Source organism: Candidatus Spongiihabitans sp., from assembly GCF_965237845.1.
GTDB lineage: Bacteria > Pseudomonadota > Gammaproteobacteria > Arenicellales > Poriferihabitantaceae > Spongiihabitans.
The window spans coordinates 2,361,266-2,418,607 of sequence record NZ_OZ250154.1 but is presented as its reverse complement, the minus strand read 5'-3'; the positions used below and the strand labels follow the sequence as shown (position 1 = coordinate 2,418,607).

Genomic DNA, 57,342 nt, shown 5'->3' with positions numbered 1-57,342 from the left:
TTTCGCTCGAAAGAAATATCCAAAATCCTGCGAGCCAAGCACTCATAAAGGAGGGCTATACCAGCCGACTTTGAAAATGAGGCAAAATGATGCCGGGTATGCGATTGCTAAGGCAAAAATGTTGGATTGGGTTGATAGTGAAAATGTTTTTTTAATGGGGTTAAGTGAAGGCGGAATAACAACAGCCACCTTTTCATCAAAAGATGAGGATATGTCCGTAAAGGCCAGAATTGTCGAAGGATGGACATGTCATGCTGGCTGGCATTCATACCACGGTCTTAATGCGCCAGATAATGAACCAGTTTTAAGCCTCGTTGCAAAAGATGATCCCTGGTTTCAAAGCCGTCAGCTAAAAGGTGATTGTGGGAGATTTATGAACAAATCAAATGGCAGTAAATCCATAGTTTTTACAGATGGATATTTAAGGTATAAACATAGATTGCTTGGAAGCAAGAAAGCAAAAAAGATAGTCATTAGATTTTTGAAACAAAACATAAACTAATTGCCACAAAGCGGATGGTAAGAATGAAAGGTTGGCTTATCAGCGAGAGTCGAGCGCCGTGAAAAGGTCGCCGCTTGCGCCGATAGCTTTTCCCGCGCTCGCGCCGATAAACGGGGTGCGGCTGGCGGCCACCGCGGCTGGCATTAAATATCAGAATCGCAATGATCTGATGCTTGCAAGTTTTTGCCCAGGCACTACAGTGGCAGGCGTTTTTACCAAATCATCCACGGCCGGTGCGCCGATTCTGCTGTGCCGAGATCATCTTGAAAGTGGCCAAGCGGCTGCGCTGATTGTGAACTCCGGAAATGCCAATGCGTTTACCGGAAAAATCGGAGAGCAACATTGCCAGGATACGTGCGCGGCTGTGGCGAGTAGTATTGACTGCAAAACGGATAATGTATTTGTTGCTTCTACCGGCGTGATTGGTGAGCCGCTACCGATTGATCGCATAGTCAATGCCATACCAAAACTGGCGGATAAATTGCACGCGAACAATTGGCAGGATGCGGCGCAAGCGATTACCACAACCGATACATTTCCTAAAGGCGCAAGCGCTCAAACCACGATTGGCGATGTCGTGGTTAGCCTCAATGGATTTGCCAAAGGCTCCGGTATGATCGAACCCGATATGGCGACCATGCTGGCATTTATATTTACCGATGCTAAAATTCCCTCGCCATTGCTTCAACGAATGCTTGTGGACGCGAATCAGCAGTCATTTAATGCCATAACCGTCGATAGTGATACTTCGACCAGCGATACCTGTTTGCTGTTTGCCACAGGCAAGGCAGCCAATGAGCTGAGCACGGAAATTAAAGGGGATATTGAACAGGACATTGCAGATGAATCATTGGTTGAATTCAAAAAAGCGCTGCAAACAATTATGCTGGATTTGGCCAAGCAAGTTGTGCGCGACGGCGAGGGCGCAACGAAATTGATCGAAATCACGGTTAGCGGAGCGGAATCCGACCGAGCGGCAAAAGTAATCGCCAAATCCATCGCCAATTCGCCTTTGGTCAAAACCGCCATCGCCGGTGAAGACGCGAATTGGGGCAGGATAGTGATGGCGGTGGGGAAATCTGGTGAACAGGCTGCCCGAGATAATTTAAAAATAAATATCGGTGGCATGCTAATTACTGAAAATGGGCAGGTCATAGAGGGTTACGATGAAGCAGGGGTTGCCAAACATTTAAAAGATAATGAGATTTTCATTGCTGTTGATGTCGGCATAGGTGGCGGTGCAGCCACGGTATGGACTTGCGATTTAACTCACGGCTATATCCGTATTAATGCCGATTACCGCTCCTGACTCTCGACTATATGTTGTAGTGGGTGTGCTGCGAAACCCTCAGGGACAGCTTTTAGTTCAGCAAAGACTGCCCGGAAAACCGTGCGCCGGGCAGTGGGAATTTCCCGGCGGCAAGGTCGAGAAAAATGAATCGCCGCAACAGGCTTTGATTCGAGAACTGAATGAGGAGTTAGGCGTTTCCATAAAAAACATAATTCCGTTAACCCAAATCGCCTATGACTACGACCATGCAAATGTATGGCTGGATGTTTATTTGGCAGACAATTTCGACCAACAGATAATAAATCTGGAGCAGCAAAATTTTGGTTGGAAGAGCATTGAAGAAATCCTGGAAATGGATGTGCTTGAAGCAGTGCACCCCATTTTGGATGTGGTTAAGTTGTTATGATTGGAATCTTAAGCCCCGAACATTGACCAATAATTTTCGTGCAAGATATTTACTTGCTGTTTAAGCGCGGCGATAGTTGAGTCATTAACAATGACATCATCTGCCTTGGCTAATCTATCCTGATCGCTCAATTGTGTGTCCAAAACGCGGTTAATTTCATCCACACTCATCTTTCGATGCTGCTGTAACCGACTTGTTCGTGTTTCGGGATTACAGGTGACCACTACGACGCGACCCATTAATTCATGCTGCCCGCTTTCGATGAGCAGTGGAATTTCAAGTATGCAGTAGGGCGATTTGCTTTGCCGGCATTGCGCCAACATTTTGTCCAAGATTGGCGGGTGCAGAATGGACTCGAGCAGTTTCCTTTTTTGCGGGGAATTGAAGACCATCTGGCCGAGTCGTTTACGCTTGAGGCGGCCTTGGGAATCCATTATTGCGCGCCCAAAGTGTTCCATGATTTGAGCGAGGATTTGTTCGGATTGTGCGCTTCCGGGTTCGGTAATGTCCCGCCCAATCTGGTCGGCGTCAATAACCTGAACGCCAAGCCCGGCAAAGCAGCTGGCAACGGTGGTTTTGCCGCTGCCAATGCCGCCGGTGAGTCCGACCCTTGCCGCCATTACAGTACAACGATTTGCGAGGCGACATTTCCTAACACCCAAAAGTATCCGTTAAAGTGGGGATATTCACACCGACCTCCATGCAGTTCTTTCACTATTGGCATTTTTCATCTACTAAATAATAGAATATTCTATTTATGGTGCAAATACGATAAGAGTTGCCTCAATTAATGTTCTTTTGACAAATAAATTTTACATAATACCTGTTTGTATTTTTTGCCATCCTCTTTATTCACCCATTCAACTACATTTTCAATTTCCGCCTTATTGTTTAACCTGTAGCCATTTTCATCCCGTATCTTTTCAATCATTTTTTGTGACAATGAAGCAATTTGATTATTATCTTTAGCAATAGTTATATATTGTTGTTTGTCAATGACATCCACAACTTCGCCAGCCAGAGGAGAACTTTTTGCAATGCCTTCTTGAGAGTATGAATAGGTCAATACTATATCATCCAAACCCATTAACAGGACAATAGTTTTAAGCGGTTCAAATTGAGTATTGCAGATATTGTGCTCATCAAAATAATCGATAAAACCATCAAATAGTGTTATTTTAGAATGAATATAAAGGCTGTTTTTTGCTCGAGTAATGGCAACATAAGCTAAGCGTTTATCGTATTGCGCCTGTTGTGGGTTGGTGCTTATGAAGTCATCTTGTGCACATATATAAACTTCATCCCACTCTTTTCCTTTGGCTTTGTGTATGGTGGAGACAGTAACTTTACTCTTGCCAAGTTCAAATTCATCAAAAGTGATTTTATGTAAATACTGCTCAAATACGCCAATAAAATGCTGCTGGCTTTTTTTAATTTCCGCTTGATACTCATCTTCAAATTTATCAAGCACCGCATTTTTTAATGCGTTATTGTTTGATTTTCCATAAATAGTGTCTGAATTATTTCTGCTTTTTTCAAAGTCTTCTGTCTCCCGCCAGTTTTGTAAAACATCTGTTAATTCAACTAAATTACCCAATCTAAAACTATTATTATCCGCAATATAACGCGCTTTTATATTGTCTGAAACTAGCATGGAATAGATTGATAAAACCTCCTTATTTTTTCTTGCTAAGATGGCAATATTATTAGAAGTATTGGCTTTGACACTATTGAGTATATTGGTGTAATAATCACTATTTTGATAACGAATTAAACTCACTTTTCCCTGCTGTTGTCTATGTGCTACTAATTTATCGGTCTTTAAGCGTTAGTCGATAACACTGCTAAATTGGGTAAAAAAATCAACAATATTAGCCCCACTTCGATAATTATTTAGCAACTGATAGGATGAAAATTTACTCGAGTCTGCGATGTCTTTGCCAAAATATTGCTTAAATTCTTTGATATATTTAATGTCAGCCTTATCACCACCATAGTTTTTAATACATTGGTCATCATCGCCCACCGCAATAATTTTTTTATCAGTCTTGCTCACGCCCATATTGGTGTAAATAGCTTTAATAAATTCATAACTTTGCTTGCCAACATCCTGATATTCATCCACGACCAACATACTAATAAACGGCATCGTTATTTTATTGTTATTGAGCATTTGGGCGGTTGTTTGTAGCACGTTTTGTAACTCATTAGCATCACTAATATTTTTTCCTAATAGGGAGCAAGCAAAAGAATGAAAAGTATGAATACGCACCGTATAAACTTGGTTGCCAATGAGTTTTTTGAGTTTGTCTCTAAAATCTGCAACCGCAACCCTTGAATGCGCGAGCATCAAAAAATATTCTGCCTTGTTGTTCTCAATCGTAATTAACGAAGCAATTTTATGCACTAAAGTTTTGGTTTTACCGCTACCTGGACCGGCTAAAACCATAATGGCTTGCGAAGAAGTATCGTTAAAAATTTGTTTTTGTTCAGCGTTTAGGTTTTCTAATATTTGTTGATATTTCTCTTTAGTAACGGGTCGTTTTATCTCTTTTTCATTAAAATGATAAATTTGTTTAAACGCGCCGTATTCCATCGAAAAATAATTTTTGACAAAGTCTTTTGTGTCATGCCAACCTTGTGCTAGTAACCGTTCTAAAAATGCAATTTGAATATGAATGGCTTCGATTTTTCGCTCATAATAATGCTTTAATCCACTATCATAATGGCTGTTTTGGTAAGGCATTCTCTCCCTTATCTTTTTTTGTAAATCCAATTTAAGGGTGTGATGATAAATCAACCGACCCCGACGCAATTCAAAACTTTTCAACATATCGTGCAAATAAACAAAAGTATGATGAAACGCCTCTATGGTCAGTGTTGGTGAGTGATAATCCACTTTTATTTTATTGCTGGAAAATTCAATCTCTTTGGCTATGTCTGTGCCTAATATGTTCAGTAATTGCTCAATAATAAACAGTGATAATTCTTTTCTGGCTTTTACGAGTTTATCTAGTTTTTGTTCATCTTGTAATTCAAACAAGCAAAAATCGTTTTTAAATCGTGCGGTAAAAATATTGTTTTTAAGTCTTGATAAATGCCCCCAACTTTGAATAATTTGCTTAAATAATATTACATCATTGCTATTCTCATCATTCAGGCTTCGTAAATTGATGCTTTTCTCGTAAACCGGAGTATTTTTTATTCCGTCAAATATCTTCTGTTCCATCTCAAAATGATCCCCAAACTCTTTTTGAACTGATTTTTTAATATGGAGGCTAATGTCATTATTAAATTTCAATAATCCGTCTTTTTGCAACTGATATAGCACATCAAAAATTCTTGGTTTTCCCACACCAACAATATCTGACAAATCATCAACTTCAATCGCGTCTAATTTAGACCGTTGGATAACATTTTGCATCACCAAGATCATATCTTTATATAGCTCAATATAGGGTTCTTGCTGTTGTTTAGGGTCTAACACTTCATGCACAAAAGACATGTTTTTCTGCTCTTGTTTTTCAAGCGAAGTTGCAAATATTTTATAACCATCTCTACCGCGTTTAATAATATTGTGTTGTTCTAATTCCAACAGTGCAGTTTTAATAATCAGGTCATAATCAATTTTGCTGTCTTCTGTATCCACCCCTATTTTTCTGGAAATGTCTTTTGGCGATAAATTAAGTTTGTCGTTTCCATAACCTTTGAGCGCCTTGACAATTCTTTTAATCTCGGCAATATCAACTTTTGAGCGGTTAAGCTGCGTAAACGAGCGATCAAAATCTTCTTTTGAATATAAGACAATACATTTGGCGATTAAATTTTCATCGCGCGCCCCACGACCCGACTCTTGCAAATAAGACTCCAAACTATCCGATTGCTGATAATGGATAATGGTTTGAATATCCGCCTTATCAATCCCCATCCCAAAAGCAGTGGTTGCAATGACAATATCAATTTTATTGTCAATAAAATCCGCTAATATTTCAAATTTTCCTCTGGCGTTTTTATCTCTTCTGCCCTCTTCCTTGTCATCATCAAGTTTGGCATAAAAAGGTTCTATGACCAAATCAAGCTCAGTGAGCCGCTCATCATTTTGCAATTTTTCACTCAGTTCTCTGCATTGTCTGGCGTTTTGAGGAATATAAATAATGGTCGGATTTTTGCTCGCTTTGTCGCGCTCTAGTAAAATTTTAATTAATTGTTCGTATTTATCCTCTGCTGTTTTGCTTTCAATCACGCTATATTGCAAGTTATAACGCTCAACAGAGGCAATAAACTTATTTAGTGTAATATCTAATTTTTCTTTGAAATAATCTTTTATATCTTTGATAACCTCTGGCTTTGCTGTTGCGGTAAAGCAAGACACGGGAATAAGGGGTTGAAAACTGGATTGTTCCAATTCCTTAATCGTCTCGGCAATAAAATAGTAATCGTGCCTAAAATCATGCCCCCAAGATGAAAAGCAATGTGCTTCGTCAATAATAAAGCGCTCAATAATGCGTTTTTTAAGGGCGTTAAAAATAGAATTAGAGCGTAATGATTCAGGTGCCAAATACAAAATATCAGCAGTCCCATTTTCCACTTCAGTAATGGCGTTCATGCGTTCAATAGGGCTTAAATATCCACTAATAGCCAGCACCGTAAAATTATTATTTTTACGCCTGAAACTATCTATTTGGTTTTTCATTAAGGCTTGAAGCGGGGAAACAACGACACTCAATCCTTTATATTTTTGTGCTTTAAGTAAAGCGGGGATTTGAAAAGCAAGGGTTTTACCGCCACCCGTTGGCAATATTGCTAGCAATGAATCGGTATCAATCGCACTTTCTATAATGTCCTTTTGTGATATTTTTTCAATCTCTGTCGGGTTGGTAAGTGCAAGTTCATCTCTGGAAAATTGATAAGCATCAACCTCATTTTTATCAAACTCCCTGAAAGTATCAACACCAAATTCATCTTTGGTAAATTTTTCAATATTTACCTTGTCTTTATCAAAAGTAAGTTGCTTTAATAACTTTACAACTTCAGGATATTTGATTAAGAGAATTGATGATATAGCCCCTTTGTCATTTGACATTAAATAAGAAATAATAAAAGCAATCTCTACTGGATGATTTATTTCATTTTCTTTGTAGTCTTTACTGTTGACAACAATATGCTTTTTTATCTGTTCGTATATATCAATCTCTTTATTGGCTACTTTTTTAAAATCAAAAAAACCTGAAAAATATTTATCATTTTTTAATAATTGATAGAATATTTGTTGTTTTTTTACTGATAGTTTATCAAACTCGTTATCTAATAATTCAAATAATGCCTTTGTTTGAGCAGCATCTCCTAACGGCTGATTTTCAATATTGATTTGATTGTTTTTATATGGTTTATCGAGTTTGTGTGTGCGTTTAGTAGTAAATAAAAGCATTGAAAGATACAAAGTATCGATAATGTTAATCTGTTCTAAAACTGGATTAAAACTAGTTTTTGCCAGAAATTTTTTATCGTGTTCAATAAAATTGTGTCCACAAATAAACCTAATTCCTTCACGCAAACAACGGTCTTTTATTTGACTTACAGAACTCGTTTCAAGTGCTGATTTTTCAGACAAATAACCTAAATCATCTATTTTGTTGCTGGTGGCGCCAACCTCAATATCTAAAAATGCGATTTCAAGTTTCATTAATTTACTAAGTATTCAAATAACTTGTAAGAAAATATCGTTAATTTTTTAGTAGAAAATATATTCAAATTCAGTTTTATAGGTAGTTACAAAACCGCCTGCGGATGAAACCCTGAGGTCTTGAGTTTTAAGGCTTTTGGCGCTAATGCGCTTAATGTGCGTTTGAGTGCTGGATTAAATTCGCGTGGTTAAGTTCTATTGCGCCGCTTGTTGTTTGAGTTCTGATTTAACGCTTGCTATTTTGCTAAAGTCTTTATCATTATGTAGCAATATTAAATCATGGGTCATGACAACTCGCGGTTGGTGCTGCGGATTAACTCCACTGGGCGACTATGCCACAAGCGGCAAGAGACCGTCTGCCCCTTAGGCTATCATAAAAACCTACTAAATTACTTGGTTTTAGTTTATACTCCTGTTTTTCCATGATGAGCCCCTGTAGATGAGACCCTGTAAATTTGCTGCCCGATGCGCTCCGACCGATAATTTTCGATGCATCTGACAACCAAAGGCCGATATGCCGTTACTGCAATGATTGATTTGGCAATTAACCAGCGCAATGGGCCAGTTACGTTGAAAAGTATATCGGATAATCAAGGGATTTCACTGTCCTATCTCGAACAGCTGTTTTCTAAAATGCGGAAATCTGATTTGGTGACTGGCACGCGTGGACCGGGGGGTGGATATGTTCTTGCAAAAGATGTTGATCAAATCAGCATGGCCGATATTGTGGTTGCGGTGGACGAGCCGCTCGACATCACCCAATGCGACGGTGCACAAAACTGCCACGATGGCAAGCGCTGCCTGTCGCACGATTTGTGGAGTGAATTGAGCGATCAATTATATAGGTTTTTGGCAGGCATACGATTGGGCCAGTTGATGCGACAAAGCGGGGTCGGTCAACAGCGCACTGATGAATCCAGCAATTCACAGTTCGTGAATTTGCCAATTTTGGAAAGTTCGACCAACGTAATCTCTTCATAAATTAAACAAGAATCATTTTAAATACGTGGAATAATTAAATGACCAGTACAGAACAAGAAATCGCTTCTTTAGTTCAGCGAGACTATAAAGAAGGCTTTATTACCGATATTGATGCGGATACGCTGCCTCCCGGGCTAAACGAAGATGTAATTCGTATTATCTCCGCCAAAAAAGAGGAGCCGGAATTTTTGCTGGAATGGCGGTTAGGCGCCTATCGGCATTGGCTTGAAATGGAATCTCCAGAGTGGCCGCATTTGAATTACCCGCCCGTGGAATTTCAGGAAATTAGCTATTATTCCGCGCCCAAGCAGAAACAGCTGCTGGACAGCCTGGATGAAGTCGATCCGAAGCTGCTCGAGACCTACGAAAAGCTGGGTATTCCCCTCGACGAACAAAAAATGCTGGCCGGGGTCAAGGTTGCGGTGGATGCGGTATTTGATAGTGTGTCGGTAGTCACAACATTTAAAAAGACTCTGTCCGAGTCAGGGGTTATTTTTTGTCCGTTATCGGAAGCCCTGAAAGATTATCCTGAATTGGTGAAGCAATATCTCGGTTCTGTGGTGCCATCGGGCGATAACTATTATGCCGCGCTAAATTCCGCAGTATTCAGCGAAGGCTCATTTGTTTATATACCAAAGGGCGTTCGTTGCCCAATGGAATTGTCAACCTACTTTCGAATCAATGCGATGAATACCGGGCAGTTTGAACGAACCCTGATCATCGCCGATGAAGATAGTTATGTGAGTTATCTTGAAGGCTGCACAGCGCCGCAACGAGATGAAAATCAATTACATGCGGCGGTGGTGGAGCTAATCGCCTTGAACGGCGCCGAGATCAAATACTCCACCATACAGAACTGGTATCCGGGGGATGAAAACGGCAAGGGCGGTATTTATAACTTTGTGACCAAACGTGGCGCATGCCGTGGGGAAAACGCCAAAATTTCATGGACTCAAGTGGAAACCGGCTCGGCGATCACCTGGAAATACCCCAGCGTATTGCTCGAAGGGGACAACTCCATCGGCGAATTTTATTCGGTGGCGCTGACCAATAATTATCAGCAAGCGGATACCGGCACCAAGATGGTGCATATCGGCAAGAACGCAAAAAGCACGATTATTTCAAAAGGCATTTCCGCCGGTCATGGACAAAATTCTTATCGCGGATTAGTCAAGGTGGTTAAGGGCGCGGAAAATGCGCGTAATTATTCGCAGTGCGATTCATTGTTGATGGGCGATAAATGCGGAGCCCATACTTTTCCTTATATGGAGGTTAAAAATCCAACCGCAGTGGTTGAGCACGAAGCCACCACCTCGCGCATCGGCGAAGACCAATTATTTTACTGCCGTCAACGTGGCCTGTCGGAAGAAGATGCCATCTCCATGATCGTGAATGGATTCTGCAAGGACGTTTTCAGGGAATTGCCCATGGAGTTTGCGGTTGAAGCGCAGAAACTGTTGGGGATTAGTTTGGAAGGGTCGGTTGGATAGCGTTGCCGGAAGAACCACGATGCAAAGCCAAAATAAAATATATGTCGGCGACAATCTTTCCGTCCTTATGGGTATGAATAGTCGCACGGTGGATTTGATTTACCTTGACCCGCCGTTTAATTCCAAGCGGATTTATCGCGTCCCGATTGGCACGCCAGCCGGCAAAAAAGAGGCTGGTTTCGATGATATTTGGGTTTGGAGCGAGGATATTGACATACGCTTGGAAGCGTTCCTTGATAAATATCCCCGGCTCTTTAGGTTTATTGGCAGCGCCGGAGAAATACACGGCTTGCCCATGAAGGCGTATTTGACCTTCATGGCACAGCGGATGATTGAAATGCATCGGGTGCTGAAAGAAACAGGCAGTTTATATTTGCATTGCGACCCGACTGCCGGCCATTACCTGAAAATTATGTTGGATGAAGTTTTTGGCAAGCATAATTTTCGAAATGAAATTGCTTGGGCGTATAAAACGGGCGGGGTGAGTAAACGACATTTCTCGCGAAAACACGATGTTGTTTTCTTTTACTCCAAGGGGAGAGAGTATGTATTTAATTTGCAAAAAGAAAAATCGTATTTATCGCATAAATATGGATTTAAAAACATCGAGATTCTTTCCGACGATGGCGGAACTTATCGCTACGTGCATTGCAGAGACATTTGGGACATACCCGCATTAAGGGGCAATCAACCGGAAGTCACCGGCTACCCCACGCAAAAACCGCTGGCGTTGTTGGACCGCATCATCAAAGCCAGCAGCAACGAAGGCGACTTGGTGTTGGATCCATTCTGCGGTTGTGCGACCACCTGCGTCGCCGCGCATCGATTGCAACGCAATTGGATTGGCATTGATGTGAGCGATGTTGCGGTGGATTTAGTGCGGGATAGATTAACGGATGCCACCGCGCAGGGATTGCTGAAATCGGATGATGTTAAGAAGGAAGTATTTACAGATTTTTTGGCCACCGACAAGCCGCCGATGCGAACCGATATTGTCAAAACCAAACTGAAAAAACCGCAAATTAAAAAGATTCTTTTCGACGAGCAGGAAGGTGTATGTAACGGCTGTAAAAAAGAGTTTGACTTACCGAATTTCCACCTTGACCACATTGTCCCCAAGTCAAAGGGCGGTGGCGATTACATGGAAAATTTCCAATTGCTTTGTGGCAATTGCAACAGCATAAAAGGCGACAGGCCAATGGAATATCTGCAATACAGAATGCGAATTCAGAAAAACTTAACGCCAATGTATTAGTCTCGTCGTCCCTGAAAAATGATAAGTCTTTTAATAATTTAATCAAATCTGAGTCATATAAATGCTTACAGTTAAAAAACTCCACGCCAGCGTGGACGGCAAGGCCATACTTAACGGCATCAGTCTGGAGGTTGCGGCCGGCGAAGTGCATGCGATTATGGGCCCCAACGGCTCCGGCAAAAGCACCTTGGCCAACGTGCTGGCGGGACGCGATAACTACGAAATCACCGCCGGGTCGGTTGCCTATAAGGGTTGGGATTTGCTCGAAATGGAGCCGGAAATCCGCGCCCGGGAAGGGCTTTTTCTGGCCTTTCAGTATCCGGTCGAGATTCCGGGGGTTACGAATCTGTACTTACTCAAGGCATCCATCAACGCCATTCGCAAGCATCGCGGCGATGAGGAGTTGAACGCCGTTGAGTTTCTTAAACTGATCAAGGAAAAGGCGGCGCTGGTGGAAATGAACGAGGCGTTTTTATATCGCTCGATCAATGAAGGCTTTTCCGGCGGCGAGAAAAAACGCAATGAGATTCTGCAAATGGCGTTGTTGGAACCTTATTTAAGCGTTCTCGATGAAACCGATTCCGGGCTGGATATTGATGCGTTGAAAATTGTGGCGCATGGCATCAATACATTGAGAAATAAGGATCGCGCCATGATTGTGGTGACCCACTATCAACGCTTGCTCGACTACATAGTGCCTGATTTTGTGCATGTGCTTGCAGAAGGAAGAATTATTCGTTCTGGCGATAAATCGTTGGCATTGGAGTTGGAAAATAAAGGTTATAGTTGGATTGAAGATGCAGCCTGATACATTTGTCGCAGCCGACACCGCGCATTACATCGACCAATTTGCGCGACTTAACAAAGGTTTGCCGGGGATTGATGTTGCCTGGTTTGATGACCAGCGTAAAAAATATCTGGCGCGATTCAGCAAAATCGGATTTCCAACTCAGCGCGACGAAGATTGGCGCTATACGCCGTTGCGATTGATTACCAGTAAAAACTTCAATGTGGTTACCACGCCGCACCGCAACGTTGATCTAACCCGGTTCAAAATCCCTGCACTCGATAGTTATCAAATTGTATTTGTCGATGGTCATTTGGATCAAAAGCAATCAACGCTGGACCTGAATAAGGGCGACATTACTGTCCGGTCACTATCCGAAGTTCTAACCAATACCCCCGGCTTAGTGGAGAAATATTTTGGCAGCGTTGTAAAAAACAACAGCCACGGATTTACCGCCTTGAATGGCGCCTTGAATGAAGACGGTGTGGTAATCAAAATTGAACCAGACGTCCAAATAGAAAAGCCAATTGAGCTGATATTCCTGAGCCAAACTGAAATGGCAATTTCTCAACCGAGAAATCTGATTATTGCGGGTAAGAACAGCAGGGCGCAGTTTATTGATCGCTACATTTCGAATAGCACTGCACATACTCTGAGCAATAGTACAACAGAAATTATTGTCGAACAGCGAGCTGAAATTGATTATTATATTATTCAAACGCAATCCTCATCTGCTTATCAGGTGTGTGGCGTGTGGGTAAAACAGGCAGAAGGCAGTCGATTTAGTTGTCGAACAATTACCTTGGGCGGCGGCTTGGTAAGAAACGATTTGCGAGTTGATTTGAATGGCCCGGGGGCGCATTGTGACATGCTGGGAGTATATAGTTTGTCAGGCAAGCAGCATGTTGACAACCATACTACAATGGTTCATCAGGCAGAAAACTGCACCAGCAATGAGCTTTACAAAGGGGTGCTGGAGCAACGCTCCAGAGCGGTATTTCACGGGCGCATAAAAGTGGCCTCGGGCGCTCAAAAAACCGATGCGCATCAAGCTAACAATACCTTGCTGTTGTCCCGGGATGCGGAAATCGACACCAAACCCCAGCTTGAAATTTACGCCGATGACGTTAAATGTTCTCATGGCGCAACAATTGGGCAACTCAATGAGGATTCAATGTTCTATTTGCGGACGCGCGGAATCGATGAAGCCGATGCGCGTACATTATTAACCTATGCTTTTGTCAACGAAGTATTGAATCAGATTGATATTGAGCCTTTGCGAGATGTTTTAGAAAAAACCCTGGCCAGTCAGTTAATTCACGAAATTTAATTATTTGAACAAATTATTAAGCCATGAAACGAGTAAATTTTGATCCGCAACTTGAAAAGAGGAAAACCGAAATCATGCAACAGTTTAATGCAGATAATGGCCCAGTCCAACCGAGTAGCCAACCGAGTGGCCAACCGACTGATACGCCAGTCGATACAGACGATTTACCCGCAGCAACCGAAAATGAGTTAGCGGAGCGCGTAGTCGAGGCATTGAAAACGGTTTACGATCCTGAGATTCCGGTGAATATTTATGACCTCGGGTTGATTTATAAAGTGGATATTAACGATGCCTTTGCGGATATTGATATGACCCTTACCGCGCCGGGTTGTCCGGTGGCGGCGACCTTTCCCGGCATGGTTGAACGAACCGTGGCCTTGGTTCCGGGGATTAAAGGCGCTGCCGTGGAATTAGTGTGGGACCCGCCCTGGACCCCGGCATTGATCAGCGAGGCGGCGCGTTTGGAATTGGGCCTGATATAGTCCTGATATAGTGCCAAAATGAGTGAATGGATTAACGCCGTCAAGGCGGATAAATTAAAACCCGGAAAACACGTTGTCGTTGAAGTGGACGATGCAATGATTGTCATTTTCAACCTTGATGGCGAGTTTTACGCGCTTGAAGATGTATGTACCCACGATGGCAGTGAAATTGCCAGCGGTTGTGTGATTGGGGAGAATATTGAATGCCCGCGGCATGGCGCGCAATTTAATATTAAAACCGGAGAAGTTGCTGCACCCCCTGCATATGAACCGATTGATACATTTCCGCTACAAGTTGTCAACGGGGTTGTGCAGGTTAAAGACGACCGTTGGGATTGAATGGATAAACTCATAGCAACTGGCAAGGGGCCGCTGAGGGGCGAGGTGCGAATTTCCGGCGCGAAAAATGCCGCATTGCCATTAATGATTGCTTCTTTGCTGACTGAACAAACTCTGGGCATCAGTAACATCCCCCACCTGCATGACATCACCACCACCATGGAACTACTCGGTCAATTGGGGGTAAAGCTGCAGGTGGATGAAAAATTATCTATTGAAGCGGATGCATCAGGCGTGAGCAGCGTGGTCGCGCCTTATGAATTAGTCAGGACCATGCGCGCCTCAATTCTGGTGCTTGGCCCATTGGTTGCTCGATTCGGAGAAGCAGAAGTTTCACTGCCGGGCGGCTGTGCTATCGGCTCACGGCCGGTGAATTTGCACATTAAGGGACTCGAAGCATTAGGCGCTGAAATAACCATCGACGGCGGATATATCAAAGCCAAAGCTGGCAGGCTAAAAGGAGCGCGGATAGTTATGGATTTAAACTCTGTCACCGGCACCGAAAACTTGATGATGGCAGCGACCCTCGCAGAGGGGCTAACAACCATAGAGAATGCGGCAAGAGAGCCCGAAGTTGTTGACCTAGCGGATTGCTTAAATGCGATGGGCGCAAAAGTGCAAGGCGCCGGATCGGACAAAATTACCATTGAAGGCGTTGAAAAACTTGGCGGCGCGAAACATCGAGTCATACCCGACCGAATCGAAGCGGGAACCTTTTTAGTTGCAGCAACAATTTCTCGTGGTGAAATAAAAGTCAAGAATGTCATCCCCGCACAGCTTGAATCTGTGCTGGACAAGTTACGCGAAGCGGGCGCATATATCGAAACCGGGGATAACTGGATTTACCTCAAGGCGCCAGAGGGCCCGATAAAATCGGTCAACATTCGCACCGCGCCTTATCCCGCTTTTCCGACCGACATGCAGGCGCAGTTTGTGTTGCTCAATGCCATTGCCGAAGGAACCGCGACCGTGGTTGAGACTGTGTTTGAAAATCGCTATATGCATGTTCACGAATTGAGACGTATGGGCGCAAACATTGAATTGGACGGCAACACAGCGATTGTTCAGGGTGTCGAAAGACTCCACGGCGCACCGGTTATGGCAACGGATTTACGCGCCTCGGCGTGTTTGGTCCTGGCCGGGCTGATTGCCAAGGGCGACACCATTATAGATCGTATTTATCATATTGACCGTGGTTATGATTGCATCGAAGAAAAATTGTCACAAATTGGCGCAAGTGTTCGTCGCGTACCGGGTCATTACCTGGAACGAAACATGAATCAAAACATGAATCAAAATCTAGCCTGATTGATTTTATTATGAACAAACCACACATTGTTAAATTTTCAGGCGGCCGTTCTTCGGGGATGATGCTGATGGAATTGCTAAAACAGGAAACATTAAAACCTGAAAGAGGCGATGTGATTGTGTTTAATAACACCCTCAGATAGACCCGGACAATGGCGACGAGACGTCGACATGGTGATGGTCAAACCGGGCATGCCAAACCTCGACATCATCTGGTGGGTAAAACAGGCATTCGGCATGCCAACCTTCGCCTACCAAGTGAGCGGCGAATACGCCATGCTCAAAGCGGCGGCGGAAAACGATTGGCTCAATGAAAAAAGCGGTAATGAAAGCGATGGGTTGCTTCAAGCGTGCCGGCTACGACGGGATTTTGACTTATTATGCGGAGCAGGTTGCGGAGTGGCTATGGAAACTTTATTCTTTATTTATTAAGAATTTAGCGTATAGTATCGTCCTTACGTGAGGGTTAAAAGCATTATGGAAATTTATCAATGACTAATTCAGGTAAGTTTTCCAATAGCCAAATTTCCAAGTTAACGGCGGAGGGTTTCCTGCGTGCGCTTTCCACTGAACAAGTCAATGAAATTCTGAAAAGCCGATCCGAGTTTAGCGATGACAAGAATTGGAAACCCTACGGCGGTGCTGAAAAGAATTGGGACAGGGTAGGTGTCCAAACAAGCGAGCCTGTCGGTGCGTTGGCGGAACTGATTATTAATTCTATTGACGCAATCCTCATGCGGAAGGCGAAGGAGAAGAGGCTGGATTTGGAGAGCGAAGCGGTTCCCCAAAGCATGAGCGAAGCGGTTAAGCTCTTTTTCCCCGAAGTTCAAGAAGGAAAATTAACACTGTTAAGTCAAGGGCAAAGGACAAAATTGGCCGAAAAGAGTGTTTTGATAGGCATTCAAAGAAAAGCCAAAAGGGACACTTGCCCAAATTACACGATAGTTGATTTTGGTGAAGGTCAAAATCACGGAGACTTTGAAAAGACTTTTCTGTCTCTCGGAGAGAAGAACAAGGACGGCATTCCATTTGTTCAGGGGCGTTTTAATATGGGTAGTACCGGGTCCATAACTTTTTGTACCCGAGCGGAAATCAGGAGTGGAATGTACAAACTCATTCTCTCGAAGAGAAACCTGGACGATTCGGATGGCCTATGGGGATGGACTCTAATAAGAGTACGGAGTCCGCACAAGGGGGAGGATCTGCCCGTAGTTGAGTATTTCTGTCCCAATGGGGAAATTGCCTGTTTTGAGGCTGATGAGATTAGAGCTTTCAACGACAGGGCGGACATTGGTGTTGTTAAAGATGGCGGCAGCGTTGTAAAACTATATGAATATGACATAGGCCCCGGTTCCCGTAATGTTGATTTGGGATTGTATGACGCACTCACGACAAGTTTGATTGACTGTGCTTTGCCTCTTCGTTTTTATGATTTTGATGCCAAGCCCACAAAAGTTGGCCTTAGGGCGGAAGGTATAGCCCCAAGAACTTTTTCCGGTATGAAGACAGTGCTTAAATCTGATGATGAAGAAGGCGAAACAAGCCGAGTCGACTTTGAAGGCGTGACTGAGAATTCCGAAAATAGCAGTTTGGGGACTATTCGCATATCCTATTTTGTCTTGGACAAAATGAAGGAGTATTTGCGCAACTACTCTTACAGAATGTTTTACACGATCAACGGTCAATCCCAAGCCAAGGAAAGAGCAAGTTTATTGCGCAAGGCACAACTTGATGATCTAAGAAACCATCTACTTGTTCAAATTGACTGTAATGCCATGGACAACACGGCACGCTCCGCCGTGTTTAAGCCGGACAGGGAAAGAATGGCGCAAATAGAATTGACGAGAGAATTAAAGGAAATCGTTATAGATTCCCTGAGAGAGGACAGAGAACTCAGAAAATATGCGCGAGAAATAAAAAAACGTCGTCAGAGCGAACAGATAGAGAAAGAATCCAGTAAAGAATTCCTTTCCGATCTTGTCAAAAACAATCTCGACCTTCAAGAGCTTTTTGATGCTGGGGATATTGTCGTTGAGCCGGTCCAAACGTCCGGAGGCGAGGACAAATATGAAGGAAAAATGTTTCCAACATATTTAAAGCCAACAAACTTGGAGGAAGGTGACGTAAAAAGTATTCCCATCAATTCTTACAGATGGATTGTATGTAAGACGGATGCTCAAAACGACTATTTAATAAGAGAAGCCGACCAGGGCAAATTTTTGCATCCAATGCCTGATGTACTACCAAATTCAGGTTCTCTGCGTAATGGAAAATTTCGCATAAAGGTAAGCCCTCCAGAAAATGCCAAAGTGAAGGATGAAATTTCTGTTCAGTTTGGCTTCAATGATTCTAATCCAGAGAGAACCACTCCTTTACTTTTCGATGTAACAATAAAAATTTCCAATGAAGAGAAAACAACCACAAATTCTGGCGGAGATAAAACCAATACAAGGAAGAAAAAGGAGCGTTCCCTTAATTTTCCTGACATTGTATGGGTGAAAATGGAAGATTGGGATAACTACAATTATACAGAAGAATCGGGCGGCCATGTTTCTGTGGGAGAGGAGTTGACAGTATATGTGAACCAAGGCAACAAATATCTTTTGTATCTGGTTTTAAGAGAAAGGGACGAAGATAAAAGGGAGATTATTAGACACCGTTTTAGATTCGGTGTTGGTATTCTCACTTTGGCGATGTATAAAAAACTGATCCATGATGCTGAAAAAGAAAACTCCGGCAGACAAGAAGACTATGACGAAGACAAGGTTTTACGTTTGGCCTCATCCGCAATTGCGGCTCATGTGGTAACACTAATTGAAAGACTGGGCGGTGACAAATGACAGCCAAGTTGTTGAAAGCCGTCGATTTTTTCTGCGGTGCGGGCGGAATGACGCAGGGCATGAAGATGGCCGGGGTGAAAGTTGTTGCGGGTATAGATATAGATGAAGATTGCAAGGAGACATATGAGAAAAATCATCCTGAGACTAGATTTTTTCTGAAAGATATAAAGAAACTTCCCCGTACGTTTCTGGAAAAAAAGTGCGGGGTTAAACGCAATGATGATTCTTTAGTTTTTATAGGATGTAGTCCCTGCCAGTATTGGAGCGTTTTGAATACCAATAGAAGATCATCTGAAGGAAGCAAGGGGCTACTTCAAGATTTTTGGCGCTTTGTCTATTACTATAATCCGGGCTATGTTATTATAGAAAATGTTCCCGGAATGAAAAGAAAAGAAGCGGAAAGCGGACTTGATAATTTTTGCGAAAAACTTAAAGAAAAAGGACATGTGATTACCGAAAATATTTTGAACGCCAAGGATTATGGGGTACCTCAGAGCAGGAAGAGATTTGTTTTGATTGCTTCCAGGATGAACGAATCGATCAATTTTCCCAAACCCGAAAAAGAATCGATTCTGGCAGAATTTATCGGAACCCATAATGGTTTTCCCGCCCTTCGAGCCGGGCATATAGATGATACTGATTTCATGGATACAGTTGCATCTTTATCCGAAAAAAATCTGAGACGCGTTAAACTGACCCCCAAAAATGGCGGAACGAGAAAGGCATGGAAAGACGACCCCGAACTTCAACTGAAGGCTTACAAAGGCAAAGATGATTCTTTTAGAGATGTTTACGGAAGGTTGAGATGGAATAAACCTTCTTCGACCATTACAACAAGATTCAACGGGATTTCCAACGGCCGTTTTACCCACCCGGAAGAGGATAGAGGATTGTCTCTAAGAGAGGGCGCGACATTACAGACATTCGAAAAAGACTATATTTTTGTGTGTGAAAGCTCAACAGCCGCCTCCAAACTAATAGGCAATGCCGTACCACCGCAACTCGCTTACAGAATAGCACAGTCCATTTGTGCAGTATGAAACAATTCTATGTCTCAAAACGACAAACAATTAACGATGACATTTGACCCGAAGGTTATAGAACATCTTGGGATTCGGATGTATTCAACCCTGCCGCCGGTTTTGAGTGAGTTAATATCTAATTCATACGATGCGGACGCAACAAGAGTGGAAGTGGAGTTACATGATGTTGGAGAGAAAAGAATTATTGTAAAAGATAACGGTATGGGTATGTCATTTAATGATATTGATAACAAATTTCTTATTATTGGCCGCAATCGCAGAAAAGATGGAGAGGGTATAACTCATAGAGGTCGGGAGGTTATTGGTAAAAAGGGTTTGGGAAAGCTCTCATTTTTTGGGATTGTTCAGACAATTACCATAAACACTGTTAAGCAAAAGAAGCGAAATATTTTTACGATGGATTGGAATGATTTAATGAATTCCTCGGAAGGAAAATATCTAATGACCCCGGAAGTGGTCGATGAAATTGTTGAAGGAGATGACATAGGAACTAAAATAACACTGACAAATATAAATCGAGCATCTGATTTTTCGGAAGAATTGCTTGCTAGTAGCATAGCGAGATTTTTTATTTTTGAAGAAGATTTTGCCGTCACCATACGTCGTAACGATGGGGAAGCGGTAACGTTATCGAATGATATGCGCTTTTCCGCATTTGGCGAGGAATTTTCTTGGGATTTTCCAGACGATTTTACTGATATAGAATCAGATTATGAACATGTTGCCAAAATTCAGGGCAAAATTATTACACCCGAAAAACCCATTGCACCAAGATTTGATTCGAGAGGTATTTCTTTGTTTGCCCGAGGCAAGCTTGTACAAACCCCCTATCAATTTGCTGATAGCACATCCAGCCACTTCTTTTCGTATATGACAGGATGGTTAAAAGTGGACTTTATAGAGGATTTTCTTGAGGATGTGATTTCCACCAATAGACAGAATCTTAACTGGGGACATTTACAAATGAGTGAACTTCATAAGTATCTTGGGCAGTGCGTTCAGTTTGTGCAAGTGGATTGGCGTAAAAAACGTAAAGATGAAAAATTTGCAAAGGTCAGCCAGAATCTTGGTGCTGTTGGCATAGAAGATTGGAAAAAATCCATGCCAGAGAATATGAAAAATAACTTTGAGATTTTTATTAAAAAACTTATTGAAGATCTTCCCGAAGTAGAATCTGACAAGTCTGTTGAATTATTCACCGAACTTAAAGAACTTATACCCCCTTATCCTTATTATCATTGGAGAAACTTGCATCCACTTATTAAGGAAAGGCTATATGAGGACTACAAAAGTGGCAAATATTTAGAAGCGGCAAGAGAAGGAACTGTTGTTTACGACAATAAAGTGAAAAGGGAACTCAATCTTCAATTGTCAGGTGTAGATTTGATGAATCAGGCTTTTAATTTCAAATATGAAAAGAAAAAAGGAAAAATAGAAATCACTAACTATCCGAAACTTCAAGTCTCTAAACTTTCCAGTGAAACAGAAATTAATATACAACATGGTCAAAGATCTCTTTCAGTTGGTTTGATGCAGGCATTTAGGAATCCTGAATCTCAAGAAACTAGAGAAATATTAAACAAACTTTTTATTGAAAATGATTGTCTCAATATCCTAAGTTTGGTTTCATTTTTGTTGTATAGATTGGATAATGTAAAAAAGAATGGGTGATGTCTTTTCACAACAGAAACGCTCATGGCTTATGAGTCGTGTCTGGTCCTCCGGAAACAAATCAACCGAAGGCAAACTTATTGAAGTGTTGAAACAGAACCACCTAACGGGATGGCGGCGTAGGTATCCGTTTTTTGGAAATCCAGACATTGCATTTCCAAATAGCAAAATTGCGGTTTTTATTGACGGGTGTTTCTGGCATGGTTGTCCGAAACATGGAGAGGTTCCAGAAAGCAACAGAGAGTTTGGATTCGAAAGATAGATGCCAACAAGAAACGTGACAGATTGGTAACCAGCACAGTTAAAAACAGAGGATGGAAAGTAATGCGAATATGGGAGTGTCAGCTAAAAGAGCGGCGACTTCTTAACAGAAAAATGAATCAACTTGGAAAACTGGTGAAAAAGACATAAAAGAAAACATGAGCCAACACACTCCCACCGAAATCAATCTCAATCGCAAGACCCGAACTCTGATGGTGTCGTTCACTGACGGCGAGTGTTTTGAAATGAGTTGCGAATACTTACGGTCCATCCCCTCTAGACCGAGGGGTAGGGATACGTCCCCGGTGTGTCGCAAATCGGTGCAAACATTCGTCGAGTGCAGACGTATTACATGAATCGAAACATAAATCAAAATACGGCCTGATTGATTTCCGCCATGTTATTAGAACTCCAATTCGCTGACAAAAATTTCGAAGCCGAACTGGAAAAATTATTGGCCCGCAACCTTGAGGTTGATTCTGGTGGAGATGACTCCGTGGAAAGCAGCGTCAAGACGATTATCGCAACAGTGCGCGCCCAGGGCGACAATGCGGTTATCGACTATACCCGTAAATTAGATAATTTAGATGTGGCACAGGCATCTCAACTGGAATTGCCCGTTGCCGCAATAGACGCGCACATCGCAAACGTTGATGATGAATTAACCGAAGCACTGCAGGCAGCGGCGATGCGTATTCGGGAATTTCACCAAAAAGAAGTGCAGCAGTCATGGTGCTATACCGAATCAAACGGCACTCGGCTCGGGCAAAATATCACCGCCGTGGATAAAGTCGGCGTCTATGTTCCTGGCGGAAAGGCGGCTTATCCTTCTTCGGTGTTGATGACCGCCATTCCCGCTAAAGTCGCAGGCGTTGGGGAAATCATCATGACTGTTCCAACTCCAAACGCAGAGGTTAACTCTGCGGTTATTGCCGCAGCATCGATTGCCGGGGTTGATCGAATATTCACCATAGGCGGAGCGCAAGCGGTTGCTGCCTTGGCTTATGGAACGGAAACCATTCCCAGAGTCGATAAAATCGTCGGCCCCGGAAATATCTATGTCGCCACCGCCAAGAAAATGGTATTCGGCGATGTGGGCATTGATATGATTGCCGGCCCTTCGGAAGTGCTGATTATTTGTGATGAAACCGCTGACCCGGATTGGGTGGCGATGGATTTGTTTGCTCAGGCCGAACACGATGAGCTGGCGCAATCTATGGTAATCACAACATCGCAATCGATGGCCGGGAAAATACAAGCATCGGTCAGGCAACTGTTGCCCGAAATGGAACGCAGGAAAATCATTGAAAAATCCCTGAACACGCAAGGCGCGCTTATTTTGGTTGATGCGTTAAACCAGGCGGCGGAGATTGCTAATCGCATTGCCCCGGAACATTTACAACTGATGGTGAAAGATGCACAAGCACTGCTAGGACAAGTGCGCCATGCAGGCGCTATTTTCGTTGGAAAATATAGCGCGGAGGCGTTGGGGGACTATTGTGCGGGGCCGAGCCATGTATTACCCACAGCAGGGACGGCGAGGTTTAGTTCACCATTGGGCGTGTATGACTTTCAAAAGAGAAGCAGCATAATACAAGCGTCAATGGAAGGCGCGGACGAGATGGCGAAAATCGCTGCGGTTCTTGCCAATTGCGAAGGATTGACCGCGCATCGGCGAGCAGCACAATATCGCCTGACCCGGAATGCGAAGCCTGATGCCTGATTCAAACAACAACGCAAAAGCATCCATCGATAAATGGGTAACCGCTGAGGTGCGCGCCATGAAGGCGTACCGGGTGCCGTCTTCAACCGGGTTGATAAAGCTGGATGCAATGGAAAACCCATATACGCTGCCCGCTACGCTTAAACAGGAATGGTTATCGGTTTTAGGCGGCGTTTCGGTTAACCGCTATCCTGATCCGGATAGCACTGAGTTGAAAGCGTTGATTCGTAGTTGTTTTTCCATCCCTGATGAATGTGGGTTGATGTTAGGCAACGGCTCCGATGAACTGATTCAGATCATCGCAATGCTGGTTGGCGGCGTAGGCAGAACTTTTCTCGCGCCGGTGCCCACATTCTCCATGTACCAACAGATTAGCGTGGCCACGGCAACACAATTTGCAGGGATACCGTTAACTGCTGATTTTTCAATCAAGGCTGAAAATTTGTTTGAGGCAATGGAGGAATTCAGTCCGGCTTGTATTTTTTTCGCCTATCCGAACAACCCCATAGGCAATTGCTTTGACCCGACCACCATCAAGCAAGTTATAAACAGCGCACCGGGCTTGGTTGTGGTTGATGAAGCCTATTTCGCATTTTGCCAAAAATCATTTATAAACGAAATTGCTGCTCATCCAAATCTAATCGTGTTGAGAACCATGTCAAAAAGCGGGCTCGCAGGATTGCGCCTGGGCTTGATGCTAGGGAATCCTGAGTGGATCGAGCAAATGGAGAAATTGCGATTGCCGTACAACAACAATATTTTGAGCCAGGCCAGCGCACAATTTTATTTGCAACACCACGACATTCTGCAACAACAAGCCGGGCAAATAAGAAAAGACCGGAGCTGGGTTTTCCAGGAGATGAGCAAGATTTCCGGCATTGAAGTCTTTCCCAGCGAGGCAAATTTTCTTTTGTTCCGGGTGGAGCGTAGCGCCGACGAGGTCTTCAACGGATTAAGGGAGAAAGGAGTATTAATTAGAAACTTGCATAATCCCTCTTCGCCACTTGAAAATTGTCTCCGTGTGACCATTGGATTAGAGCAGGAAAACCGGGTTTTTATTGCAGCATTATCATCACTATTATTTTTGTAAGATAGTGTATCCACAAGGGTGCTCCTACAAAATATGATCGACTGGCAGCAGTTTCAAAGTTCAAGGTTTAAGGCCGAACTGTTTCAGTATGAGTTTGATTTGTTTTGGGTATAATTTTATAAGAATTGCGCCGACAATTTTCCTTAGTTCAGCAACGCCTTGTTTTTTACCTTTGGGATTTGATAAGGCGGTGCAATTTTTCCATGATTTGCCAAGCAAGATCCGTTCAACCGTCAATATCTCCTGTTGATCGTCGTGGCTCAGGCTATTCGATCGCATAGTAATTTCAGTAAAGCGAATTCTGGATCGATGCTCGGAAAAACTGCGCGTAATTGGTAGCGAAAGTTGCCTGAAAACTTATTTCCCGCCAGCGTTGCTAATTGATTGCCGCGGGGTGAAATGGGTTTTATCATCGCACAGGCGTGAGTTGCCGAATTGCGGCTTTGGTTATGCCCAATTCGCACCGGCATAAATTCGCTATCCAGCCAAAATTGCAAGACCGCTAAATTTGCGCCGAATGTTGTCCCTAACAGGTCAACTTCATGATTATAGAAATTGAAAATATGGGTTAGCAGACCTTTGCCAACGCCATGCCGTTGAAATTCAGGGCGCACTACAATTCGCATTATCCGGGCCGTCTTTAACTTCACAGCATCGATAAGACCTTGTTGCGCACAGAGTAACTCGGGTAGCAAATGATCCTTCGGTCGCGATTGGTTGGCCCAGATTTTGTTTGCGGTTTCATGGTCAAATCCGCCCTCGATTGCAACCACTGCAACCCCGATTATTTGCCTTTGTTGAAGTTGCCGCTGAAGTTGCCCTGGTTGGCAGATTCCAAATAGTCTTATATTGGCAGCATCCAGCAGGTGTCTAAGGTCATGGGGTCGGGTGCGGTAGTGCGCCTGGGTTAGCAGGCCAAACACATCGCGAGTCAAGGATTCATTTTCCACCAAGTCGGATTTTTCAATCACGCTAAACTCAAATTTACTGGTGTCAACCTTGCTGTTATCGGCCTTGCTTTTATTAATGTGACGGAGCGAAATCCCAGCTGGCTCGGCATTGAGTAATAATACATCGAATAAAAATGCGTCTAATGGATCGTCTTGCGCCCAACGGATGGGTGTGGACAGGATGCAGGTTTCCGCTCCTCGGCAATGGCTATCGAGCAATTCTTTGAATCGCAACATAAAACCCCGGCCGGTACCTTCATAGCCATGAACAGTGCTGGTAAAAGCGATTCTGGGAAAGATTTCCAGGATTCGCCCAAGCATTGATAATGGAATAGATGCGGCCTCATCGATCAACAACAAATCAATCTCAGGTTTGGACTCGATTAATTTATCCGCCGGGTAAAAACACAACGAATCTGCGACAATGTTATGCGTGAGCGCGGCGTGCTTGAATACATTCGCAACCGACTGTTTGCTGTTGCCGGTTACGCCAATACGCCTTGCTTTGTCTTGTAGCAATTGACCTGCTGCGATGCCAAGGGCGGCGGATTTTCCTCTTCCTCTATCCGATAGCAATATCGCTGGTCGACGTCTTTGCCCATAAACCACATGCTTGATGGATTCGATCGCCTTGTTTTGATCCGAAAAATCAGGTGGGCTAGCGGGTGTTGTTTGGTAATTAGCAGACAGATTTGGAAGCGTTTTATGTTGCTGAATCAATATGCAATCTGAAGATTCAGAAATGATACGAATTAAGCGCTTAATATAATAGCTGAATTCAGGTTTTGGGTTTCCGTAGGCGGTGATTTTGGCAAATTGCGGGTCGTCAAATTCAGGCCAAAGCGGGAGTTCAGGCGTGATTAGAACCATTAACCCGCCCGCTTTTATGGCGCCGCCAAGTATGCCCGCAGCATCTGGGTCAAAGCCACTGAAACAATCATATACAACGGCAGCAATTTCTTTGCCTAAAGCCTGTTTCGCCTGGTCAATCTTCAAAGTTTTAACGGCGTCATCTGCAATCAATCGTTGGTCGGAATTGCTGACGTGAACAATTGAATCCCGCGGATATTGAGCGCAAATCGTTCAAGCGGATTTCTCTCCCCAGCGCTTGCTGCCGCTCAAAACAATACAAAACCGATGGCGGGCGGCGATCGCTTTGTTGTGGAGTTGCTTGCCAAAGGTATGCACAGTCAAAATTACCTAGGCAGGGCGCTGGATGTCGAATGACAAGTCAAGCTGATTTCTTGATCAGCGTTTCTTGATTAACATTCTGTACTTCAGCAGCAGATCATCCTGAGACTCGATATGGCTTGGGTCAATGGGAATGCAGTCCACCGGACAAACTTCCACACATTGGCTGGTTTCGAAATGGCCAACGCATTCAGTGCATAGCTTCCAGTCAATCTGGTAAATTATTTCCCCTTGATATATCGCATCGTTTGGACATTCCGGTTCGCACACGTCACAATTGATACACTCATCGGTTATGTATAGCGCCATCGAGAATTATCCTGACTGAATTCCAGCGGGTCAATAATTCATCACGAAAATTCAGGCACGGAATTTTGCAACCAAAGCCCGATAAACCTCTTTATGCACAAACGGGCTGACATCCCCGCCGTAACGCGCAATCTCTTTTACTAAACTTGCTGAAACAAAAGTGTGGTTTTCGGAGGGCGTCAAAAACACGGTTTCGATTTCGCTGTCCAGTTTGCGATTCATGGATGCCAGTTGAAATTCATACTCGAAATCCGACACTGCGCGCAACCCTCGAACAATGACATCGGCCTTACAACTGCGGGCGAAATCTATAAGCAGGCCGGGAAATCCCACGACCTCAATGTTACCCGCAATGTCGCCCAAATTCTTTAAAACCGTTTTAGCCAATTCGATTCGTTCATCCGAGGAAAACAGGGGGAATTTTTCTGGGTTATCGGCAATCGCCAGCACCACGAAATCAAACATCCGTGCAGCCCGAATCACCAGATCGCTATGTCCGTTTGTAATAGGGTCGAATGTGCCAGGATAAACTGCTATTTTTGTCATGTCCAAAGTATCAGGTTTTGATTAACGTTGATTGCACCATGCCGCATTGGGATTCTCGAATGATATGCCAGGTTGGCGGAATTGGTAAGGGTGAATTTGATTTTTGAGACTCAATATAAATCAACGCGCCGTCATTCAGCCTGTTGTGGGTAATTAACGATTGGCATATTTCACCTGGATTCATATCTTTGAATGGCGGATCTATGAAAACTATGTCAAATTTTTGGGCAAACTTTTGGGAGATCGATTCCAGATAATGCAATGTTTTTTCGTGACAAATTTCAATAACATCATGGGCATTCAATAAATTTTGGGTGTCAGACAAATGTTTGATTGCCTGGCTATGACTTTCTACCATAACCACACTGGATGCGCCGCGAGACGCGGCTTCAAAACCAAATGCGCCGCTGCCAGCATACAGATCAAGACAGACGCTGCCAACCAGATCATTGCTTAACCAATTAAACAGCGTTTCGCGCACCGCATCCGGGGATGGCCTTAAATCACTAATCTCAGGAAATCGAATCTGCCTACGCCGCCATTGACCGGCAATAATTCTGACTTGTCCCGGTTTTTTCATTTTTTTCATGGAGAAAAACAGGTGTTAAAAGCAGCAAGTTTTAAAAACGATTGTCTCACGACCATTGTTTCATGCAATGATACGATACCGATGTTGCATTCTAATTGAATATCAGTGATAAAGACTAAAACTTAACTACCAACCAAGACACGTAATGGCTTCAGGCGCAGGATTTTTTGCACGACTTGCCAAGACCGGACAACCCCTGTCCGCAGGATTGCTGGGCATATTCAAAGGCAGTTCGGCCCTGGATGACTCTCTTTATGAAGCAATTGAAGACCAATTGTTGATGGCTGACCTTGGCGTTCATACCAGTCAATCACTGGTATCCGGCCTCAGGCGGAAATCCAAACAAGACAAATACACCACCTCCCAACAATTACTTCAGGGATTGCGGGAAACAATATTGGAAACGCTTGGCGACTGCCAGCAAAATGAACTAAATTCCCGGCAGGGTCGGCCTCAGGTGATTTTGATGGTTGGGGTAAATGGGGTCGGAAAGACCACAACATTAGCAAAAATGGCTAAACACTACCAGGATATGGGCAGCAAAGTGATGATGGCAGCATGCGATACCTTCCGGGCCGCCGCAATCGAACAACTCCAGACTTGGGGCGCGCGACTGGATATCCCTGTGGTCGCCCAGTCGCACGGCGCCGATGCGGCGGCGGTCGCCTTTGATGCGTATAGTGCGGCCTGTGCGCGAAAGGTCGATTATTTGCTGATTGATTCTGCAGGACGGCAGCATACCCACGGGGATTTGATGGCGCAATTAAAAAAAATAAAAAAAGTTCTGGCAAAAGCCAATCCTGATATTCCCCATGAAGTGCTCATTACCGTTGACGCCGGCAATGGGCAAAATGTTATTCCCCAGGTGGAAAATTTTCAAAAAGCGATCCCGCTTACTGGATTGTGTATCGCTAAACTAGACGGTACTGCGCGAGGAGGCGTGGTCGTCGCATTGGCGGAGAAGTTCAGGTTGCCAATTAAATTTATCGGGGTAGGGGAAGCGGTAACAGATTTAAGCCCATTTAATGCCGACAAGTTCGTTGCCGCATTGCTGCCGGATTTACCCGACGGCTAATTTCCAGATGTGGCGGGAACTGATAACTGCCGTTTTAGGTTGGGTGGCAGCCCGATTTGCGGCGGGCAACTAGTTGAGAAAATGAAGTGTTAACGTGCGCGGAAAGTGATGCGACCTTTGCTCAGGTCATAGGGGGTAAGTTGAACGGTTACTTTGTCCCCGCGCAGTATGCGTATATAGTGTTTACGCATTTTTCCCGAAATATGCGCAATAATTTCATGCCCATTTTCAAGCTCTACTTTAAACAAAGTATTGGGTAAGGCTTCAATGATTGTGCCTTCCATTTCAATGCTTTCTTCTTTTGCCATATTTTGATCGGTTGTTAAAAGAGGGCTGGAGTTTAAAGAATAATCGATCCCAAGGCAATCGATTGTATAGGCCCACCATCCCCCGCATTCGTGTTGTGTCCGGCCTGATCCTTATGGATTCTTATGGATTCTTATGGTTTCTTCCAGGGCTTCCAGCGGCGCTTTATAGCCTAAACACTTCAGGCGGGTTTTGTTGTGGTTATCCACAAAGGCACGGATAAACCGGTCTCTTTCCCGGTGGCTGCGGAACTTGTTTCCACCGGTGTTGGCGCTGATGTATGCCTTGTGCCGCAGCGCTTCGCTAATGCGGCGATTGAAACGCTCCGCCATGCCATTGGTCTGCGGGTGGTACGGGCGGATTAGGCGATGCCGGATGCCGTGAGCCTACGTCGGCTGTCGAGAGCGCTGGATGCATATACGACCCATCATTTGGGGGTATCGCAATTACAAAACTGGAGATGAAAGCCGCAATTTGTGGTGGATGGCGTTGCTATTTTGGGGCGAAGGCTGGCACAACAACTATCATGCCCGGCCGCACGACTGGAATTTCCGCAAGCGCTGGCGGGAATTTGATATTGGGGCTATGGTCGTGTACCTGACGATGGCCAAATGATGCGGATGGGGATGGGGGTTTTAGGCTCAAGTACGACTCGCGGGTGTTGAAATGGATGTGACTCATTGTAACCCCGCCGAAGATTGCGGGCGCGGAATCGCGGTCGTGGCGGATGGGCGGCGGTGAACCCGCCGAAAACGACTGCTGCCCGATAGCTGACCCGATAGACAGCGGCCGGCGCAGTGTTTGCGGAATAGTCGCCAATTCCAGCGAGGCACCTGCCATACTGTTGCCTGATTGGCTGGTGTTTCAACCCGCGAAGCGGGACCGGAGCCAGCCGTTGGCGTTTCGGGTGTCCGCTCCCCGCTCATAGCTCAAAAGGGGCGGGCAACCGCCTTTTTTCTCGGGCAAAAGAAAAAAGCGCAAAAATGCTTGACATTCAGCGGGGAAGGCAACCTAATCTATCCCGAGTCCAGCTTGGATAGCTGCTTTGGATGATAGACCGCCCAGCCGGGTTGCCTGTTACTGTCAAATACAACGGCAGTTCCAACCCCGTCGGCGCGGATAGGCGGGAGTTGTCGGTAGTTGACGCGAACAGCCCTGTGCCGATGCTTCGGGAAATTGCAATGATATGCCATGATTTTTAGAACGCCTTGTTTTGGAATTTACCGACGGGCATCCAACGGCGCCGCCAGGCATTGCAACTGCAGAACCGGCGTGGCTGCCATTGGATTGCGGGCATTGAGGGCTGCTGGAAATGCCAGCATTGCAACGGCGTGTATGCTGGAGTATTTTACTTGAGAGACGAACATGGCAACGGCAAGCACCCCCGATAACGCGGACGACTATGCCGCCCCGCCGCGCGGACCGATTGCGGCAGTGCGCGTTTGCTTCGTCAAGTATTTTGCTTTCAGCGGACGCGCGTCGCGCTCGGAGTTTTGGTGGTTTTGGCTGTTCGCACTGCTGATGGGTGTCGCATTGGACTGGTTCTCAGACCACCAGACTCGGCCCGCGACCAACCTGCTGGCAATTGGCTGGCTCCTACTGACGGACGCGGAATGGAACTGGGGAGCGGGCAACACCACCGAACCCGAAAGTTGGCTGTTCCCCGCTGGGTATTACTGGGATTTGATATATCCACTGGTATATCTACCGATTTTGCCACAGATAGCAGCGGGGGTTCGGCGTTTGCATGACACCAACCGCTCCGGCTGGTGGATGCTGTTTATCGTGCCATCTCTTTTGCATACCGAGATTGGACTGTTTGCCAATCTGGATTTGGTGCGTTCTTTTTTCGATGCTTACACCATAACAGCAGTGGTGTTGATGGGGATATTTGATTTTCTTTTCCCAATGGTGTTGTTAATCTTGTGGGCACTGAAAAGCAATCCGCAAGAAAACCGTTTTGACCGAGGGCAAGAGTCCTTTGGTTTTTCTTTCAATCATAAATTGCTCTAACGATTGGGCAGGAGGATACACGCATGAACCACGCTTCGCTTTTTGGACGAATTGCTAAACGCCTCGGACGTTCTCAGGAAAATCCGGCTTACCAGGCACTTGTTGGGTAAATCGCCGAATGGGCTTTTGAACAGAGCAACGTAGACACAGTCACGCGTAAAAATACCGTTGACACAGCCCCAAATGGTCATCCACGAGGTACCCCGGCCAGTAATCATCCCGCAGATATTGTTGGCCCGTCCGGAGAAAAAGACTCTGCGCCAGACTCCGGCAGCAATGGCGACGACCACGATTCCGATACAGCAACAACTTATGGCGGTGGTTACAATGACGGCAGTGACAGTGGCAGTAGTGGCGATAGCGATAGCGACTCCGGTGGCAGTGATCCTGATGGTCCAGATCCGAGCAGGGGCTTTGGTGGCGGCGGAGGTGGAGGAAATGGCGGCAGCGGCAAGCCGATTGTGCTGGACTTGGACGGAGACGGGGTGGAGTTGATGTCGCTGGACGAGTCGTCGGCGTTTTACGACATCAACGGGGACGGCTATCTCTACAACCTCGGCTGGGCTGGTTATGACTCGGAGCGTGGCGCCATTTATCTGACAACGGGGGGAGTTGGAGTTAGGTATGATTCTCAGCTTAATACTGAGGATATTTTCCACCATGAGTTTTCCAGTTTTCTGTTGCATGGCTATGCGCATCTGTTCCCCAAAGCGGAATGGCTGGCGCTCAATCCGAGCGATTTTCAGTATGACATAGGGCATACTGATGATGGCGACTCCCCCTTTGTCCCGGAAGATGGCGAATTTTATTATCAGCGATGTCTGCCCGGACCGCATGCGATGACGTATTGGGAGAATGATGTCAACACTTTTGCGATGCAGTTGTTCTGGGCGCGCGCCACGCTCGTGGGAGTGCGAGAACGGCCGCTACCGTTCGACGATTATCCCTGCTTGCAGAAAAAACTTGATTTGCTGGCGGCGTTTTACCGCCGCATTCATCCGATGTTCACGGCGGAATATTTCGCCAACGAACAAATAACCAACAACTAACCAACAACCATCAACCGGAGAAAAACCATGCATTCTTTTTTTGGACGCGGCCCGAAGGGCAGCAAGCATAGAGACGAGGAATTAGCAAACGTGAATTTGGCATAAGTCCGGTTCGTTTTTGTATCCGGGCGGCGTTTTCGCCGCCCTTTTTTTGCCTCGACACGATGAATTCGCCATAGTAAATAAAGCGAAAATAATGGATAAAATGTGACAAAGGTCACGCCTATTATTTTTGAAGTTAACGTAAAATGAGCACGAGAAAAGCGGTAAGTGGTAGATGAATTGGAGAAGGCTTGCAGAAAAATGAAGGAAATTTATAAAAAATGGCAGTGGTTTGTAAGTTTGGTCAGGTGTTTTTTAATGATGCAAAGGTCTCTTTAACTTTAATTCCGCGGATGAAATAAAATGACTGCGCAAACTGTAAATTCAAGCAAAGGCAGAAGCCGCGGTTTCCGCTATAAGGCAATCCGCTAGTTGGATTGCCTACCGAATTGCCAATTCAACGCGCCCGCAAACTGAGAATGATGAAAATGACTGAAGTGCCGACAACCAAAGAAAACAAAATCCGGCGGTGGTTCGCCGCCCGATTGGAAACGCGCATTGACCGGCTGTGGCTTGCCGCCATACTGCTGTGCGCATCGCCGGTCCATGCGCAGGACGAACTTCCCGACATCGTCACGGACGAACGCACCGGCGTGCGCATCGTTTTTTACGATTTCAGCAAACACGAAAACGACATGAAAAGCCGATGGAGAAACGGCGTTGTGGAAGTTGTGCCCGCCAAGCGGAAAAACCGGCGCTATTATAAACGCTATGCGAAGCGTGCGCTGAAGCAATACCCACTAGAGCTCATCAAAAAGTATCTGCGCACCCTTTACATCGTGGAAGAAATTAAGCTGATCTTCGGCTCCCTGTCTATAGAGCCGGAGGGCACATATGACTCGGAGCGTGGCGCCATTTATCTGACGACGGGGGGAGTTAGGTATGATTCTCAGCTTAATACTGAGGATATTTTCCACCACGAGTTTTCCAGTTTTCTGTTGCATGGCTATGCGCATCTGTTCCCCAAAGCGGAATGGCTGGCGCTCAATCCGAGCGATTTTCAGTATAAAAGCAATGTTACTGGAAGTGGCAAGCCCCCCTTTGTCCCGGAAGAACCCGAATTTTATTTTCAGCGATGTGTGCCCGGACCGCATGCGGCATCTTCTTGGGAGAATGACATCAACACTTTTGCGATGCAGTTGTTTCGGGCGCGCGCCACGCCCATGGGGTGGCGAGAACTGCCGCTACCGATCGACGAGTATCCCTGCCTGCAGAAAAAACTTGATTTGCTGGCGGCGTTTTACCGCCGCATTCATCCGATGTTCACGGCGGAATATTTCGCCTTGTGAGGTTCTGGATAATTGAAATGTGCTACTTTAATATTTCGCTTGTTTTAATGATTTTGAACTTTTAACGCACATTGAAGTAACTGATATGAATTTTGCACAATCTATTAAAACCTGCTTCAGCAAATACGCCACTTTCACGGGGCGGGCATCGCGCAGTGAATTTTGGTGGTTTATATTATTTCTTGCTCTGGTTAATGCATTGGCATCTGTTCTTGAGTGCTATGCGCTTGACCAGTGCGATATTTCGGATGGTGTTTTGAGTTGGCTGTGGATTTTTGCAACAATGCTACCTTCTCTTGCGGTCGGTGTCCGCCGCTTGCACGACATTGGGGTAAGCGGTTGGTGGCAATTGCTGGCGATTCCGTCCTGGATTCTGCTTTTCATTCCATTGGATACTGGATTATCTTGGGCATTCTTATTCTTCTTTCTGCTTACGCTGGCCACTTGGATTCCGCTAATTATTATGTGGTGTTTTCGTAGCGAGACGAATCCAGCAACCTGAATTTTTTCGTTTTAATTTTTATTTTTTCAATCACAACAGTCCGATTGGGCAGGAGTATTAGTTATGCATACTGACGACCATGAAAAAGACCAAGATAAGCGTGATGATCGTTCTATTTTTGGCATACTTGGAGATGATCTTCGCGATATGCGTGATGCTATCAAGGACAATTTTCAAACTCCTGATTTCGCTGCTGGTAAAATAGCAGACAAAGTTGTCGGACGTTTTAATAAGCCTCTTGGAAAAATCGTGCAGGGGGCGGTGATTGTTTCGAGTATGTTTAAAGAAACAGAGCCGCATGTGATGGGAGTTTTTTCGCATTTGGCAACCAAAGATGCTGCCGCAAACAGTCCGGGCACCGACAAACACAACGATAATCGGTATTCCCCCGGCGACCTGACTGATCCGGACAACCCCGATGATGTTGATACGGTTAAAATATTCTCTACACTGCCGCTCGTTTGGATTATTTGAGGCAATCCGCTAGTTGGATTGCCTGCCGAATTGCCAATTCAACGCGCCCGCAAACTGAGAATGATGAAAATGACCGAAGTGCCGACAACCAAAGCAAACAAAATCGGGCGGTGGTTCGCCGCCCGATTGGAAACGCGCATTGACCGACTGTGGCTTGTCGCTGTAATGCTGTGCGCATCGTCGGTCCATGCGCAGGACGAACTTCCCGACATCGTCACGGACGAACGCACCGGCGTGCGCATCGTTTTTTACGATTTCAGCAAACACGAAAACGACATGAAAAGCCGATGGAGAAACGGCGTTGTGGAAGTTGTGCCCGCCAAGCGGAAAAACCGGCACTATTATAAACGCTATGCGAAGCGTGCGCTGAAGCAATACCCGCTGGAGCTCATCAAAAAGTATCTGCGCACCCTTTACATCGTGGAAGAAATTAAGCTGATCTTCGGCTCCCTGTCTATAGAGCCGGAGGGCATATATGACTTGGAGCGTGGCGCCATTTATCTGACAACGGGGGGGGCTAGGTATGATTCTCAGCTTAATACTGAGGATATTTTCCACCATGAGTTTTCCAGTTTTCTGTTGCATGGCTATGCGTATCTGTTCCCCAAAGCGGAATGGCTGGCGCTCAATCCGAGCGATTTTCAGTATGACATAGGGCATACTGATGATGGCGACTCCCCCTTTGTCCCGGAAGATGGCGAATTTTATTTTCAACGGTGTCTGCCCGGACCGCATGCGATGACGTCTTGGGAGAATGACATCAACACTTTTGCGATGCAGTTGTTCTGGGCGCGCGCCACGCTCGTGGGAGTGCGAGAACGGCCGCTACCGTTCGACGATTATCCCTGCTTGCAGAAAAAACTTGATTTGCTGGCGGCGTTTTACCGCCGCATTCATCCGATGTTCACGGCGGAATATTTCGCCAACGAACAAATAACCAACAACTAACCCTCAACCAGAGAAAAACCATGCGTAATTTATTTAGAGGCCCGAAGGGCGGCAAGCATAGAGACGAGGAATTAGCAAACGTGAATTTGGCATAAGTCCGGTTCGCTTTTGTATCCGGGCGGCGTTTTCGCCGCCCTTTTTTTGCCTCGACACGATGAATTCGCCATAGTAAATAAAGCGAAAATAATGGATGAAATGTGGCAAAGGTCACACCTATTATTTTTCAGGTTAACGTAAAATGAGCGCGAGAAAAGCGGTAAGTGGTGATGAATTGAAGAAGGCTTGCAGAAAAATGAAGGAAATTTATAAAAAATGGCAGCGGTTTGTAAGTTTGGTCAGGTGTTTTTTAATGATGCAAAGGTCTCTTTAACTTTAATTCCGCGGATGAAATAAAATGACTGCGCAAACTGTAAATTCAAGCAAAGGCAGAAGCCGCGGTTTCCGCGATAAGGCAATCCGCCAGTTGGATTGCCTGCCGAATTGCCAATTCAACGCGCCCGCAAACTGAGAATGATGAAAATGACCGAATCACCGACAACCAAAGAAAACAAAACCGGTATCGGTAATTGGCTTGCCGGGTGGTTTGCTACGCAATATAGCGAACGTGTTGACTGGCTTTGGTTTGGCAGTATGTTGCTGGTGATTGGGGGGACGGCAATTAAATTTGGTCCCGGTTATGTGCCTTTGTTTGTTGCGTTGAAGGGGGTGTTGTTTGTTCGATTCTTTCAAAAGGAAATTAGCAAGTTGCCATTGCCGATAGTAATTACTGGTAAACCCGAGCCAGTAAAATCCAAACTCAATCTTTGGCTAATAGGCATTTTTAATGTAGCGCTGTTGTCACTATATTGGATTATTAGGGACTATGCATGGGCCCCGTATGCATGTGCAATTGGTTCTATTATTTTAACAAATATCTTTTTTGTTATACCATTTGTTATGTTTCCTCGGGATGCATATGCTGGACTTATCAATATGCGAATGGGTAATTGGCATTTTGCGATGATTGTTTTGGCATGGACTGGCATGGCATGGTTGTTTTTTCGGTATGATTTGGGTTATGCGAATATGAATAATTTGTCTCACCAAGATGGGCGGCTTATTATGGTTTATCCACTTTTATTACTTTTTACCTTTTACTTTCTTTCAATAGTTCCTTATGTAATCCTTCGGAGGAGAAAACCATGAGCGCGGCATCAATCGGTAGATCACTAATTTCTGGCACGTTTAGGTAGTACTTTAGCGAGCAGGATAGGTGTCAACTCAGTAACTGGCGCAATCTCGTCGCAGTTTTCATCAGCATCAACCGAAGCCAAAGTTGCGGGACTTGCGGTTGGTATCGGTGTGGCGTTAGGAGTAGGTACACTCGCCGTACCTGCACTAGCAGCAATTGGAATCACAAGTGCATTAGCCGTAGGATTAACCGGATTTGTAATTTCTACTACTACCAGTTTTATAGCAACCCTTGTAACAGAAAAGGCAGTGGATTCCATACTCGGACAAAGCGATACCGAATCCGGCGGATTTGACAACCCGTATGGCGACAACCCTGACGATTTTGACAGTGCAAACGCGGTTGACAGCCCTAGCGGTGACCCTGCCGTTGACAGTGAACAAAATAACGACAACGACGGCGGCGGCGGCGGTCCGCCTGGCGACGGCACGGATGGCAGAGGCGGTGGTCCTGGAAGTGGTCCGGGGGCGCTCCTGGAGGCACAGGCGGCGGCGGCGGCAAGCCGATTGTGCTGGACTTGGACGGCGATGGGGTGGAGTTGATGTCGCTGGACGAGTCGTCGGCGTTTTACGACATCAACGGGGACGGCTATCTCTACAATCTCGGCTGGGCTGGCGCCGATGACGGCTTGCTGGCGTACGACAAGGACGGCGACAACAACATCACCGCGCGCGATGAGATTTCGTTTGTGGATTATGTGGAAGGCGCGCGCACTGATTTGGAAGGGCTGCGGCATTTTGACAGCAACGCCGATGGCGTGTTGGATTCCAAAGACGCCGAGTTTACCAAGTTCAAGGTGTGGCAGGACGGCGAGGTGGACGCCGGCGAGTTGCGCTCGCTGACCGATGCCGGCGATGACGCATTTTCCGGAGGCGAGGGCTGGTACACCGTGGTGTTCACGGACGATGTTGCGCACGATGTGGATATGAAAGCGTGCGAAGTGGAGCGCGTGTTTGGCGGTGATGGCAACGACCATTTTCACACCAGCGGCAGCGATGCGATCACCGCTTACGGCGGCGGCGGGGACGATGCGATCCATGGGTCGGCGGGAGAAGACATTCTTGCGGGCGGCGCGGGCGCGGACAAGTTGTATGGCGGCGCAGGGTCCGACAGGTATGTGTTTGATCGCGGCGATGGTCGGGACCGGATTTTTGATGATTTTCGCCCTACGCGGACTTACAGCGCGCGCGAGTCGTACACTTACACAAAGCGGGTGCGTTATGAATCCGGTGGGCAGGGGGGCGGCTACTATTACCGCGATGAGACTCGAACCGGATACCGTACGGTTTCCAGGCGGCGGGTCGTGCAGGAGGACGCGGGCCTGGATGTGCTGGAGTTCGGCGGCGGCATCACGATGGCCGACTTGGTGGTGCAACGAAGCGGCAACGACTTGCTGGTTGGCGTAAAAGCCAAGGACGCGGCGGCGGTCACGGAGTTGTCCGGCTTGCCCGATGTTGTGCGCATCAAAGACTACGCCAACAGCAACAACAAAGTGGAAGAGTTGGCGTTTTTCGGCGGCGTGCGCGTATCGCTGTCGGATGTGGTTCGGATAGAGAATTAGGCGAACGAGAAGAACCGCGTGGAGCGCGTTGTGTTTTCCGATGGCGCGCGGCTTGGGATTGCGGAGATGATGGCGTGGTTCGGCGTGGTTCGGCGTGGTGCGGGGCGGGGCGGGGCGGCGGTTGATGTGGGCGAGGCGGTGGCGGAAGGTCTTGCGGGAACCCCCGTCGTGATAGCAAAAGCGTCTTCGGGAAACCTTATTGTGGGCACCAATTCGGATGATCGCCTGGTTGGCGGAAACGGAAACGATACAATCTACGGCGGAAGCGGTTTCGACTTCATCAACGGTGGTTCGGGCGAGGATGTGATCACCGGCGGAAGCGGGGATGACAGATTGTATGGAGGGGCGGGGAGCGACACATACTATTTTCAGGGGGACAGCGGGAGCGACGCGGTGCGCGAGGAAGGAGGGGCGAATGACCGGATTGTGTTCGGCGCGGGCACGGGGCGGGAAAATATATGGCTGTTCCGGAGCGGGGATGATTTGACCATAAGCATTCTCGGCGCGGAAGCCGAGTTGGTGGTGGAGGAGCAGTTTTCCGGCACGCCGTCCGGCCGGGTCGAGTCGTTCGAGTTGTCGGACGGCAGCCGCTTGGACTGGAGCAATACGAATGCATTGATTCATGCCATGACGGCATTTGGCAAACCGGAAGATGGCTTATCAGGTTTATCAACTCAAGACAGGGAAAGCGTGCAGTCTGCGTTAAATGCGGCTTGGGTTACAACGAGTGTTTGATTAGTTCTGACAACAGGAATATCCCGCGCCCGGTTGCGATACAAAAATTACGCCATCAAACCACGCCGTCGTGGTGTTCAGCCATCATCGAGTCGGCACCGTGGGACCGGGATAACAGGCATCCAGATTGAGCAGGCGAATAGCAATCGACTGCCGATTGAATATCGGGGCTATAATCGCAACGCTGATAATGCTCAAAAGAGGGGCTTGCTGGAATGCAATATAATGTAGCATTATACAATGTGCGCCAAAAGGTAAGTATTCATGTCAATTCAATCTCAATCCCGCCCGGATATCACCATAAACACTCTGGCACAAATGAAACGCGCCGGGGAAAAGTTTGTTTGTCTTACCGCCTATGACTATTGCAGTGCACATGCGGCCAGTACGGCTGGAATCGAAGTGCTGTTAGTCGGAGATTCGTTGGGCATGGTGATTCAGGGGCATGACAGCAGCCTACCAGTCACCATCGAAGATATTGCCTACCATGTTCGTTGTGCCAAACAAGGCAACAAAGGCTCGTTGCTCGCCGCCGATTTGCCTTTTATGAGTTATTATTCTGAAACCGCAAGCCTGAAAAGCGCGGCAATACTGATGCGTGAAGGCGCGCAAATGGTCAAGCTGGAAGGCGGAGCCTGGCTAGCGGAGACCACACGGCTGTTAACTGAACGGGGTATTCCGGTTTGCGCGCATATGGGGCTGACACCGCAATCCATCAATCATCTTGGCGGGTATCGGGTGCAAGGCCGGGACCCGGAGCAGGGCCAGGCGATTATCGATGAAGCTAAAATTTTACAACAGGCGGGCGCCAGCGTCATTTTGATTGAGTGTGTCCCTGAGACGCTTGGCGTGGCATTAACGAACAGCCTTGATGTCCCGGTGATAGGGATTGGCGCTGGTGCAGGAACAGATGGCCAAATACTGGTTTGGCATGATTTGCTGGGCCTGTATCCGGGAAAGACGGCAAAATTTGTGAAGAATTTTCTTGAGGGAAACAAATTCGGAATTCAAGGTGCGCTGGCAGAGTATGTAACGCAGGTTAAACAAGGCAAATTTCCTGACCCTGAACACAGTTACTAATCATTAAATAAGGAAGCGCTGAATTAATCAGGGTTTCCTTAAGTTATCCTTAATGCCTGCCAGTTCCGCCGAGGGTTTGGTGTATTTCCTCAAATTGCGCTAATTTCCTATAATTTATCAAGAATATTGCTGTAAACAGTAACTTTAAGTGGGACTATCCGCCGATATATGCTAGATTCCAGACTGCTTTGGTGCTTACAATTTTGGATATAAAAAAAGTGATTCTCCGAATTTTATTTTTAACAATCTTCTGCATATTGAGCGCATCCTGCTCATCCACAGGAGATAAATCTTCAAGCAAATCCACAACCTCGTCTCAAGACAAGACAGAAAGCGCTCGGAGTCCTGAAAATATTGATCCGGAAGCCAATCAGACGAAGTTAAGTAAATCGTCTAAAGTAACCAGATCAGAATTGGCCAGAGCAAAAACGGCTAAATCTCTTGAACTGCCGCCAGATTTGGTGGGTAGTTCGAATGCCAAGGTGCAAGCAAATGCTGATCCGTTTTCTGAACTCAGAGTGCTGCCAGAAGTTATCGGCGCCAGAATACATAAGCAGGACGAAAAAACCTGGTTGGAAATTGATACCGATGTCGAATCGGCATGGAAGACCATCAGTGAATACTGGGTAACTAACGGCGTAAGCCTGGTTGACTATAACCCCGAAGCGGGTACGATGGAGACTGAATGGATTAAACGGGAAATCGCATTGGGTGAAGAGGGCTCGGTGGTTAAGCAGCTATTCAAGAGCTTGTTGCAAGCCACGATCAACCGCAATACTTCGCTCGACAAATATCGCCTTAGATTTGAAAGAGTATCACCCAATAAAACAGCAATGTTTGTAAGCCACCGGGTTACTGCGAGAAAAGCCATTGAGTCCAGTAAAGAGGTAACCGTATTTGAGTGGGTGGAGTTGCCCTCAAACCCGGAGCGGATCGCTGACTTCCTGCAAAATATCATTTTGATATTCGACCAATCCGCGCCAGCGTGAAAACGGTTTTTTATAAGCCAACAAACCAGGAAAAAATTCAACCTAAATGCAACTTATGGAGAAATTTCGCATAGGATGCTCCTTGGTGGTGTATGCTATCATAAAAGTAATGCTATAATAAACAGCGTTTCATAAACTAAACTCATCAGAAAATCTTTATGTCCAGTGATAGCCCTTTGGTTCGCTTTGTCGACATTCAAAAAAGTTATGATGGAGAAATTCTGGTCGTAAAAAGCCTTAATCTGGATGTGGCAGAAGGCGAATTTCTCACCATGTTAGGCCCATCAGGTTCTGGAAAAACGACTTGCTTAATGATGCTCGCTGGATTTGAGCCGGCAACACACGGCGAGATTTATCTCAAGGATCAGAGCATCAACAACGTTGCCCCGCACAAGCGTGGCATCGGCATGGTGTTCCAGAATTATGCGTTGTTTCCGCACATGACGGTGGCTGAAAATCTGGCGTTCCCCCTTGAAGTGAGGAAAATGGACAAAAGCGAGCGCGAGGCCAAGGTCAAGCGGGCGCTGGACATGGTGCAACTCGGTCCCTTCGGCGACCGCCGGCCGGCGCAATTATCCGGTGGGCAGCAACAGCGGGTGGCAGTGGCGAGGTCGCTGGTTTTTGACCCCGACTTGGTGCTGATGGACGAGCCCCTTGGCGCGCTCGATAAAAACCTGCGCGAACAAATGCAGTATGAAATCAAGCATATTCACGAAAATCTCGGTCTGACCGTGGTCTATGTGACCCATGACCAAAGCGAAGCCCTGACCATGTCAAACCGCGTTGCCGTGTTTGACGATGGCGTCATTCAACAATGCGCGCCGCCGGAGGTATTGTATGAACAACCTGTCAATGCGTTTTGCGCCAACTTTATTGGCGAGAACAATCGTCTGCTCGGCAAGGTTATAGAAGACTTTGGCGATAGTGTTAAAGTCGAAATTGATAGTGGTGGCGAAATCCACGCCAAGAAAATCAATGTCGGAGGGGTTGGCGAAAGATCAACTTTGTCGTTACGCCCGGAGCGGGTTGTGGTCGCACCGCAGGCAGGCTCCTTGCCCAATGAGTTTAGTGCCAAAGCCGAAGAACTAATTTATCTTGGTGACCATATCAGGACCAGGTTCACCGTTTGTGGTCATGATGACTTTATTGTAAAGATTCCAAATTCAGCCGCCCATGCCAGTCTTCAAGAAGGGGATACGGTTAAAATCGGCTGGAATATGGAAGATTGTCGTGCTCTCGATCCGTCAGATTGATAGTTGATTGGCATTGTAAGTCGGCACGACAAAATTTTTGTGATTTTTTATATCTAGAACAACATAATGAGAGGAGAATTCCTAATGAACAAAATTTTAAAACAAACCCTACTGGCGACGGTGATATTTGGTTTGGTATCTGCGGCACATGCAGACACCGAATTAATCGTCGTGTCCTGGGGCGGTGCATATACCGCAAGCCAGCAAAAGGCGTACCACGAGCCTTATATGGCGGCTAATCCCGGCATCAAAATCATCAACGACGATTCCGCCAACGAGGCGTTGTCAAAACTGCGCGCGATGCAGGAATCTGGCAATGTTACTTGGGATTTGGTTGATGCCGTGGCAGCGACTGCAATTACGGCTTGCGATGAAGGCTTGGCGGTTGAAATCAATCACGATAATGACTTGGCCAAGGCTCCCGACGGCACCTCAGCGAGCCAGGACTTTGGCGATTTGATTGTGTCTCCGTGCTTTATTCCACAAATCGTGTATTCAACCACTTTTGGCTATCGCACCGACAAAGTCGGCAACAATCCGCCGACCAGCATCAATGATGTGTTTGACCTGAAAAAATATCCGGGCAAGCGTGCGTTGGAGAAAAGGCCGATCAATAATCTGGAATGGGCATTGATCGCCGATGGCGTGCCGATTGGGAAGGTTTATGAAGTGCTCGGCACCGAAGCAGGCGTGAAACGCGCATTGGCAAAACTTGATACCATCAAAGACCAAGTTATCTGGTGGGAGAAAGGCGCGCAAACCCCGCAGCTTCTCGCCGACGGCGAAGTGGTGATGGGCTCAACTTACAACGGCAGATTGTTCTCGGCGATTGTGGAAGAGAAACAACCGATTGCCATGTTGTGGGATTGGCAGGCGTTTGACCTTGATGGCTGGATTGTGCCTAAGGGCGGCAAGAACGAAGCCGAGGTGATGAAGTATCTGAAGTTCGCCACCGATACGCAACGGCTTGCTGACCAGGCAAAATATATTTCCTATGGTCCGGCGCGCGCTTCCTCAGCTCCGCTGGTCGGTAAACACGAGGCTTTGGGCATCGAAATGGCTCCGCATATGCCGACCGACCCGAACAATGCAACGAACACATTAATCTATGATTATGAGTTCTGGGCCGACAACACGGATGATTTAACCGAGCTGTTCAATGTTTGGTTGGCGCAGTAGATTGATTGAATAGGTGCCGAACGAAGTGGATGAAGAAAAAACATCGCGCAAAATAGAATTCTCCGAAGAAGCGCTACGACGTGGCGCCAACACTTCGGGAGTGATTCTCATGGGTGCCGGCATTATCGGGGCATTAATCGACCCGAAGCCCGCGATGCACGAACTTTATCTCGCTTTGCTCGGTCTCTTGTTTTATTTGGGTAGCACCTTTTACTATCGGGAAACCAAAACGTGAGGCGGTGATGAGTAGTTTTTTTATACTGTGGTGGTTTTTGGCAATTTCCATACTGGGGTCTATATTTTTCGCCGCTTGGTGGAACGAGCGGCATGGCCTTGATGAACGCGGTAATCCGATTAAGCCGCAACCACCAGGCATCGGCGGTTAATCGCCAAGGGTATGTATTCAAGGGCACGTATTAATGAGTCCGACACCTGTTTTGGCTATTATCTCGGTGCTGATGATCGGGGTGCTGATGTACGGCCACTGGCGGAAACCGTCGGCGACCAGAGCAACGGCTATCGCCAACAGTGAAGCCAGCCCCACCAGCGTACAGCGTTATGCTTGTGGGTTGCCGAGTCCGCTTTGTATGGTGAGGAAAAAGAACAAGCAGCCGAACAAGCAACCATGACCTCCACCACCACTCTGCCATTAGTCACCGCCGACGGCATACCGCTGAAAGTCAGTCTCGCTCGCGCTCAGCGGCGCGGCAAATTAAAAGCCATCGGGCTGGTTGTTCCTTTGTTTCTGTTTATCGCGGTCACGTTTTTTATCCCGATCCTCGATATGCTGTTTCGCAGCGTCGAAAACCAGCGGGTTGGCGAAGTCATGCATCGCACCGTGCCGTTGCTGAATAATTGGGACGAGCAAAGCGGTGAATTACCCGACGAAGAAGTGTTCGCCGCCTTGGCGGAAGATTTTATCGAGGCGAATAAAACCAAAGCGGGAGGGAAGGTAGGTCGCCGGTTGAACTATGAAAAACCGGGATTCGCTGGCTTGTTCAGAAAAGCCACGCGCAAATCAGGCAGTTTGGAAGCGCCGTACCAGCAGGCTTTTATCGATATTGATAAAAAATGGGGCGATGTTGAAAACTGGAAAGTCTTCAAGCGCGAGAGCGCCCCATACACCATTTCCTATTATCTGGCAGCGGTGGACATGGGCTATGGCGAAACGGGAGACATAGTACGAAACGATCCGAACAGACAAATCTATCTCAAACTGTTTTGGCGCACGATGTGGATGAGCTTGTTAATCACCTTTTTGTGTTTGATTCTTGCCTATCCAATCTCTTATTTGCTGGCTGTGCTGCCGACCGCAAAAAGCAACCTGCTGATAATTTTGGTTTTACTGCCATTTTGGACCTCATTGCTGGTCCGAACCACAGCATGGATTGCATTATTGCAGCAAGAGGGTGTAATAAACGATATCCTTGTGTGGCTGGGCGTCGTTGCAACTGATAATCGCCTGGCGATGATACACAACCGCACAGGAACCATAGTTGCTATGGTGCATATTTTGCTGCCGTTTATGGTATTACCCTTATATAGTGTAATGAAAACCATCCCCCCAAGTTATATGCGTGCGGCAAAATCTCTGGGCGCGACCCCGTTCACTGCTTTTGTCAGAATTTATATGCCCAACACGGTAGCAGGAATTGGCGCTGGCGCAATATTGGTATTCATACTGGCAATTGGTTATTACATTACGCCTGCGCTGGTTGGAGGACAAAGCGGAACGCTGATCAGCAATTTTATCGCGTTTCACATGTCGAGCTCCTTGAACTGGGGTCTGGCGGCAGCGTTGGGTGCGATATTGCTTGCTGTCGTATTAGTACTGTATTTTCTATATGACAGAATTGTCGGAATCGACAACATGAAACTCGGATAACTGGGAACTCGGATAACTGGAAACTATGGCACTACCGGCTTACACCACACCACTGGAAAGAATCTGGCACTATACCTATCTTTTTATTTGCGGGCTGATTTTCTTCTTCTTGATTGCGCCCATTGTGGTGGTGATGCCGCTTTCGTTTAATGCAGTGCCGTTCTTCACTTTTACTGAAGAAATGCTGAGATTCGATCCCGCCGGCTATTCATTGAAGTGGTATGAAGACTTTTTTACCAATTTAAACTGGCAAGGCGCGGTAAATAATAGTTTTGTCATCGCTGTTTTTGCCACGCTGATTTCAACGACTTTAGGCACCATCGCGGCATTGGGGCTCAGCCGCGAAGACATGCCCTATAAATCGGTGGTAATGGGCATTTTAATTTCGCCCATGATTGTGCCCTTGATTATATCTGCGGCGGGCATGTATTTTTTCTATACCAAGATCGGATTGTCTTCAACCCATTTAGGCGTCATATTAGCGCATGCCGCACTAGGCACGCCATTCGTCGTCATCACCGTGACTGCAACATTGGTCGGGTTCGACCATAGTTTGATTCGTGCTGCCGCCACATTGGGGGCCTCGCCAGTCACAACATTTTTCAAGATTATTGTGCCATTAATTTTGCCCGGCGTAATTTCAGGGGGACTATTTGCATTTATTACTTCATTTGATGAAGTCGTGGTCGTGTTATTCGTTGGCAGCTACGAACAACGCACGATACCGTGGCAGATGTTCTCTGGGATTCGAGAGCAAATCAGTCCAACCATTCTCGCTGTGGCAACTTTATTGGTAATCGTATCCATTCTGTTGCTGTTTTCCGTGGAATTGCTAAGACGCCGAGGCGAAAGACTTCGAGGCATCACTCCTCATTAAGTTTAAAGTTGATTTGGTGAACAAAATTCGCCTGCAATAATTCATGGTTATCCGGCCACCACATATTTTCAGGCGGCTGACTAAAATTTTTTTTCAAAAATGAATCTGATATGCCATGCTCTTTGAACAATGCAATATCTTTAGCCTGCTCTTGGTCGATATCGAAGTGTGGATACACGGTAAAGGCTTGATATTGATGAAACCCCAATTTGGCATTTGTGCCTAATGCCCTATGGACACCAGCGCCAAATGCCGTAGTACAGGCTGACGCGCATGTTTCCAAGCTGTAGGTGTTCAATTTATTTTCCCTGATTATTTTCGCCAAGCCCCTGCCCGACGAAATTTTTCCGCCCTTGCTATCGAGAATAATTCCGGTAACTGCTGGATGTTGCCGAAGAAATTCTGAAACCCGCCGGGTTATTCCAGATTGCATTGGCCCGCGCAAGTGCAATAGCGTCCCCTCTTTTACCAAATCCAAGGTATATTTTGGTGCAATTTCAAAGCTTTTGGGAGGCAGCAGGCTGCGTTTGTATCCCAACACAGATTGATAGCTTGAGAAGGTCAATGCCAAGGTCGCCACAATGCTCATCACCACGACCGCCTGAGCGGCGATGATCCAGATACGGTTAATATTAGAGTCGATGGAATTATCGCAGGCCCTGACAACCCCGACGATTTGCCAAGGATAGATAATCAAGCGCACGACGATTGAGAATATTGCGACAGAATATGAAACTGTCAGTTGGTCTAATAGATAGGGTGGCAGAAAGAATCGCTCGAGGAATGCAAGAACGATATAGAGAAAGAGAAAGTTTATCCAGAACGATATGGGTAGTGATAACTTGCCTTTCCAATGTTGGCGAACATAGTCTATAACACTAAACTTCATGAATACGCGCAAAACAGTCGATTCTTGTTTTAATGGATTCAAGGTTGTTATCGACATTCTCGACTTTTTCTTCCATGTTCATTAAATCCCTCAGACGGGCTGGAAGCGTAACATCGATGCCGGTCGCCAGTTTGATTGCTTGCGGAAATTTTGCTGGATGCGCGGTGCCGATCGCCACTGTGGGCAGCGATGGATCAAGCCCATTTTTGGCCGTGTTTTCAGCCGAATTTTTGGCGGCGGAAACCCCAATGATAGAATGTGGGTCGATAATCTCCCCGGTGGACTTGTAGATTTGGTTAATATCTGTTTTGATTTGTTTGTCATCCATTCGGTATGCGCCAAAGCTTTGCTGTGCTTTTTGCAGCAGGCTGTTGTCAATCGTGAATTTACCGGACTCATTAAAAGATGCCATAATGTGGTTTAGCTGATCGCTGTCATGCGCCAGCAGTTCAAACAAATAGCGCTCAAAATTACTCGATATTTGAATATCCATGCTTGGCGACAGAGTAGGGGTCACACCGGTTTTTTCCATCACACCGGTTTCGAAAAAACGGGTCAATATATCATTTTGATTTGAGCCAATAATCAGTTTACGAATGGGCAGTCCCATCTGCTTTGCGACATAGCCGGCCAGCACGTTGCCAAAGTTACCCGTTGGCACCGAGAAATTTATCTCTCGATCTGGCGCGCCAAGGACTAACGCTGCCTTGAAGTAATAGACAACCTGGGCGGCAATCCTCGCCCAGTTAATTGAATTGACCGCGCTTAAGGAATGACGTTGCCGAAATTCAGAATCATTGAACAGTGCTTTTACCAGATTTTGGCAGTCATCAAATGTGCCCTCCACGGCAAGATTATGAATATTTTCACCCTGAACGGTGGTCATTTGTCTTCTTTGTACTTCGGATACCCGGCCTCGCGGGTGCAGCATAAACAGATTCACTGCCGACAAACCTCTAAGCCCGGCGATGGCGGCGGAGCCGGTATCGCCAGAAGTGGCGCCTACAATTGTGCAAGAACACCTGTTTTTTTTGAGAAAATATTGAAAGAATTGTCCCAGCATTTGTAGCGCATAATCCTTGAACGCCAGGGTAGGGCCATGAAACAGCTCCATAAAAAACAGCTTATCGTCGAGCTGCTTCAATGGTACGATGGCGTCGTGAGAAAAATTTCCATATGCATTGGACACCAATCGGCCAAGCTCCTCGGAGGCAACCGATTGACCCACGAACAGACCGATAATGGCGGTGGCCAGTTCGGGGTAATTTTTATTTTGCAGGGCGCGGATCTCGTCGATGCTCAAACAAGGCCACTTATCAGGAATGTATAGCCCGCCATCGCTGGCAAGACCGGCCAGCGTTGCATTCTCAAAATCCAGATTCGGGGCTTGCCCCCGAGTGCTAATATATTTCAAGGAGGCTTCTCATTTTATAAAGGCAGGATTTTATCATTCAGCAAACGTGCTTACGAAAAATATATTCATATAGGATCAACTAGGATCAAAGAAATGGTTAATACCCCTGAGGCTGCTTCGGCCTACCGCTACCCGCTGCTTATCAAACAAATTCTTCTTACGCCGTTGGCAAATGCGCCGCATCAGGAAATCGTTAGCAGTGATGTCAGGCGTTATGATTATTGTGCATTTTACCAGAGAATCTGTGGTCTCGCGCGCAGTCTGTCATCTCTGGGCGTGGCTATGGGCGATACTGTTGCGGTGATGGATTGGGATAGCCATCGTTATCTGGAATGTTTTTTTGCGGTGCCAATGATGGGCGCAATATTGCATATGGTGAACATCAGGCTGTCGCCGCAACAGATTCTTTACACAATCAATCACGCCGAAGATGACATTATTCTCGTGCATACGGATTTTGTACCCATCATCGATCAGATATCGGAGCGGTTTGAGCGACCGATTAAATTAGTTTTGCTGGAGGATGGCTCGGATACGCCAAATCTGCCATCAGGTTATGTTGCTGAGTACGAATCCCGGCTGAGTGCATCAGACGTCGGGTTTGATTTTCAGGATTTTGACGAGAACACTACGGCAACAACATTTTACACGACCGGCACCACCGGCGACCCAAAAGGGGTCGCCTATAGTCATCGTCAGTTGGTCTTGCACACCCTTGGACTGATTGCGGCGTTTTCCACAGCGTCTGGAAATAATCGCTTCCATAAGGAAGATGTCTATATGCCGATGACCCCGATGTTCCATGTTCATGGCTGGGGCATGCCCTATGCTGCAACCATGATGGGTGTTAAGCAGGTTTATCCCGGTCGCTATGATCCGGCAAAATTACTGGGCATGATCGAAAGCGAACAAGTAACATTTTCCCATTGTGTGCCGACAATATTGCAAATGCTGCTTTCCGCCGCGCAAGCGCGCAACACGGACTTGTCAAGATTGAAGATCATTATCGGCGGCAGCGCGCTGTCCGAGGGATTAGGCAAGACAGCCCTGGATTTCGGTATCGAAGTTTTTGCCGCTTACGGATTGTCGGAAACCTGTCCGGTAATAACGATAGCAGATTTATCCGCACCTGTTTGTGAGCGCGGGTCGGATGAGGATATTGCACGACGTCGTAAGCCCGGTAAACCTTGCGCCCTGGTCGAAGTGCGGGTGGTTAATCAGGACATGAACGATATTCCCCGAGACGGCAAAACCAGCGGAGAAATTGTTGTTCGCGCACCGTGGCTAACCCAAACTTACATCAAAAACCCTGAGGCTACACAAGCACTGTGGCGTGGCGGGTATCTGCATACCGGCGATGTCGGTCGCTTCGATGAAACCGGTTCGCTGCTGATAACCGATCGCATAAAAGATGTCATCAAATCCGGAGGCGAGTGGCTGTCTTCACTCGACCTTGAAAACATCGTATCGCGTTGCCATGGTGTGCGGGAAGTGGCCGCCATTGGCATACCCGATGAGCACTGGGGCGAGCGCCCGATGCTGATTGTCGCCCAAGTTGCCGATGCAAAATCGAACATCACCGCCGAACAAATACGAGAGGCGATTCGAGTCCATGTGGATAGCGGCGAGTTGCCCAAATGGGCACTGCCTGAGCGAGTGGAGTTTGTTGACCAGATCGACAAAACCAGCGTGGGCAAGCTGGACAAGAAGGTATTGCGCGCGCGTTACGCGCAGTAGTTTGCCCTGTTTGCGGAATTGACTGGCGTGGTTGATCGGCACCCTTTGATTGATGCGGCAAAAGGAATATCGGGCGAATTCGGCGCGCTATCCGGAATGGGTTTGTGCATCTTCTTTAAGCAGTTTCACAAGCGTTACCATATCCTCCGGTGGTTTTGCCGCCAGGTTTTTTGTTCGCCGCTGTGGGGATGAATAAGCGACAATTTTTGTGCGTGAAGCGCCTGGCGTTGAAATCCCTGTAACGATTGAATCAGGTTTTCCGATGCCGCCGGCGGCGGTCGATATCTATGACCGTAGCGCTTGTCTCCGACAATAGGATGACCACGCCAACTCAGATGTACGCGAATTTGATGGGTGCGGCCGGTTTCCAGATTTGCCTGTAGTAGGCAATGGTTGCGGAATTTCCTCAATATCCGGGTATGGGTTATTGCCGGTTTGCCGGATTTTGTTACGCTCATGCGCAGTCGGTCATTTCGATGCCGCCCAATCGGCTGATCGATGGTTTCTCCGGAAATCATAATGCCATTGACCAGAGCCAGATACTCTCTATGCATCTCCCGATTGCTGAGTTGTTCAATGAGATGCTGTCTTGCTTGTTCGGTTTTGGCGACCACCATGAGTCCCGTGGTATTTTTATCCAGGCGATGGACAATGCCGGCTCGAGGCAGGAATGCAGAATCAGCATGATGGCGCAAAATCCCGTTAAGCAGGGTGTTGTCCTGATTGCCGGCGCCGGGATGAACCACCAGTCCGGCTGGTTTATTGATTACCATCAAATGGTCATCTTCATCAATGATGTCCAGGTCAATGTCTTGGGCGGGCCATTGGCTGGGCTGTGGAGACGGCACCGTAAATTCGAGTATCTCGGTGCCGCAGAGCTTCAGTTTTGGTTTTGTGATTTCGCCGTCAACCAGCACCAATCCTTGTTTTATCCATTGCTGTATTGTTCCGCGGGAATGTTCGACAAGTAATTCTGTCAGTGCTTTATCGACCCGCACGCCTTCCATTTCCGCTGGAATTTGAAGAAAAAAGTGCACCTTCTTCATTGTATTTTTGGATGTGGCGCAAGTGATGGTTTATTTAAGGCATGTATTTTCATATAGGCGCCCTATCTAAGCATATTATGAAAAAGGGTATGATTCAGAATCCGACATTTAGCGAATAAATTATGGCACAATAGGCGCCTGGAATATTTGCGTCCAGGTACTCAATAATTAATTCTATTCTACGTTATATCAACAATTTCATGCTGAATACATTGAGTCGCGGTCACGCTCAGTACGATGGCCGGCGTGGCCAGCGCGTTGCCAAGCAACCTGTAATGTATCGTATTGTGGTGATGCTGATCGCAGGTGTGCTGGTGTCAGGCTGTTCATCATTCAAAAAAGAAAAAGAAGATGAGGCTGAATCTGCGGAACAGCTATACGAAATCGCTAAACAGCAGATGTCTAAAAAGAATTGGCAGACTGCATTGGACACGCTTAGAAAATTGGAGGCAAAATATTCCTACGGCGTATACGCCGAGCAGGCCCAGCTCGATACTATCTACATTTACTATCGGAGCGAACAAAGCGGTCTTGCTATTGCGGCGGCAGATCGATTTATAAAATTACATCCGACCCACCAAGCCGTTGATTATGCATATTACTTAAAAGGCCTGGCGAGTTTTAGTGAAAATAAATCACTATTCGGTGCGCTCACAGGCCGGAATGATTTGAGCGATCGTGATGCAACCACTATCCGCAATGCCATGGCTGCATTTAAGGCGTTGTATGCCTTATTTCCAGACAGCCAATATGCACCAGATGCCAGGATACGGGCTGGAAATTTGCTGGAAGCCCTGGCTAGAAATGAAATTGCCGTGGCTAATTACTACTATACTCGAAAGGCGTATGTCGCCGTAGTGAATCGGGCAAAGGGGATAATCGAAAACTATTCGACCACGCTGGTGGTTGAGCAGGCTCTGGCGCTATTAATGTTCAGCTACGAAAATATGGGGTTCGACGATTTAGCCGGCGATGCGCGCAGGGTGCTGGCGCTAAATTTTCCGGATAGCGGGTATCTGAATCAAACCACTGAGACGGTTAAATTTTTCAACAAATACAGCCCAAAATCCGACAAACCCAGAAAACAAAAGAAAGGATGGTTTTCGTCCGTGTTTAATTGGTCGAAGACCGACAAGTCTGCCAGTTAATCGCTGCCGCTTGGAGTGTGCTTGCTCAGTCAGAGCGTCTAATCATCAAATAATCCGGGGACTATTGGGTTAACACTCGCTCTGCTTCAGTATATTTTTCTGCTGTTTTGAGCACTATTTCATCGGGTAGATCGGGGCCGGGCGGTGTTTTATCCCAATCCAGGGTCTCAAGATAATCCCGTACATATTGTTTGTCATAACTAGGCGGACTGATGCCCGGTTGATATTGGTTCGCGGGCCAGAATCTTGACGAATCCGGAGTCAACACCTCGTCTATTAGATGCAAAGTATTGTTTTCATCGATGCCGAATTCAAATTTCGTATCGGCGATGATAATACCCCGATGTTTGGCATAAGCCGCGGCTTCGGAATAAATTTTCAAACTGAGGCTTCTTACCTGCTCAGCCATGGATTGTCCAAGCAGATCAATGGTTTGCGCATAACTGATATTCTCATCGTGATGTCCGGCTTCGGCTTTGGTTGAAGGCGTAAAAATCGCTTCCGGTAATTGCTCAGCCTGTTGCAGGTTTTGTGGCAAGGGTATAGCGCATACGCCGCCGGTGCGCTGATACTCTTTCCATCCCGAGCCGATTAAATACCCTCTGACAATTGCCTCAACAGGCAAAGGCGTTAACTTTTTAACCACAATGGCGCGCGCTCCCAAGGCCTCGCGCTGACCACGGTCGGGCACGATTTCCGCCAAACATCGGTCGCTTAGATGATTGGGCAATAGATTCCGGGTGCGGTTAAACCAGAAATTCGCAACTCGGGTCAGCACTTCTCCCTTGCCCGGAATAGGTTGGGGAAGGATGACATCGAATGCCGAAAGTCGATCGCTGGCAACAATCAGCAAATGGTGAGCATCAACAGCATATATATCTCGAACTTTGCCTCGATGCGTCATTTCTAAATGACTGAGATCAGACTGGAATAATGCTTGACTCATAAATATAAGATGCTCGCCTTGATTTGCGTCTAAACGGTAATAATGGATTGTACTTGTCGGAAGCCGCGCGGTAAAAATTTACCGCGTTGCGCGCGCGCCCCAACATAATTGTCAAAGTCTGCGGGTTTGATGTTCAGATAGCGTTTACCGCTGTATACTCGCAGACTGTTGCCTTCTTGAAACAGGGCGGCATCCACAACAAATTCTTCCCTGGCCTTGAACTTTGCGGTTGGAATATTGATTAGTTTAATGCCTTTGCCTTTTGATAATTGTGGCAACTCGCCCACCGTAAAAATTAACAGCCGACCGACATTGGTTATCACCGCGATCCAATCATCATCAAAGTCGTTAACCGGTCGGGGTATCAGGACTTTGGTGTCATCAGGTACTCTGAGGGTCGCTTTGCCTGCCTTGTTTCGGGTATTTAATTCGCCCAATGGCGCAATAAAGCCATAACCGGCATTGGTGGCTAGCAGGTACTTGGTTTCGGCATTGCCTATCATCAAGCCACGGAAAGTTGCGCCGGGCTTCGGGTTGCAACTGCTGCTCAGAGGCTCGCCAAAACTGCGCGCCGAGGGCAGGCGGTGTGCGGCGATGGAATAAGTCCGGCCATTTGAATCTATGCAGACCAAAATGTCATTGGTTTTACCCTGGACAGAACATAGAAATTGGTCGCCGGATTTGAAATTGAGACTCTGTCCCTCAACCTCGTGCCCTTTTGCGGCGCGAATCCAGCCCTTGGTGGAAAGAACCGCAGTGATCGGTTCTGCAGGAACCAATGCATTGTGATCCAGTGCTTTTGCGGCGCTCCTTTCGATGATTGGAGAACGCCGATTGTCGCCATATTCTTCGGCGTCTGCCAGCAGTTCATCGCGCACCAAGCGTTTCAATTTTGCCCTAGACTTGAGCAAAGAGTCGAGATGTTTGCGCTCTTTCTCAAGTTCATTTTGTTCAGTCTGAATTTTAATTTCTTCCAGCTTTGCCAAATGGCGCAAGCGCAAATCAAGAATCGCATCGGCCTGAACTTCGCTGAGCATAAACTGCGTCATTAGCGCTTGCCTGGGATGATCCTGGTTGCGAATGATACGGATTACTTCATCGATGTTCAAAAATGCAATCAGTAAGCCATCGAGAATGTGCAGTCTGTCGACAACCTTGTCATAGCGAAACTGGAGCCGCCGCTTAACCGTTCCGATGCGGTAGTCCAGCCACTGGATTAGCAGCGATCTCAGGTCGAATACCTTGGGGCGGCGGTCAATTCCGATCATATTGAGATTGACCCGATAGCTTTTTTCCAAATCCGTGGTTGCAAACAGATGCTGCATTAGCGCATCGCTATCAACCCGATTGGATCTCGGTTCTATGACTAAACGGGTCGGGCTTTCATGATCCGATTCGTCTCTTAAATCTGTGACCATAGGTAATTTTTTGGCCAGCATTTGCGCGGCGATTTGTTCTTGAATTTTCGATCCGGAAACCTGATAGGGCAGGGCGGTAATGACAATGTCGTCGCCCTCTTTTTGCCACGCCGCACGCTGTCGCAGAGTGCCATTACCGGTTTTATATATTTCGAAAATTTCTTCCGGGGTGGAAATAATCTCAGCTTCTGTGGGGAAATCCGGTGCTTTAATATGGCTGCATATTTGCGCCAGAGTGGTCTTTGGGTCATCCAGTAACCGAACACATGCGGTCACGACCTCGCGTATATTGTGGGGTGGAATATCCGTGGACATGCCCACAGCAATGCCCGATGCGCCGTTTAACAGCACATTGGGCAGACGAGCGGGCAGGAGTTTGGGTTCTTCCAGAGTGCCATCAAAATTCGGCGCCCAATTCGTCGTACCCTGACCCAGTTCCTCAAGCAATAGCTGGGCATAGCGAGTCAACCGCGATTCTGTGTAACGCATAGCAGCGAAGGATTTCGGATCATCCTGGCTACCCCAATTGCCCTGACCATCAATCAAGGGATAACGGTAACTGAATGACTGAGCCATCAAAACCATGGCTTCGTAGCAAGCGCTGTCGCCGTGGGGATGAAATTTACCCAGGACATCGCCCACAGTGCGCGCAGATTTTTTATACTTGGCGGCAGCGTGCAAACCCAGGTCAGACATGGCGTAGATGATTCGCCGTTGAACCGGTTTTAAGCCATCGGCAACGCTAGGGAGGGCGCGGTCGAGAATGACGTACATCGAATAATGCAGGTATGCGCTTTCCGTAAATTCCGCCATGGGCAGGGTATTGAGCTTGATCGGCGGGAGCGGATCGCGATGGGCGGTTTGGCCTTTTTTCGATGATGTTGTGGATTTTCTTGCCATGATTGTTATTTTAAGTATCCCCTTGCGGGGCGACAGTTTTATTTCACAAATTATAGCAACAGGAATGATAGAAACAGGGGCATTATAGCCGACCGACTATAACCATGAAGGCAATAATTATAGAAACCCCGGAGGAGCATTGCACGAGACACCCTGCTCGCCGTTTCAGGATGACAAACCGAGTACCGTCCAAGCGTGTTACTGCTCAAGCAATCGCGGCATCATCTCTGCCAGGTTACACGGTCGGGTGCGATAGTCCAGTTGGTGGGATATTAGTTTTTCCCAACCGAGCTTTACCGCCCCGGGAGATCCGGGAAGGACAAAAATATAAGTGCCGTTGGCAACCCCTGCCAGGGTGCGGGACTGTAATGTTGATGTGCCGATATTCTCATATGACAGCGCTCTGAACATTTCACCGAACCCATCCAGGGTTTTGTCCAATAGCGGTGCTATAGCTTCAGGCGAGCCGTCCCGACCACTCACTCCAGTGCCGCCGGTTGTAATAACAACCTGAATATCCGCATTGGCGATCCATGCGGATACCACCGCCCGAATTTGATACAGGTCATCCGCGACAATCGTTTTTTCTGCCAGGCGATGGCCCGCTTCAATCAATTTGTTTACAATCGCATTGCCTGACTTGTCGTCTTTTTCCGTTCGGGTATCGGAAATGGTCAGCACTGCGATGTTGACCGGAATGAGCGAGCGTTGGTTGGACCGGTTCATTTAGAATCTAATTATCGAAAGTCAGTTCGGATTCGATCGAATAATCGGCGAGCAACGACTGCACATATTTGATCAACCGCAAATTGGAATTGCGGCTGGTGGTGTCGAGCGCAATTAGGTCGGTGAGGATGGTTAGGGTGGTGCTTGAGGGGCTTTTCATTGGCTGATTGTTTTGAGTAAAAAAATCTGATGGGCTTTGGCGATCAATGATACTCCATTAGACAACTTTTTCGAGGATGGTTTGTCGAGAATTTCATGACTTAATTCTATAAAATTTTCGTTGATTTTATTTATCGAATTCAGTTTTTTTGAGGAAATGCCTCTGGTGTAAATGCCCGGTGTTTCTTGAACAGAATATTCCGATGAATATTCAGCCTCGGTCGGGTACGTTTTTTGTTTTGCAAACAAAAACCGCTCTGCTTTTGACCGGTTCATATATTCACCATTTGCCAAATTTTCCAGGTTTGCCAAATCGGCAAGTTCTCGCTTCTTTTGTTTCAAAT

Annotated in this window: 60 protein-coding genes and 2 pseudogenes (2 of these 62 only partly in view); 43 read left to right on the top strand and 19 right to left on the bottom strand. The window is 46.5% G+C overall.

Annotated elements, in window-relative coordinates; all coding sequences use genetic code 11:
• The 3 genes in view from ACPXXB_RS11530 to ACPXXB_RS11520 are tightly spaced (at most 58 nt apart) and all read left to right on the top strand, a layout consistent with a single transcriptional unit that may run on beyond the window.
• On the top strand, positions 1-502 hold the 3' portion of the coding sequence (locus ACPXXB_RS11530; protein ID WP_423907565.1) for a dienelactone hydrolase family protein. The gene continues 371 nt to the left of window position 1, outside the view; 502 of the gene's 873 nt are visible here — the last part of the coding sequence; the start codon falls outside the window, past its left edge; it ends in the stop codon at positions 500-502.
• A gap of 58 nt (positions 503-560) precedes the next feature.
• A complete protein-coding gene (argJ, locus tag ACPXXB_RS11525) occupies positions 561-1,811 on the top strand; it encodes a bifunctional glutamate N-acetyltransferase/amino-acid acetyltransferase ArgJ (RefSeq protein ID WP_423907563.1) in 1,251 nt (416 codons plus the stop codon).
• Complete coding sequence (locus ACPXXB_RS11520; protein ID WP_423907561.1) at positions 1,792-2,199, top strand: (deoxy)nucleoside triphosphate pyrophosphohydrolase; 408 nt, start codon at positions 1,792-1,794, stop codon at positions 2,197-2,199. Before argJ ends, ACPXXB_RS11520 begins: the two co-directional genes overlap by 20 nt.
• An 8-nt stretch (positions 2,200-2,207) precedes the next feature.
• Here the strand turns inward: ACPXXB_RS11520 and coaE are convergent, their stop codons facing one another.
• The 3 genes from coaE to ACPXXB_RS11505 all read right to left on the bottom strand — a co-directional run bounded on the left by coaE (position 2,208) and on the right by ACPXXB_RS11505 (position 7,882).
• A complete protein-coding gene (coaE, locus tag ACPXXB_RS11515) occupies positions 2,208-2,819 on the bottom strand; it encodes a dephospho-CoA kinase (protein WP_423907559.1) in 612 nt (203 codons plus the stop codon).
• A gap of 167 nt (positions 2,820-2,986) precedes the next feature.
• Positions 2,987-3,979, bottom strand: a complete 993-nt coding sequence (locus ACPXXB_RS11510; protein WP_423907557.1) for a 3'-5' exonuclease — start codon at positions 3,977-3,979, stop codon at positions 2,987-2,989.
• 48 nt (positions 3,980-4,027) lie between these two features.
• Positions 4,028-7,882: a RecQ family ATP-dependent DNA helicase gene (locus tag ACPXXB_RS11505; RefSeq protein ID WP_423907556.1), complete on the bottom strand. Its 3,855-nt coding sequence runs from the start codon at positions 7,880-7,882 to the stop codon at positions 4,028-4,030.
• A gap of 489 nt (positions 7,883-8,371) precedes the next feature.
• Between ACPXXB_RS11505 and ACPXXB_RS11500 the strand changes: the two genes are divergently transcribed.
• The 16 genes and pseudogenes from ACPXXB_RS11500 (at position 8,372) to hisC (ending at position 24,482) form a co-directional block, all read left to right on the top strand.
• Positions 8,372-8,863, top strand: coding sequence for an Rrf2 family transcriptional regulator (locus ACPXXB_RS11500; protein WP_423907554.1), 492 nt, complete (start codon positions 8,372-8,374; stop codon positions 8,861-8,863).
• Positions 8,864-8,901: 38 nt separating this feature from the next.
• On the top strand, positions 8,902-10,353 hold the full coding sequence (gene sufB, locus ACPXXB_RS11495; RefSeq protein WP_423907552.1) for a Fe-S cluster assembly protein SufB: 1,452 nt from the start codon (positions 8,902-8,904) through the stop codon (positions 10,351-10,353).
• Positions 10,354-10,372: 19 nt separating this feature from the next.
• Complete coding sequence (locus ACPXXB_RS11490; RefSeq protein ID WP_423907550.1) at positions 10,373-11,608, top strand: DNA methyltransferase; 1,236 nt, start codon at positions 10,373-10,375, stop codon at positions 11,606-11,608.
• Positions 11,609-11,669: 61 nt separating this feature from the next.
• Entirely contained in the window at positions 11,670-12,416 is a 747-nt protein-coding gene (sufC, locus tag ACPXXB_RS11485; RefSeq protein ID WP_423907549.1) for a Fe-S cluster assembly ATPase SufC, read from the top strand.
• The gene (sufD, locus tag ACPXXB_RS11480; RefSeq protein WP_423907547.1) at positions 12,406-13,725 is read left to right on the top strand and encodes a Fe-S cluster assembly protein SufD; all 1,320 of its coding nucleotides are present in this window, start codon (positions 12,406-12,408) and stop codon (positions 13,723-13,725) included. The genes sufC and sufD overlap by 11 nt, the downstream gene beginning before the upstream one ends.
• 23 nt (positions 13,726-13,748) lie before the next feature.
• Entirely contained in the window at positions 13,749-14,207 is a 459-nt protein-coding gene (locus tag ACPXXB_RS11475) for a DUF59 domain-containing protein (protein ID WP_423907545.1), read from the top strand.
• An 18-nt stretch (positions 14,208-14,225) separates the two neighbouring features.
• On the top strand, positions 14,226-14,546 hold the full coding sequence (locus ACPXXB_RS11470) for a non-heme iron oxygenase ferredoxin subunit (protein ID WP_423907543.1): 321 nt from the start codon (positions 14,226-14,228) through the stop codon (positions 14,544-14,546).
• Positions 14,547-15,854, top strand: coding sequence for a UDP-N-acetylglucosamine 1-carboxyvinyltransferase (murA, locus tag ACPXXB_RS11465; protein WP_423907541.1), 1,308 nt, complete (start codon positions 14,547-14,549; stop codon positions 15,852-15,854).
• Between the two features lie 11 nt (positions 15,855-15,865).
• Complete coding sequence (locus ACPXXB_RS11460) at positions 15,866-15,997, top strand: hypothetical protein (protein WP_423907540.1); 132 nt, start codon at positions 15,866-15,868, stop codon at positions 15,995-15,997.
• Positions 15,998-16,022: 25 nt separating this feature from the next.
• Positions 16,023-16,317, top strand: a pseudogene (locus tag ACPXXB_RS11455) (hypothetical protein); the annotation flags it as partial.
• A 28-nt stretch (positions 16,318-16,345) separates the two neighbouring features.
• The gene (locus ACPXXB_RS11450) at positions 16,346-18,694 is read left to right on the top strand and encodes a hypothetical protein (protein WP_423907538.1); all 2,349 of its coding nucleotides are present in this window, start codon (positions 16,346-16,348) and stop codon (positions 18,692-18,694) included.
• Entirely contained in the window at positions 18,691-19,734 is a 1,044-nt protein-coding gene (locus tag ACPXXB_RS11445) for a DNA cytosine methyltransferase (protein WP_423907537.1), read from the top strand. The genes ACPXXB_RS11450 and ACPXXB_RS11445 overlap by 4 nt, the downstream gene beginning before the upstream one ends.
• 9 nt (positions 19,735-19,743) lie before the next feature.
• Positions 19,744-21,408 carry a TIGR02391 family protein gene (locus tag ACPXXB_RS11440; protein WP_423907535.1) on the top strand — a complete coding sequence of 555 codons (1,665 nt, stop codon included), beginning with the start codon at positions 19,744-19,746 and terminating at the stop codon, positions 21,406-21,408.
• Positions 21,401-21,670, top strand: coding sequence for a hypothetical protein (locus tag ACPXXB_RS11435; protein WP_423907533.1), 270 nt, complete (start codon positions 21,401-21,403; stop codon positions 21,668-21,670). The genes ACPXXB_RS11440 and ACPXXB_RS11435 overlap by 8 nt, the downstream gene beginning before the upstream one ends.
• A 396-nt stretch (positions 21,671-22,066) precedes the next feature.
• Positions 22,067-23,392 carry a histidinol dehydrogenase gene (gene hisD, locus ACPXXB_RS11430; protein ID WP_423907531.1) on the top strand — a complete coding sequence of 442 codons (1,326 nt, stop codon included), beginning with the start codon at positions 22,067-22,069 and terminating at the stop codon, positions 23,390-23,392.
• Complete coding sequence (gene hisC / locus ACPXXB_RS11425; RefSeq protein WP_423907529.1) at positions 23,385-24,482, top strand: histidinol-phosphate transaminase; 1,098 nt, start codon at positions 23,385-23,387, stop codon at positions 24,480-24,482. The genes hisD and hisC overlap by 8 nt, the downstream gene beginning before the upstream one ends.
• A gap of 260 nt (positions 24,483-24,742) precedes the next feature.
• On the opposite strand, the gene ACPXXB_RS11420 is transcribed toward hisC, so the two are convergent.
• Positions 24,743-26,455, bottom strand: a complete 1,713-nt coding sequence (locus ACPXXB_RS11420; RefSeq protein WP_423907528.1) for a GNAT family N-acetyltransferase — start codon at positions 26,453-26,455, stop codon at positions 24,743-24,745.
• A gap of 45 nt (positions 26,456-26,500) precedes the next feature.
• On the opposite strand from ACPXXB_RS11420, the gene ACPXXB_RS11415 reads away from it, so the two are divergent.
• Positions 26,501-26,659, top strand: a complete 159-nt coding sequence (locus ACPXXB_RS11415) for a hypothetical protein (protein WP_423907526.1) — start codon at positions 26,501-26,503, stop codon at positions 26,657-26,659.
• A gap of 21 nt (positions 26,660-26,680) precedes the next feature.
• On the opposite strand, the gene ACPXXB_RS11410 is transcribed toward ACPXXB_RS11415, so the two are convergent.
• From ACPXXB_RS11410 to rsmD, 3 genes are read right to left on the bottom strand one after another with little or no spacing between them, the layout of a single operon-like run.
• Positions 26,681-26,932 (bottom strand): YfhL family 4Fe-4S dicluster ferredoxin, encoded by a 252-nt coding sequence (locus ACPXXB_RS11410; protein WP_423907524.1) that lies wholly within the window; start codon positions 26,930-26,932, stop codon positions 26,681-26,683.
• Positions 26,933-26,983: 51 nt separating this feature from the next.
• Positions 26,984-27,478, bottom strand: a complete 495-nt coding sequence (gene coaD, locus ACPXXB_RS11405; protein WP_423907522.1) for a pantetheine-phosphate adenylyltransferase — start codon at positions 27,476-27,478, stop codon at positions 26,984-26,986.
• A gap of 10 nt (positions 27,479-27,488) precedes the next feature.
• The gene (rsmD, locus tag ACPXXB_RS11400; RefSeq protein WP_423907520.1) at positions 27,489-28,067 is read right to left on the bottom strand and encodes a 16S rRNA (guanine(966)-N(2))-methyltransferase RsmD; all 579 of its coding nucleotides are present in this window, start codon (positions 28,065-28,067) and stop codon (positions 27,489-27,491) included.
• Between the two features lie 145 nt (positions 28,068-28,212).
• Here rsmD and ftsY point away from each other — a divergent pair, with 145 nt between their 5' ends.
• Positions 28,213-29,142: a signal recognition particle-docking protein FtsY gene (gene ftsY / locus ACPXXB_RS11395; RefSeq protein WP_423907518.1), complete on the top strand. Its 930-nt coding sequence runs from the start codon at positions 28,213-28,215 to the stop codon at positions 29,140-29,142.
• Between the two features lie 89 nt (positions 29,143-29,231).
• On the opposite strand, the gene infA is transcribed toward ftsY, so the two are convergent.
• A complete protein-coding gene (gene infA, locus ACPXXB_RS11390) occupies positions 29,232-29,450 on the bottom strand; it encodes a translation initiation factor IF-1 (protein WP_423907517.1) in 219 nt (72 codons plus the stop codon).
• A 111-nt stretch (positions 29,451-29,561) separates the two neighbouring features.
• Positions 29,562-29,831, bottom strand: a pseudogene (locus ACPXXB_RS11385) (integrase core domain-containing protein); the annotation flags it as partial.
• A gap of 28 nt (positions 29,832-29,859) precedes the next feature.
• Between ACPXXB_RS11385 and ACPXXB_RS11380 the strand changes: the two are divergent.
• A complete protein-coding gene (locus ACPXXB_RS11380; protein WP_423907515.1) occupies positions 29,860-30,063 on the top strand; it encodes a hypothetical protein in 204 nt (67 codons plus the stop codon).
• Between the two features lie 605 nt (positions 30,064-30,668).
• On the opposite strand, the gene ACPXXB_RS11375 is transcribed toward ACPXXB_RS11380, so the two are convergent.
• Positions 30,669-30,815 (bottom strand): hypothetical protein, encoded by a 147-nt coding sequence (locus tag ACPXXB_RS11375; protein WP_423907514.1) that lies wholly within the window; start codon positions 30,813-30,815, stop codon positions 30,669-30,671.
• Between ACPXXB_RS11375 and ACPXXB_RS11370 the strand changes: the two genes are divergently transcribed.
• From ACPXXB_RS11370 to ACPXXB_RS11340, 7 genes are all read left to right on the top strand, one after another.
• On the top strand, positions 30,814-31,461 hold the full coding sequence (locus ACPXXB_RS11370; RefSeq protein ID WP_423907512.1) for a DUF805 domain-containing protein: 648 nt from the start codon (positions 30,814-30,816) through the stop codon (positions 31,459-31,461). The genes ACPXXB_RS11375 and ACPXXB_RS11370 overlap by 2 nt on opposite strands.
• 461 nt (positions 31,462-31,922) lie before the next feature.
• Positions 31,923-32,510 (top strand): hypothetical protein, encoded by a 588-nt coding sequence (locus tag ACPXXB_RS11365; RefSeq protein WP_423907510.1) that lies wholly within the window; start codon positions 31,923-31,925, stop codon positions 32,508-32,510.
• Between the two features lie 521 nt (positions 32,511-33,031).
• Complete coding sequence (locus ACPXXB_RS11360) at positions 33,032-33,901, top strand: hypothetical protein (protein ID WP_423907508.1); 870 nt, start codon at positions 33,032-33,034, stop codon at positions 33,899-33,901.
• An 85-nt stretch (positions 33,902-33,986) separates the two neighbouring features.
• A complete protein-coding gene (locus ACPXXB_RS11355; protein WP_423907506.1) occupies positions 33,987-34,403 on the top strand; it encodes a DUF805 domain-containing protein in 417 nt (138 codons plus the stop codon).
• Positions 34,404-34,466: 63 nt separating this feature from the next.
• Entirely contained in the window at positions 34,467-34,877 is a 411-nt protein-coding gene (locus ACPXXB_RS11350) for a hypothetical protein (protein WP_423907504.1), read from the top strand.
• A gap of 60 nt (positions 34,878-34,937) precedes the next feature.
• Positions 34,938-35,825, top strand: coding sequence for a hypothetical protein (locus tag ACPXXB_RS11345; RefSeq protein ID WP_423907503.1), 888 nt, complete (start codon positions 34,938-34,940; stop codon positions 35,823-35,825).
• A 510-nt stretch (positions 35,826-36,335) separates the two neighbouring features.
• Positions 36,336-37,010, top strand: coding sequence for a hypothetical protein (locus ACPXXB_RS11340; protein ID WP_423907502.1), 675 nt, complete (start codon positions 36,336-36,338; stop codon positions 37,008-37,010).
• 23 nt (positions 37,011-37,033) lie between these two features.
• Here the strand turns inward: ACPXXB_RS11340 and ACPXXB_RS11335 are convergent, their stop codons facing one another.
• A complete protein-coding gene (locus ACPXXB_RS11335; protein WP_423907500.1) occupies positions 37,034-37,315 on the bottom strand; it encodes a hypothetical protein in 282 nt (93 codons plus the stop codon).
• Between ACPXXB_RS11335 and ACPXXB_RS11330 the strand changes: the two genes are divergently transcribed.
• The 12 genes from ACPXXB_RS11330 to ACPXXB_RS11275 all read left to right on the top strand — a co-directional run bounded on the left by ACPXXB_RS11330 (position 37,305) and on the right by ACPXXB_RS11275 (position 46,615).
• The gene (locus tag ACPXXB_RS11330) at positions 37,305-37,598 is read left to right on the top strand and encodes a hypothetical protein (RefSeq protein WP_423907498.1); all 294 of its coding nucleotides are present in this window, start codon (positions 37,305-37,307) and stop codon (positions 37,596-37,598) included. The genes ACPXXB_RS11335 and ACPXXB_RS11330 overlap by 11 nt on opposite strands.
• Complete coding sequence (locus tag ACPXXB_RS11325) at positions 37,598-38,617, top strand: calcium-binding protein (RefSeq protein WP_423907496.1); 1,020 nt, start codon at positions 37,598-37,600, stop codon at positions 38,615-38,617. Before ACPXXB_RS11330 ends, ACPXXB_RS11325 begins: the two co-directional genes overlap by 1 nt.
• Positions 38,618-38,635: 18 nt before the next feature.
• Positions 38,636-39,352: a calcium-binding protein gene (locus ACPXXB_RS11320; RefSeq protein WP_423907495.1), complete on the top strand. Its 717-nt coding sequence runs from the start codon at positions 38,636-38,638 to the stop codon at positions 39,350-39,352.
• Positions 39,353-39,616: 264 nt separating this feature from the next.
• Positions 39,617-40,432, top strand: a complete 816-nt coding sequence (gene panB, locus ACPXXB_RS11315) for a 3-methyl-2-oxobutanoate hydroxymethyltransferase (protein ID WP_423907493.1) — start codon at positions 39,617-39,619, stop codon at positions 40,430-40,432.
• A gap of 257 nt (positions 40,433-40,689) precedes the next feature.
• Complete coding sequence (bamC, locus tag ACPXXB_RS11310) at positions 40,690-41,421, top strand: outer membrane protein assembly factor BamC (RefSeq protein ID WP_423907492.1); 732 nt, start codon at positions 40,690-40,692, stop codon at positions 41,419-41,421.
• A 158-nt stretch (positions 41,422-41,579) separates the two neighbouring features.
• Positions 41,580-42,674, top strand: a complete 1,095-nt coding sequence (locus tag ACPXXB_RS11305) for an ABC transporter ATP-binding protein (protein ID WP_423907491.1) — start codon at positions 41,580-41,582, stop codon at positions 42,672-42,674.
• A gap of 84 nt (positions 42,675-42,758) precedes the next feature.
• Entirely contained in the window at positions 42,759-43,853 is a 1,095-nt protein-coding gene (locus tag ACPXXB_RS11300; protein WP_423907489.1) for an ABC transporter substrate-binding protein, read from the top strand.
• A gap of 13 nt (positions 43,854-43,866) precedes the next feature.
• Positions 43,867-44,088, top strand: coding sequence for a hypothetical protein (locus tag ACPXXB_RS11295; protein WP_423907487.1), 222 nt, complete (start codon positions 43,867-43,869; stop codon positions 44,086-44,088).
• A gap of 7 nt (positions 44,089-44,095) precedes the next feature.
• The gene (locus ACPXXB_RS11290; RefSeq protein ID WP_423907485.1) at positions 44,096-44,239 is read left to right on the top strand and encodes a hypothetical protein; all 144 of its coding nucleotides are present in this window, start codon (positions 44,096-44,098) and stop codon (positions 44,237-44,239) included.
• 33 nt (positions 44,240-44,272) lie between these two features.
• On the top strand, positions 44,273-44,482 hold the full coding sequence (locus ACPXXB_RS11285) for a hypothetical protein (protein ID WP_423907483.1): 210 nt from the start codon (positions 44,273-44,275) through the stop codon (positions 44,480-44,482).
• Complete coding sequence (locus ACPXXB_RS11280) at positions 44,479-45,738, top strand: ABC transporter permease (protein ID WP_423907482.1); 1,260 nt, start codon at positions 44,479-44,481, stop codon at positions 45,736-45,738. The genes ACPXXB_RS11285 and ACPXXB_RS11280 overlap by 4 nt, the downstream gene beginning before the upstream one ends.
• 25 nt (positions 45,739-45,763) lie before the next feature.
• The gene (locus ACPXXB_RS11275) at positions 45,764-46,615 is read left to right on the top strand and encodes an ABC transporter permease (RefSeq protein WP_423907480.1); all 852 of its coding nucleotides are present in this window, start codon (positions 45,764-45,766) and stop codon (positions 46,613-46,615) included.
• On the opposite strand, the gene ACPXXB_RS11270 is transcribed toward ACPXXB_RS11275, so the two are convergent.
• Positions 46,602-47,504 (bottom strand): hypothetical protein, encoded by a 903-nt coding sequence (locus ACPXXB_RS11270; protein WP_423907478.1) that lies wholly within the window; start codon positions 47,502-47,504, stop codon positions 46,602-46,604. The genes ACPXXB_RS11275 and ACPXXB_RS11270 overlap by 14 nt on opposite strands.
• On the bottom strand, positions 47,494-48,918 hold the full coding sequence (thrC, locus tag ACPXXB_RS11265; RefSeq protein WP_423907476.1) for a threonine synthase: 1,425 nt from the start codon (positions 48,916-48,918) through the stop codon (positions 47,494-47,496). The genes ACPXXB_RS11270 and thrC overlap by 11 nt, the downstream gene beginning before the upstream one ends.
• Before the next feature lie 93 nt (positions 48,919-49,011).
• On the opposite strand from thrC, the gene ACPXXB_RS11260 reads away from it, so the two are divergent.
• Positions 49,012-50,655 (top strand): fatty acid--CoA ligase, encoded by a 1,644-nt coding sequence (locus tag ACPXXB_RS11260; protein ID WP_423907475.1) that lies wholly within the window; start codon positions 49,012-49,014, stop codon positions 50,653-50,655.
• A gap of 134 nt (positions 50,656-50,789) precedes the next feature.
• Here ACPXXB_RS11260 and rluD read toward each other — a convergent pair whose 3' ends face one another.
• On the bottom strand, positions 50,790-51,701 hold the full coding sequence (gene rluD / locus ACPXXB_RS11255; protein ID WP_423907473.1) for a 23S rRNA pseudouridine(1911/1915/1917) synthase RluD: 912 nt from the start codon (positions 51,699-51,701) through the stop codon (positions 50,790-50,792).
• Positions 51,702-51,901: 200 nt separating this feature from the next.
• On the opposite strand from rluD, the gene ACPXXB_RS11250 reads away from it, so the two are divergent.
• On the top strand, positions 51,902-52,849 hold the full coding sequence (locus ACPXXB_RS11250) for an outer membrane protein assembly factor BamD (protein WP_423907471.1): 948 nt from the start codon (positions 51,902-51,904) through the stop codon (positions 52,847-52,849).
• 61 nt (positions 52,850-52,910) lie between these two features.
• Here ACPXXB_RS11250 and ACPXXB_RS11245 read toward each other — a convergent pair whose 3' ends face one another.
• The 5 genes from ACPXXB_RS11245 to ACPXXB_RS11225 form a co-directional block, all read right to left on the bottom strand.
• Positions 52,911-53,795: a phosphoribosylaminoimidazolesuccinocarboxamide synthase gene (locus ACPXXB_RS11245; RefSeq protein WP_423907469.1), complete on the bottom strand. Its 885-nt coding sequence runs from the start codon at positions 53,793-53,795 to the stop codon at positions 52,911-52,913.
• A 29-nt stretch (positions 53,796-53,824) separates the two neighbouring features.
• The gene (parC, locus tag ACPXXB_RS11240; RefSeq protein WP_423911154.1) at positions 53,825-56,026 is read right to left on the bottom strand and encodes a DNA topoisomerase IV subunit A; all 2,202 of its coding nucleotides are present in this window, start codon (positions 56,024-56,026) and stop codon (positions 53,825-53,827) included.
• 285 nt (positions 56,027-56,311) lie between these two features.
• Complete coding sequence (gene moaB, locus ACPXXB_RS11235; RefSeq protein WP_423907467.1) at positions 56,312-56,839, bottom strand: molybdenum cofactor biosynthesis protein B; 528 nt, start codon at positions 56,837-56,839, stop codon at positions 56,312-56,314.
• Positions 56,840-56,846: 7 nt separating this feature from the next.
• A complete protein-coding gene (locus ACPXXB_RS11230) occupies positions 56,847-56,999 on the bottom strand; it encodes a hypothetical protein (RefSeq protein WP_423907465.1) in 153 nt (50 codons plus the stop codon).
• Positions 56,996-57,342: the 3' portion of a hypothetical protein gene (locus ACPXXB_RS11225; protein ID WP_423907463.1), read on the bottom strand. It continues 64 nt past the right edge of the window; 347 of the gene's 411 nt are visible here — the last part of the coding sequence; the start codon falls outside the window, past its right edge; the stop codon is at positions 56,996-56,998. Before ACPXXB_RS11225 ends, ACPXXB_RS11230 begins: the two co-directional genes overlap by 4 nt.

Excerpts from the sequence above, each read along its gene's own strand:
- ACPXXB_RS11375 (WP_423907514.1), bottom strand. The coding sequence starts at position 30,815 with ATGTTCGTCTCTCAAGTAAAATACTCCAGCATACACGCCGTTGCAATG.
- ACPXXB_RS11325 (WP_423907496.1), top strand. The coding sequence starts at position 37,598 with ATGTCGCTGGACGAGTCGTCGGCGTTTTACGACATCAACGGGGACGGC.
- ACPXXB_RS11460 (WP_423907540.1), top strand. The coding sequence starts at position 15,866 with ATGAACAAACCACACATTGTTAAATTTTCAGGCGGCCGTTCTTCGGGG.
- ftsY (WP_423907518.1), top strand. The coding sequence starts at position 28,213 with ATGGCTTCAGGCGCAGGATTTTTTGCACGACTTGCCAAGACCGGACAA.
- ACPXXB_RS11260 (WP_423907475.1), top strand. The coding sequence starts at position 49,012 with ATGGTTAATACCCCTGAGGCTGCTTCGGCCTACCGCTACCCGCTGCTT.
- ACPXXB_RS11355 (WP_423907506.1), top strand. The coding sequence starts at position 33,987 with ATGAATTTTGCACAATCTATTAAAACCTGCTTCAGCAAATACGCCACT.
- ACPXXB_RS11285 (WP_423907483.1), top strand. The coding sequence starts at position 44,273 with ATGAGTCCGACACCTGTTTTGGCTATTATCTCGGTGCTGATGATCGGG.
- hisD (WP_423907531.1), top strand. The coding sequence starts at position 22,067 with ATGTTATTAGAACTCCAATTCGCTGACAAAAATTTCGAAGCCGAACTG.
- ACPXXB_RS11350 (WP_423907504.1), top strand. The coding sequence starts at position 34,467 with ATGCATACTGACGACCATGAAAAAGACCAAGATAAGCGTGATGATCGT.
- rluD (WP_423907473.1), bottom strand. The coding sequence starts at position 51,701 with ATGAAGAAGGTGCACTTTTTTCTTCAAATTCCAGCGGAAATGGAAGGC.
- coaD (WP_423907522.1), bottom strand. The coding sequence starts at position 27,478 with ATGACAAAAATAGCAGTTTATCCTGGCACATTCGACCCTATTACAAAC.
- ACPXXB_RS11345 (WP_423907503.1), top strand. The coding sequence starts at position 34,938 with ATGATGAAAATGACCGAAGTGCCGACAACCAAAGCAAACAAAATCGGG.
- ACPXXB_RS11470 (WP_423907543.1), top strand. The coding sequence starts at position 14,226 with ATGAGTGAATGGATTAACGCCGTCAAGGCGGATAAATTAAAACCCGGA.
- ACPXXB_RS11450 (WP_423907538.1), top strand. The coding sequence starts at position 16,346 with ATGACTAATTCAGGTAAGTTTTCCAATAGCCAAATTTCCAAGTTAACG.
- ACPXXB_RS11360 (WP_423907508.1), top strand. The coding sequence starts at position 33,032 with ATGATGAAAATGACTGAAGTGCCGACAACCAAAGAAAACAAAATCCGG.
- ACPXXB_RS11340 (WP_423907502.1), top strand. The coding sequence starts at position 36,336 with ATGATGAAAATGACCGAATCACCGACAACCAAAGAAAACAAAACCGGT.
- ACPXXB_RS11275 (WP_423907480.1), top strand. The coding sequence starts at position 45,764 with ATGGCACTACCGGCTTACACCACACCACTGGAAAGAATCTGGCACTAT.
- ACPXXB_RS11475 (WP_423907545.1), top strand. The coding sequence starts at position 13,749 with ATGAAACGAGTAAATTTTGATCCGCAACTTGAAAAGAGGAAAACCGAA.
- ACPXXB_RS11505 (WP_423907556.1), bottom strand. The coding sequence starts at position 7,882 with ATGAAACTTGAAATCGCATTTTTAGATATTGAGGTTGGCGCCACCAGC.
- ACPXXB_RS11435 (WP_423907533.1), top strand. The coding sequence starts at position 21,401 with ATGGGTGATGTCTTTTCACAACAGAAACGCTCATGGCTTATGAGTCGT.
- parC (WP_423911154.1), bottom strand. The coding sequence starts at position 56,026 with ATGGCGGAATTTACGGAAAGCGCATACCTGCATTATTCGATGTACGTC.
- ACPXXB_RS11280 (WP_423907482.1), top strand. The coding sequence starts at position 44,479 with ATGACCTCCACCACCACTCTGCCATTAGTCACCGCCGACGGCATACCG.
- ACPXXB_RS11520 (WP_423907561.1), top strand. The coding sequence starts at position 1,792 with ATGCCGATTACCGCTCCTGACTCTCGACTATATGTTGTAGTGGGTGTG.
- ACPXXB_RS11270 (WP_423907478.1), bottom strand. The coding sequence starts at position 47,504 with ATGAAGTTTAGTGTTATAGACTATGTTCGCCAACATTGGAAAGGCAAG.
- sufB (WP_423907552.1), top strand. The coding sequence starts at position 8,902 with ATGACCAGTACAGAACAAGAAATCGCTTCTTTAGTTCAGCGAGACTAT.
- ACPXXB_RS11410 (WP_423907524.1), bottom strand. The coding sequence starts at position 26,932 with ATGGCGCTATACATAACCGATGAGTGTATCAATTGTGACGTGTGCGAA.
- ACPXXB_RS11440 (WP_423907535.1), top strand. The coding sequence starts at position 19,744 with ATGTCTCAAAACGACAAACAATTAACGATGACATTTGACCCGAAGGTT.
- murA (WP_423907541.1), top strand. The coding sequence starts at position 14,547 with ATGGATAAACTCATAGCAACTGGCAAGGGGCCGCTGAGGGGCGAGGTG.
- ACPXXB_RS11250 (WP_423907471.1), top strand. The coding sequence starts at position 51,902 with ATGCTGAATACATTGAGTCGCGGTCACGCTCAGTACGATGGCCGGCGT.
- ACPXXB_RS11370 (WP_423907512.1), top strand. The coding sequence starts at position 30,814 with ATGGCAACGGCAAGCACCCCCGATAACGCGGACGACTATGCCGCCCCG.
- ACPXXB_RS11305 (WP_423907491.1), top strand. The coding sequence starts at position 41,580 with ATGTCCAGTGATAGCCCTTTGGTTCGCTTTGTCGACATTCAAAAAAGT.
- ACPXXB_RS11490 (WP_423907550.1), top strand. The coding sequence starts at position 10,373 with ATGCAAAGCCAAAATAAAATATATGTCGGCGACAATCTTTCCGTCCTT.
- hisC (WP_423907529.1), top strand. The coding sequence starts at position 23,385 with ATGCCTGATTCAAACAACAACGCAAAAGCATCCATCGATAAATGGGTA.
- ACPXXB_RS11380 (WP_423907515.1), top strand. The coding sequence starts at position 29,860 with ATGCATATACGACCCATCATTTGGGGGTATCGCAATTACAAAACTGGA.
- ACPXXB_RS11300 (WP_423907489.1), top strand. The coding sequence starts at position 42,759 with ATGAACAAAATTTTAAAACAAACCCTACTGGCGACGGTGATATTTGGT.
- ACPXXB_RS11290 (WP_423907485.1), top strand. The coding sequence starts at position 44,096 with ATGAGTAGTTTTTTTATACTGTGGTGGTTTTTGGCAATTTCCATACTG.
- ACPXXB_RS11245 (WP_423907469.1), bottom strand. The coding sequence starts at position 53,795 with ATGAGTCAAGCATTATTCCAGTCTGATCTCAGTCATTTAGAAATGACG.
- sufD (WP_423907547.1), top strand. The coding sequence starts at position 12,406 with ATGCAGCCTGATACATTTGTCGCAGCCGACACCGCGCATTACATCGAC.
- ACPXXB_RS11230 (WP_423907465.1), bottom strand. The coding sequence starts at position 56,999 with ATGAAAAGCCCCTCAAGCACCACCCTAACCATCCTCACCGACCTAATT.
- rsmD (WP_423907520.1), bottom strand. The coding sequence starts at position 28,067 with ATGAAAAAAATGAAAAAACCGGGACAAGTCAGAATTATTGCCGGTCAA.
- moaB (WP_423907467.1), bottom strand. The coding sequence starts at position 56,839 with ATGAACCGGTCCAACCAACGCTCGCTCATTCCGGTCAACATCGCAGTG.
- sufC (WP_423907549.1), top strand. The coding sequence starts at position 11,670 with ATGCTTACAGTTAAAAAACTCCACGCCAGCGTGGACGGCAAGGCCATA.
- ACPXXB_RS11500 (WP_423907554.1), top strand. The coding sequence starts at position 8,372 with ATGCATCTGACAACCAAAGGCCGATATGCCGTTACTGCAATGATTGAT.
- ACPXXB_RS11335 (WP_423907500.1), bottom strand. The coding sequence starts at position 37,315 with ATGGAATCCACTGCCTTTTCTGTTACAAGGGTTGCTATAAAACTGGTA.
- ACPXXB_RS11445 (WP_423907537.1), top strand. The coding sequence starts at position 18,691 with ATGACAGCCAAGTTGTTGAAAGCCGTCGATTTTTTCTGCGGTGCGGGC.
- infA (WP_423907517.1), bottom strand. The coding sequence starts at position 29,450 with ATGGCAAAAGAAGAAAGCATTGAAATGGAAGGCACAATCATTGAAGCC.
- coaE (WP_423907559.1), bottom strand. The coding sequence starts at position 2,819 with ATGGCGGCAAGGGTCGGACTCACCGGCGGCATTGGCAGCGGCAAAACC.
- panB (WP_423907493.1), top strand. The coding sequence starts at position 39,617 with ATGTCAATTCAATCTCAATCCCGCCCGGATATCACCATAAACACTCTG.